The organism is Amycolatopsis sp. lyj-346, assembly GCF_046548975.1.
Classification (GTDB): domain Bacteria; phylum Actinomycetota; class Actinomycetes; order Mycobacteriales; family Pseudonocardiaceae; genus Amycolatopsis.
In genome coordinates this window covers 283,789-339,693 of the sequence record NZ_JAJPWT010000010.1, presented here as the reverse complement: position 1 = coordinate 339,693, position 55,905 = coordinate 283,789, and the positions used below count along the sequence as shown (strand labels likewise).

The window sequence follows — 55,905 nt, the reverse complement described above, 5'->3', positions numbered from 1 at the left end:
GAAGCCCTGTTCGTCGACGCGCAGCACGGCCTGGTGCAGCACCTCGGACACGGTCAGCCGCGGGTCCGGCGAGAGCCCGCTCAGATCGGCGTTGTCCGTGAACAGCGTGCGGACGCCGAGGCCGCGCAGCACGCCGGTGAGCGAGCTGGGCACGTCGAGCGAAACCTTGGGGAGCGCGAGTTCCACCGGCTTGAAGCGGATTTCGCCGAGCAGGCTCGTCAGCGATGCCTGGTCGAGCCGGGTTTCCGCCTCGGCGAGGTCGCCGTCGGGCAGCAGCACGACGGCCTGCAGGCCACCGGCCGCGGCCAGCTGCACCGCCTGCCAGCCGCCGGCGTGCGCGTAGCCGAGGTTCTCGCTGAGCCACATGGTCGGCACGGCACGGGTGCCGGAGGGTGCGTGGAACGGCGCGTCGCTGGTGTTGGCCTCGCGGAACGGCAGTTTCCAGGCGGCCTTCAGGTAGAGGGCGTTGACGAGCACGGCGGCGACGTCGGAGTCGATCGAGCCGGGCGGCAGCAGCTGCGGGATCAGCCCGCGCGTGGTCTGCCCGACGTCGTCGTTGATCAGCGCACGGGCGGCTTCGGGTTCCTTCTCGAAGGGCGCGCTCGCGACGGCGGCCCCGGGCCACCCGGCGAGTTCGGCCTTGAAGGAGTCCTCGAGCGGCAGCCGGTCGTCCGCCCACAGCGTGTTGGCGACGGCCAGCTCGGGCGGTTCCTTGCTCTGCGTCTCTTCGGCGAGCTGGGCGGCCTCCCGCAACAGGACGGTCTGCTCGTCCGGGTCGCCGAGCAGGGCGACCAGCTCGTCCCGGGTCACCCCCCGGGCGGCCCGCGCGGCAAGCGTCAGCGCACTGGCCACCGAATACGGCGAAAAGCAGGTGTTCCCGCCCCCGGCACCGAGGGCCGAGTGGACGGCGAGGGCGAACCGGAGGTGGCTGTCCGTGGCCATGCGGGCGAGACTACCGGAACGCCACCCCCTACCGGCCGCCCACGCGCAACTCCACCCGAGGATGACAAATCCGGCGAAATTTTCACCGCACCCGGCCGGGCACCGGAAACCGTCAGCGGTGCATGCGGGTTACGTGCCAGGAGTACCAGACGTGGGCCTGGGCGTCGGTGAGGGAGGCGACCTGGTCGACCACCACGCGGAGCAGGCCCGCGTCGTCCGCGGCCGCGTTCCAGGCCGGGGCGAACAGCGGGTCGAGGGACTCCGGGGCCCGGCGGGCGAGGGCGTGGACCAGCTCGGCCAGCAGTTCGCGCTGGCCCTCCTGCATCGCCAGCCGGCGGCGGTCGCTCATCACGTACCGCAGGGCCAGCGCCTTCAGCAGGGCCACCTCCGCCGCCACCTGCTCCGGGACGCACAGGTTCGCCCGGTACCGCCCCAGCGGCCCCTCGCCGAACTTCTCGCGCGTGCCGGTGACCGCCGCCGTCGTGAAGCGGCCGACCAGCTCGCTCGTCAGCCGCTTGAGCGCGACCTGGGCGCCCGGCGATCCGTCCGGCTCGGCCGACGCCAGAGCCGCCACCACCGGCAGCGCCAGCAGTTCCGCGGCCGCATCCTCCAAAGTGGACACCGACTGCGTGGAGAAGTGCTTGGCGGCGGCCTCGGCGACGGCCGCGCGCTCGTCCGGGTGGGCGAGCACGCGCAGCTTGATCCGGCCGGCCAGCACGCCGTCCTCGACGTCGTGCACCGAGTACGCGACGTCGTCGGCCCAGTCCATGATCTGCGCTTCCAGGCACCGCTGCTCCGACGGCGCCCCCGCCCGGAACCACTCGAACACCGGGACGTCGTCGCCGTAGACGCCGTACTTCACCTGCCCCGGACGGCGCGGCCACGGGTACTTCGTGGTCGCGTCCAGGCACGCACGGGTCAGGTTGAGCCCCACCGGGTCACCCTCGTCGGACAGCAGCTTCGGCTCCAGCCGGGTGAGGATGCGCAACGTCTGCGCGTTGCCCTCGAACCCGCCGCACCCCGCGGCCACCTCGTCGAGCGCGCGCTCGCCGTTGTGCCCGAACGGCGGGTGCCCGATGTCGTGCGCCAGCCCCGCGGTGTCGACCAGATCCGGGTCCGCGCCCAGCTCTTCGGCGATGCCACGGCCGATCTGGGCGACCTCCAGCGAGTGCGTCAGCCGGGTGCGCGGGACGCCGGTGACCTCGGCGCCCTCCCCCGGCCCGACGACCTGGGTCTTGCCGGCCAGCCGCCGCAGCGCGGCGGAGTGCAGTACCCGGGCCCGGTCACGGGAGAACGCGCTGCGCCCGTCCGCCCGCGCGCCGGGCAGCGCCGCGCCCTTCGCCGGCTCCGGCAGCAGGCGGGCGGTGTCGTGCTCGGTGTAGTCCACCCGACCAGCGTAAACGGGCTCACCGACAGAATCTCACCCGAGGAACGTGGCGAAGAGGTCGTCGGCCGGGGTCTTCGTCAGCCGGTAGTACAGCAACGCGCCGGTCTCGCGGACGATGTACCGCACCTGGGTGACGCGCTCCTGGACGATCGGCCCGCTGTGCGTCGGCGCGGTCCAGGTGTCCAGGCCCAGGTCGTCGGCCATGGTCCGGGCGCGGAAGGAGTGCCACGGGTCGCTGACCAGCACCGCCGTCCGCCAGCCGCGGGCCTCGACCTGCTGGGCGACCGCGCGCAGGCTCCGCAGCGTGTCGCTGCCTTCGCCGACGGCGAGCGTCGCCGACGCCGGCACGCCGCGCCGGGTCAGCCAGAGCTGGCCGGCCCTGGCCTCGGTGAAGTTGTCCTCGGCCTTCTTGCCACCCGCGGTGACGATCGTCTTCGCGACGCCGGCGTCGTAGAGCTGCTTGGCCTTCGCCAGCCGGGCGGCGTAGATGTTCGACGGCTTGCCGTTGTACTGGGCCGCGCCCAGCACCACGATGACGTCGGCGGGCGTCCGGTCGTTCTGGCGCGCCACCTGCCACACCCGGAACGCGGTGCCGCCGACGAGCGCCAGCAGCACCAGGACCGTGCCGAGGGCGATCCGGCGCACCCAGCTCGCGAGCGACGGTTTGGTGCGTTCAGCGGTACCCACCCGGCCCATTCTCCCAGACGCGGCTCAGAGCCAGCCACGCTCCTCGGCGACGCGCACCGCTTCGGCCCGGGTCCGCGCACCCGTCTTGCCGATCGCCGCGGACAGGTGGTTGCGGACGGTGCCTTCCGACAGGTGGAGGGCACGGGCCACGTCGGCCACCGTGCTGCCGTCCTTGGCTTCCCGCAGCACGTCCCGCTCCCGCCCGGTGAGCGGGCTGGCGCCGGTGGCGAGGGACTCCGCGGCCAGTGCCGGGTCCACCACCCGCAGTCCACTGTGGACGCGGCGAACGGCTTCGACGAGCTGCTCCGGCGGCGCGTCCTTGACGACGAAGCCGGCCGCACCGGCCGCCATCGCGCGGGCGAGGTAGCCGGGACGGCCGAACGTGGTGCAGATGATCACCCGGCACGACGGGAGCGCGGCCCGCAGGTCGGCCGCGGCTTCCAGGCCGTCCTTGCCGGGCATCTGGACGTCCAGCAGGGCGACGTCCGGCTTCGCCTCGCGGGCGGCGGCCACCACCTCGTCGCCGGAGCCGACCTGCCCGACCACTTCGATGTCGTTCTCGAGGCCCAGCACGGTGGCCAGCGCCCCGCGGACCATGGCCTGGTCGTCGGCCAGCAGCACCCGGATCAAGCGAGTCCTCCCGCGGGTTCGGCGCGCACGGCCGGGGTGGCCGGGCTCGGTTCGGGCGGCGGGATCTCCGCCCGCACGGTCAATCCTCCCCCGGGCCGGACCGACGTCCGCACCGTGCCCCCGGCCGCGGCCAGCCGCTCGGACAGCCCGCGCAGGCCGTTGCCCGCGACGACTTCGGTGGCGGTGCCGTCGTCCTCGATCTCCAGCCAGTTGCCGCCCAGCCGCACGCGCACCCGCTTCGCCCCGGAGTGCCGCAGCACGTTCGTGACGGCTTCGCGCAGCACGTAGCCGAAGGTGTTCTGGAACTCCGGCCGGACGTTGTCGACCGCGTGCGGCAGGTCGGCGTCGATTTCCGCGGCCCGCAGCGCCGCGCGGGCCCCGACGAGCTCCGCCGACAGCGACACCTCGCGGTACTCCGACACGGTCGCGCGGACGTCGGACAGGGCGCTGCGGGTCAGGCTTTCGACCTCCCGGATCTCCTGGACCGCCCGCGGGATGTCGCCCGCGGTCTCCAGCACCCGCCGGGCCAGCCCCGCCTTGACGGTGATCGTGGTGAGGCTGTGGCCGAGCAGGTCGTGCAGGTCGCGGGCGACGCGCTGGCGCTCGTTCGCCACGGCGAGCGTGGCGATCTCCTCGTTCGCGCGTTCCAGCCGCCGGACCGCGCGGACGAGGTTGCCCATGAAGAACATCGCCAGCGTGATCGAGGCGACCGTGATCAGGTCGCCGTAGTCCGCGAGGAACCGGCCTTGCGCCAGCAGGATCACCGCGCCGACGGCCAGCGTGGACAGGTCGACGATCACCGACCAGGCCGCCGGGACCAGGAACACCACCACCGCCGTGCCGTAGAGCAGGACGAACGCGCTGCCGCCGGCCACCGCGAGCGAGCCGAGCCCCAGGACGTTCATCGTGATCCCGAAGGCCAGCTTCACGCGGCGTTCCCGGCGGAAGAAGTACGGGAACACCGCGTAGCACGCGCAGTAGGTGTAGACGAGAACGGCGGCGGCCACGAGCCCGGGGGTGACCGCGGGCTCGGCCAGGAACGAGCGGGTGACCGGGATGAGGAACGGCAGCAGGAAGACCATCGACATGATCAGCCAGCGCGGGCCGCCCGGTCCGCGGTGGCGGGCGTCGGGCAGCGGGTCTTCCCACCACGATTCCTTGTGGTCCAGCCCGAACCTGCGTCTTCCGGACTCCGCCATCGCCTGTTCCCCTCCGGCCCTCAGACGCGGGCGCTGTCTTTACGGTAACGCCTGATCACCAGCGCCCCGAGCACGACCGTCCACCCGCCGAGCACGCCGGCCGCGGTCGGCAGCGAGACCACCAGGTCGCCGGTCACCGCCGGGCGCGCCACCTGCAGCACCCAGTACGTCGGCATGAGCTGGGCGACGTCGTGCATCCAGCCCGGCATCGACTCGATCGGGATCCACAGCCCGCCCAGGAACCCCATGCCGAGCGTGACGATCATGGTGATCGGCTGCATCGAGTCCGGCGTGCCGAACTGGCCGAGCAGCAGCCCGAGCAGCACCAGCGGGATCGTGCCGAGCCAGATGCCGGCGAAGATGCGCACCCAGCCGGCCGCGTCGAGGTGCACGTCTTCGGCCAGGGCGCCGAGCAGCGGCACGAGGATCAGCGCGGGCAGCCCCACGAGCATCCCGGAGATGCCCTTGCCCGCCAGGTAGCCGGTGCCGGTGAGCGGGGTCAGGCGCAGCTGCCGCTGCCAGCCGACGGCGCGTTCGAGGGCGAGCCGGGCCCCGCTGTTGGTCGCCGCCGCGAAGACGCCGAAGGTCATCATGTTGACCATGATGACGGCCGCGATCTTCGCGTGGTCCGGGTCGCTCGTCTTGGTGAAGACGTTGGCCTGCAACAGGAACATCAGCACCGGGAAGGCCACGACGAAGATCAGGAACCGCGGCGCCCGGAAGTTCCGGCGGATCTCGGTGAACAGGTAGGTGGCGTTCATCGCACGGGCTCCGCGGTGTCGTCGGCGGTCAGGGACAGGAAGGCGCCTTCGAGCCCGACGGCGCCGATTTCGACGTCGCGCACGGCCGGGACCGCGGCCTTGAGCGCCCAGAGCGTGGCGTCGGAGTCGGCGCTGGAGATCGCGACGCGGTCGCCGCGCAGCTCGAACTCCTTGACGCCGGGCAGCGCGGCGATCACCGCCTCGGTGGCGCCCGGGACGGCGGCACGCAGCGTGCGGCCGCCGGCCAGCGCGCGGACCTCGGCGACACTGCCGTCGGCGACGATCCGGCCGCGGCGCATCAGCACCACCCGGTCGGCGAACTCCTCGGCCTCTTCGAGGTAGTGCGTGGCGAACAGGACCGTGCGGCCGGACTCGGTGAACGCGTACATCGACTGCCAGAACTCACGCCGGGTGCCGACGTCCATCGCCGCGGTCGGCTCGTCGAGGATCAGCAGATCGGGGTTGCTGACCAGGGCCACCGCGAAGCGCACGCGTTGCTTCTGCCCGCCGGAGAGCTTGTTGGCGCGACGGCCGGCCAGTTCCTCGACACCGGCGGCGCGCAGGGCCTCGGCCACCGGCATCGGCCGCCGGTGCAGGGCCGCGACCATCCCGACGGTCTCGCCGACGGTCAGGTCGTCCATCAGGGCGCCGCCCTGCAGCATCGCGCCGATCAGGCCGGCGCGGACGGCGTCGATCGGCTTGCGCCCGAACACGCGCACTTCGCCGTCGCCGGGGCTGGTCAGGCCGAGGATCATGTCGACGGTGGTGGATTTGCCGGCACCGTTCGGGCCGAGCAGGGCGACCACCTCGCCCGGGGCGATCGTCAGGTCGACGCCGTCGACCGCGTGGACTTCGCCGTAGTGCTTCCGCAGGCCGGTGAGGTGGATCGCGGCCCCCGCCGCCACCGCCTGGGTCGTTGTTTCTCGCATGCCCCCAGGCTGCCGCCCGGACGGCCCGGGTCCCCAGACCGTGCGTCACGACTTGGCCGTGACAGGTGTCAGGGGTGACCCCAGCGCCCCAATGTGGCCTTGGGTGCGCTCAACGCACCCAATGTGGCCTTCGGTGCGCTCAACGCACCCAAGGCCACATTGGGGCGCTTGGAAGCCGGGTGGGTCAGCAGCCGATGAGGCGGGCCGCCAGGTAGGACTCGAGCTTGTCGATCGCGATGCGCTCCTGCGACATCGAGTCGCGCTCGCGCACGGTCACGGCCTGGTCCTCGAGCGAGTCGAAGTCGACCGTGACGCAGTACGGCGTGCCGATCTCGTCCTGGCGGCGGTAGCGGCGGCCGATCGCCTGTGCGTCGTCGAAGTCGACGTTCCAGTGCTTGCGCAGGGTCGCGGCGACCTCCTTCGCCTTCGGGGTCAGGTCGGCGTTGCGAGAGAGCGGCAGCACCGCGACCTTGAACGGCGAAAGCCGCGGGTCGAGCTTGAGCACCACGCGGATGTCGGTGCCGCCCTTGGCGTTCGGCACCTCTTCCTCGACGTAGGAGTCCACCAGGAACGCCATCATCGAGCGCCCGACACCCGCCGCCGGCTCGATGACGAACGGCCGGTACCGCTGGCCCGAGGCCTGGTCGAAGAACGACAGGTCCTGGCCCGAGTGGTTCGAGTGCGTCGTCAGGTCGAAGTCGGTGCGGTTCGCGATGCCCTCGAGCTCGCCCCACTCCTGACCCGCGTTGAACGCGAACCGGTACTCGATGTCGACGGTGCGCTTCGCGTAGTGCGAGAGCTTTTCCTTCGGGTGCTCGAAGTGGCGCAGGTTCTCGGCCTTGATGCCGAGGTCCTTGTACCACTCGGTGCGCTGGTCGATCCAGTACTGGTGCCAGGTCTCGTCCTCGCCCGGCTCGACGAAGAACTCCATCTCCATCTGCTCGAACTCGCGCGTCCGGAAGATGAAGTTGCCCGGCGTGATCTCGTTGCGGAAGGACTTGCCGATCTGGCCGATGCCAAACGGCGGCTTCTTCCGCGACGTCGTCTGGACGTTGGAGAAGTTCACGAAGATGCCCTGCGCGGTCTCCGGGCGGAGGTAGTGCAGGCCCTCTTCGGACTCCACCGGGCCGAGGTAGGTCTTCAGCATCATGTTGAAGTCCCGCGGCGGGGTGTACTTGCCGCGCGTGCCGCAGTTCGGGCACGGCACCTCGGACAGGTCGTCCTCGCTGGTCTCCTTGCCGGTGCGCGCCGCGAACTCCTCGGCGAGCTGGTCGGCGCGGAACCGCTTGTGGCACGACAGGCACTCGATCAGCGGGTCGGTGAACACGTTGACGTGCCCCGACGCGACCCAGACCTCACGCGGCAGGATCACCGACGAGTCGAGGCCGACGACGTCGTCGCGGCCCTGGACGACGGTCTTCCACCACTGGCGCTTGATGTTGTCCTTGAGCTCGACCCCGAGCGGCCCGTAGTCCCACGCAGAGCGGGTGCCGCCGTAGATCTCTCCGCTGGCGAAGACGAAACCACGGCGCTTGCACAGGCTGATGATCTTCTCAATGGTGTTCGTGGGCACTCCACGCTCCGAAAAGCTTGCGGGGACGGTTCATCGGACTAGAACGTCCAGGGTATCCGCCGGGGCCCACCGCTTTTCGCGCAGGTGAGCCTACGGCCGCGTCACCAGCGACGCCGTCACGACGCGGTTGTCCTCGTACCCCTCGCTGCCGCCGACGTACTCGCCGCCGCAGGTGACGAGGAGCAGCTTGTGCGGCCCGTCGGGGTTGAACAGCTGCTCGGACCGGCCGGCGAGCTCGGACTTGTGCACGGTCTCGGTGGCCTCGATGCGGTACACCCAGGCACCGCCCGCGGTGTCGGTCAGCTTGACCTCCTGCCCCTGCTTGACCTGCCAGAGTTCGGTGAACGGGCCCTTCTTGCCCTTCCAGTTCACGTGCCCCGACAGCAGCGCGACGCCGTGGTCGGCGCCCAGCTTCGCGCCCCACCAGGCGGCCTCGTCGAGGCCCTCGGGGATCTTCAGCGCGCCCTCGGCGTCGAGGTCCTCCTGGATCAGCTTCGCCGTGCCGCCGCCGGGCAGGGACAGCTGCGCCGGAGCCCGGCCGGTGTCCGCCGCGGCCGGCTGGTTCGCGGCCGGGACGGGCGTCCCGGCGCCGTTCGCGATGGCGGGTTCATCCTTTGCGGTGAACACGAGCAGGGTCGCGACCAGCGCCGCGACCACGAAGGCCCCGGCGACGCCGACGATCCACCAGCGGCCGGAGCCCTTCTTCGGCTCCGCCGGGTTCCGCTCCTGCATGGGTTGGTGCTCCTTCGCTGTCGTGGGCAGTGCACGGACAGGCATGCCGCGAAGGAGACGGGAGGTTGCACCGAACCTGGTTCAGCCGGTGGGGCGCGTCACCAGCTCGGCCGTGACCAGGCGGTTCTCGTCGTAGCCCTCGGTGCCGCCGACGTAGTCGCCGCCGCAGGTCACCAGCACCAGCCGGTGCGGGCCGTCCTGCCCGAACCACCGGGCGGCCTGGGACGGCAACGTCTCCTTCGGCAGCGTGACGACGTCGTCGACGCGGTAGACCCACCGGCCGCCGCGCGCGTCGACGACGCTGACCTGGTCGCCGTCGCGCATCCGCCACAGCTCGTCGAACGGCCCGCGCTCGCCCTCCCAGTTGACGTGCCCGGACAGCAGCGCCGCACCGCGGGCCGCTCCCAGCTTGGCGCCCCACCAGGCCGCGTCGCCGAGGCCGCGCGGGATCGGCAGCACGCCGGTGTCGGTGAGTTCGGTGCGGACCAGCCGGACCGTGGCGCCGCCGGGCAGCCGGACCGTGCCCGGCCGCTGCTGCGTGGCGGTCTCGCTGTCCGCGGGGAGCACGGCCGGGGCCGCGTTCTCACCCGGCAGCGCGCCGGGCGGAGGTGCCGCCGCCACCGGCGGCGCTGCGGGCGGCAGCCAGGTCAGCACGACGATCCCGGCCGCGAAGGCGGCCACGGCCAGCGCCGCCGAGACAGCGGCCAGCGCGGTGCGCAGCACCTAGCCCGACCCGGTCTTGCGCCGCCTGCCGAGCAGCAGGGCGACGGCGGCGAAGAAGACCCCGCCGAAGAGCAGGCCGATGCCGAGCGGGACGCGCGAGCCGTCACCGCCGGTGGCCGGCGCGGCCGCGCCCAGGTAGCCGGCCGGGACCTGCGTCGGCACGGCGGGCTGCGTGGCGTTCGTGCCACCGGCCGGGCCGCCGGCCTTCGCGACGAACCCCTTCGGGATCGAGCAGCTGACCCCGCCGAGCACGATGTTCGTCTTCACGTCCTGCAGCGCGGTCCCCTGGGCGTCCTTGACGTGGGTGGTGATCTCGAGCCGCCAGCCGGCGGCGGCGGTGAAGTCGCCCCCGCGCCAGCCGTCCTGGCGGATCAGCTGGTCGAAGGCGCCGACGCGGGTCAGCTTGAGGTCGGAGACCGTGGTCGCCCGGTCGGCGTTGGCGATGTCGCCGGGCGGGCCGAGCCGCAGGTTCGTCAGCTGGAGACCGGCGTTGCCGCCGGGCACCGGGACGATGCCGAGCGCGCCGCCCGCCTGGCGCACCCACAGCCGGGCCACCGACGAGGAGGCCGACAGCTTCGCCGGCCCGGTGCAGTCCACCGCCGTCTTAGCGCCTTCCAGCACGAGCACGGTGTTGTCGGCCGGCTTGGTGCCGCCCTGCCAGTCGTCCCGCAGTGCGTAGTTCGTCTCCGCGGCGGCGGTGGGCACGGTGGTGGCCTGCAGCGCGGCGAAGACGTTGTGGTCCCGGCTCGCGACCCCCGGCGGGTACGGGTTCTGTGACGCGCTGTAGCGGCCGAGGTCGATGCGGTAGTGCCCGCCGAAGGTGGCGCGCTCGCCGTCGTCCTTGGGAACCGAGACGCGGTCCGCGCCGAGCTTCGACCGGCCGGGCAGCAACGGGGATCGTTGCGTTTCGGTGATCAGGGCCCCGCCGCGCTGTCCTTCGTCCCCGATCCGCACCGAGGCGATGTTCGCGAACGAGACCGGGCCGGTCTTCTCGTCGACGGCCTGGGTCTGCGCACCCGCGACACCCACGCCGGCCAGCGGGAACATCGCGGCCACCAGCGCGGCTGCCTTCGTCACGAAACGCGTCATGTCTCCCCACTGCTCTGCTTCGGGCGGGCGGCCCGAGTCCGGAAACCGGCGAAACGCTCCGCGACAACCTTGCACCGTCGGCCACCACTTGCGAAGCCGCAGGGCCAATATCCCACGAACTCACCCGAACGGGGTAATACAACCGGCCGTACCCCGCAGCTCGGCGCCAAAGCGGGGGTCCCGGAAGGGGGAACACTAGGATGGGCGGGACCGTTATCGGCAATGACTACGGAATTCATGGTCGCAGGCGGCGCGACGAGCAGTGTGGAGGCGGGAATGGCGACGGTCACCGGGAGTGGCGCCCAGCCGGGGCTCGCGGACTGCACCCCGGTGGCCGAGGCGGCTCCGGCCCACCCCGCGCAGTCGGTGCTGACCGACGCGGGCGACCTGCTGCGCGCGCTGGCGGCGCCGGTCCGGATCGCGATCGTGCTGCAGCTGCGCGCGGCCGACCGGTGCGTCCACGAGCTGGTGGACGCCCTCGACGTCGCCCAGCCCCTGATCAGCCAGCACCTGCGGGTGCTGAAGACGGCCGGGGTGGTCCAGGGCGAGCGCCGCGGCCGCGAGGTCGTCTACCGGCTCGCCGATGACCACCTGGCGCACATCGTGGTCGACGCCGTTGCCCATGTGCAGGAAGGCAAGTGATGAACACCGCCGCGTCGCCCAGCCAGGCCCCGGTCCCCGGGCGCCGATCCACCCGGCAGCGGGCCGCGGTCGTCGAGCTGCTCAGCACGATCGACGACTTCCGGTCGGCCCAGGAGCTGCACGACGAGCTGCGCAGGCGCGGCGACGGCATCGGCCTGACGACGGTGTACCGCACGCTGCAGTCGCTGTCGGAGGCCGGCGAGATCGACGTCCTGCGCACGGACTCGGGCGAGGCGATCTACCGCCGCTGTTCGTCCCACCACCACCATCACCTGGTCTGCCGCGTGTGCGGCCGCACGGTCGAGGTCGAGGGACCGGCGGTGGAGCGCTGGGCGGAGAAGATCGCGGCGGAGCACGGCTTCTCCGAGATCTCCCACACGGTGGAAATCACCGGCACCTGCGCCGAGCACTGACCCGCGCCACGCCTGGCGTACCCGCAACGGAGTCAGTATTCGTAGGGGTCCTTGGGGGCGGAGATCGACGTCACCGAGGCTGGGGCGAAGTCCGGCGTGTAGCTGTTCTCCCGCGTTGCCGTGCCCGGGACCACCTCGCCCGTCACCTGGATCCACGCGTCGCTCGCGAGGTGGTCGGCCTCGCCGCCGCGGAGGCGGACCGTCACCGGGAACGCGTCCGCCGCGCAGCAGCTGATCACCAGGCGGGCCAGCAGCGTGCTGCCGTCGGTGTGCACCACGAACCCCGTCAGCGACACCGTGCGGCCGTTCAGCGTTCCCGCCGAGTCCCAGCCCGCGCGGGTGACGAACTCGTTCACCGTCAACGGCACCACGTTCCCCACCGGCAACGGCGGGAACGCCGCCGCGTTGGCCGCGGCCGCGGTCGACGGGGCACGGGCCTCCGTGCGGATCACCGAATCCGCGCCCAGCGCCGGCGGGGCGATCAGGAACACCGCCAGCACCGGCACCAGCAGCAGCCACGCCGGCCGCGCCGAGTGCGAGTGGCCCTCGTGGTCACCGGGAACGGCAGCCCGCCGCGACGCCACCAGGTCGCGGACGATCGCGACCGCGCCCAGCAGCACCATCACCCCGCCGCCCGCGATGATCCACGGCTGCTGCGCGGGCTTGACGTACCGCAGGTAGTCGCCGTTGACGGCGATCTTGACCAGCGCCCCGCCGAGCAGGATCAGCAGGATGTTCTGGGTTTCCCGTTTCACACGACCCCCACCAGGAATCCGGCCCCGATCGCGCAGGCCACCGCCACCACGAACGTCACCGGCGCGAACCGCACCGCGAACGACCGCCCGAACGTGCCGGCCTGCAACGCGAACAGCTTGACGTCGATCGCCGGCCCGACGACCAGGAACACCAGCTTCGGCAGCAGCGGCAACGCCGTCAGCGACGCCGCGACGAACGCGTCCGCCTCGCTGCACAGCGCCAGCACCACCGCCAGCACGGCCATCACCACCACACCCAGCACGAGCTGGTCGCCCAGCACCCCGAACCACTTCGCCGGCACGAGCACGTTCAGCGCCGACGAGATCAACGCCCCCAGCACCAGGAACCCGCCGGCCTCGACCAGGTCCGTCCGCGCGGTCTCGGCGAACACCCGCCACCGCTGACCGCCCGCCACGTCCGGGAGCCGCCGCAGCGCCCGCGAAGTGATCCACTCGAGCTTGCCCCAGCGCGCCCACAGCCAGCCCATCACCATGGCCGTGGCGAGCGAGCCCGCGAACCGCGCCAGCACCATCTCCGGCTTGCCGGGGAACGCGACCGCGGTGGCCACCAGCACCACCGGGTTCACCGCCGGCGCCGCGAGCAGGAAGGTCAGCGCCGCGGCCGGGGCCACGCCCTGCCCCATCAGCCGCCGGGCCACCGGCACCGAGGCGCACTCGCACCCCGGCAGCGCGACCCCGGCCAGCCCGGCCACGCCGACCGCCGCCCCGGTCCGGCGCGGCAGCACCTTCTCCAGCACGCGTGCGGGCACGAACGCGGCGATGGCCCCGCTGATGAGCACGCCCAGCACCAGGAACGGCAGCGCCTGGACGCAGACGGCGACGAACACGGTCGAGCCGGTGCGCAACGCGGGCACGTCGAACACCTGCTGCAGCCAGCCCTGGGCGAGGATCGCGATCAGCAGGATCGCGCACAGCACTTCGACCGAGCTGATCCGGAACCGGCGCGTGCGCCGGCCGGGCTCGGCCTCGGTGTCGGAAACGGTGTTCACGAAGGCGATGATGCCAGCACGGCCCGACAGCCGGAGAGCCGCACGGGTCGCGAAGGGAGGATCACGGTCCGTTTTGGCCCCGGATCCTCCGTTGGCGGCGGAAAATCCACCTCGGACGGGTCAGTCGCCGGGCACGATCCCGGGCAGATCGGTCCTCAGCTGCGAAGCCGTCGACACGACCAGCATCAGCAACGTCCCGAGCGCCGGCGCGTCCAGCCCGGCCGCCGGGAACGCGTACCGCAGCGTCACGTCGGCCCCGTTGTCCGAGTGCCCGATCCCGAGCGTCCCGAACAGCCCCTGCCCCGCCCGCTCGGCGACGGCGATCGACAGCTCCGGCTCGTCCGCCAGGTCCCAGCCGACCACGCAGGTCAGGGTGAGCACCGTGAGACCCTCGCCGAGCCGGGTCGCCTGGATCACGCACGGGACGCCGCCGTGGGAGAACGTCAGCGCGCCGTCGTCGTCGACGTGGACCTCGAGGTAGCGCTCCAGCGCCTCCCGCGCCCGCGTCAGCAGCTCCGCGGTCTCGACCGCTTCGGTGGCGCTCACGAAGAAGCCGCCTGGTCGACCGCGCCGCCGAAGCGGCGATCCCGCCTCGCGAATTCCAGGCAGGCCCGCCACAGGTGGGTCCGGTCGAAGTCCGGGAACAGCGTGTCCTGGTAGACCATCTCGGCGTAGGCCGACTGCCACAGCAGGAAGTTCGACGTCCGCTGCTCGCCCGAGGGCCGCAGGAACAGGTCCACGTCCGGCATGTCCGGCTGGTACAGGTACTTCCCGATGGTCTTCTCGTTGACCTTGTCGGGGTTCAGCTTGCCGTCGGCGACGTCGCGCGCGATCCGCTGCATGGCGTCGCCCAGCTCGGCGCGGCCGCCGTAGTTGACGCACATGGTCATGTTCAGCGCCGTGTTGTGCTTGGTCTTCTCCTCGGCCGCCTGCAGCTCCTTGATGACCGACGCCCACAGCTTCGGCCGCCGCCCCGCCCAGCGGATGCGCACGCCGATCGAGCCGAGGTAGTCGACCTGGCGGCGGATGGTGTCGCGGTTGAAGCCCATCAGGAACCGCACCTCTTCGGGGCTGCGCTTCCAGTTCTCGGTCGAGAACGCGTACACCGAGAGCCACTTGACGCCGAGCTCGACCGCCCCGCTGGCGACGTCGATCATCACCGCTTCGCCGCGCTTGTGGCCCTCGATCCGCGGCAGGCCGCGCTGGTTGGCCCAGCGGCCGTTGCCGTCCATGACCAGCGCGACGTGCTTGGGCACCAGGTCGCGCGGGATTTCCGGTGGCTTCGCGCCCGACGGGTGCGGATCCGGGGCCCGCAGCTCGAACCGCGACGCCTTGTTCTCGCGTCCCCTGCGCAGCACTGCGAGCCTCCCTGGATGGGGTGAAACCGATCAGGCCCGACCCTACTGCCCGGACACCACCTGTCCGCCGGGGGTTCGGGTGGTGGAGTCCCCGGCTCGGGGCGAAGCCCCGAGTGTCACCGTCGCTTCCCGGGCACGTCGCTCGACCAGGGGCAGCGACCGCAGCTGCCGCTCCAGGTGCCACTGCAGGTGCGCCGCGACCAGCCCGCTCGCGTCGCGGCGGGTGCCGGGGAGGGTCGACTCGGCCAGCGGCCATTCGCCGTGCAGCAGCGCGGTGAGCAGGTCCAGGACCTCGGGCGCGGGGTGCACGCAGCCGGCGATCCGGCAGTCGGAGCACATCGAGCCGCCCGCGGCGATGCTGAACGCCGGGTGCGGGCCCGGCAGGCCGCAGCGGGCGCATTCGGTGAGCGCGGGCGCCCAGCCGGCGTAGGACATCGCGCGCAGCAGGAACGCGTCGAGCACCAGAGAAGAGTCGCGTTGCCCGTCGGCCAGCGCCCGCAGCGCCCCGACGACGAGGAGGTACAGCTTGAGCACCGGCTCGCCCTCTTCGGCCGAGAGCCGGTCCGCGGTTTCGGCGATCGCGCTGGCCGCGGTGTAGCTCTGGTAGTCGGCGACCAGCGGCAGCTGGAACGCGTCGACGGTCTCGACCTGGGTGATGACGTCGAGCGTGCGGCCGGTGTAGAACTGCACGTCGACGTGGCCGAACGGCTCCAGGCGGGCCCCGAAGCGCGACGAGGTGCGCCGCACGCCCTTCGCGACGGCGCGGACCTTGCCGTGCCGCCGGGTCAGCAGGGTGACGATCCGGTCGGCCTCACCCAGCTTGTGCGTGCGCAACACCACCCCGGTGTCGCGATAGAGGTTCACCACCCCGACATCGTCCCACTTCTGGGCGACGCCGGGGTGGACCGGCCCGGCTTCAGCAGTAGTAGCCCGAGCAGTACGAGCTCACGGCGGTGGCCGCGACGATGATCCAGATGGTCGCGAACACGCAGCCGAGGCCGCCGATGATGGACGCGATCAGGCAGAGCGTCTTGGTCGTCCGCGACGCCTGCTCGGCCATCGCGTAGTTGCCCTGCATCTTGTACGTCTGGACCTCGTTGGACTTCATGATCGCGAAGATCGCGAGGATCCAGCAGAGGAAGATGCAGCCGATCGCCCAGCCCTTGTAGTCCTTGATCTGGTTGATGTCGCCGCCACCGGGCATGCCGTAGCCGGGGGCGCCGAAGCCACCGGTCGGCGGCTGGCCGTACGGCGCGGGCTGCCCGTACGGCGCGGGCTGGCCGTAGGGCGCGGGCATGCCGCCGGACGGCGGGCCGTAGCCGGGCTGCTGCGGCTGCTGCGGCTGGCCGTAGGGCTGCTGCTGGCCGTAGGGATTGGTCATGACGTTCTACCCCAACTATTCGTGAACTTCCGCCGGGCGAACTCCGGCGGTGGTGCGGAAAGGTCAGCGCTGTTCGTTCGGCGGCTGGCCGAACTGGCCGGGCTGGATCTTCTGGGTCGGTTCGGGCTCACCCTGAGCCTCGGGCCGCAGCATCTGGGTGCGCTCGGCCTGCTCGTCGAAGGCGGATCCGGAATCCGGGCGCAGCATCTGGGTGCGCTCCGCCTGCTCGTCGAAGGCGCCGCCACCCGGCGGCGGGGCGAGCGGCTGGCCCGGCTGCTGCCCGAACCCGCCGGGCTGCGAGGGCTGGGCGAAACCGCCGGAGGACGGCGGCTGGCCGAACTGACCCGGCTGCGGCTGACCGAAGCCACCCGGGGCGGGCGGCTGCTCGAAGCCGCCGGACTGCGGCTGCTGGGGGTAGCCACCGGACGCAGGCTGCTGCGGGAAACCACCGGAGGGCGGCTGGCCGAACTGGCCCGGCTGCTGTCCCGGCGGCGGGAAGCCGCCGGCGAACCCGGGCGCGCTCTGCTGGGCGAACGGCGCGCCCGCGTCGTCGGCGTGGACGACGACGGTGCCGATGATCTTGTCGGCGAGGGTCTGGTTCTTGTCGTCCCACAGCGGCCACAGCCAGCCGACGTAGCAGATGACGTTGTCGACGAAGTGGGCGAGATCGCGCACGAAGGCCATTCCGGGGCCGAGCGGCTGGCCGGTGTCCTCGCGGACGAGCTTGATCTTCGCGACGCGCTTGCCGACCGACTGCCCGGTGTTGCCCTGCAGGATCCACCGGTTGTAGACGCACCAGCCGATCCAGGCGAGCGCGCCGACCAGGGCCAGCACCCCGCCGGCCTCGCCCTCGTTCACCGTGACGGGGATGACGATCGCGTACAGCAGGACGATGGGCCCGAAGTCGACGAGCCAGCCGAGGGCGCGCTGTCCCCAGCTCGCGTAGTTCCGCGGCGGGCCGAAGGGGTTGCCCTGCTGACCGAACGGCGCGGGCTGACCGAATGGCGCCTGCTGCCCGTAGGGCGTGGGCTGCCCGTACGGCGCCTGCCCCGGCTGCGGCTGGCCGAACGGCTGCTGGCCACCGGGCTGCTGCCCGAAGGACTGCTGCCCGTAGGGATCGGTCATTGGGTCTTCCCCTCGCTGTCACTCCACCGCACGCCCCGTGCGGAACCGTCCCGCGTGTACGGCGCGGTCCGCGGGAGCGTACTCGGTTCACCTTCGGCCGCGCCGTCCAGCCTTCAGCTGTCCGGGTGAACCGCCTGCCCGTGCGACGCGGTCCGCGGCCGCTCGGTTCCCGGCCCCGGAGATCAGACGCGCAGGCCCGTGAACGGCGCGAACGGGAGGTTGCGGATGACGAACCAGACGACGAACACGATCGAAAACACCAGTGGCGTCCAGCGCCAGTGGAGCCAGCTGTTCACCGCGCGGCCGCGCAGGCGGCCGAGGGTCCACGCGACGGTGCTCCACACCAGCAGCAGCACGACGACGAGCGAGACGGCGTTGTAGTGCAAGGCCGCGGGAATGTCCCCGTGCATCAGGCTGTACGCCATCCGCATGCCGCCGCAGCCCGGGCAGTCGATGCCGAGCAGGGCTTTGGTCGGGCACACGGGCAGGAACCCGCCCGGGGTGGTCGGGTCGCCGATCCAGACGGCCACACAGCACGCGCCGAGCCCGGCGACCACGGCCATCGGCGCGCCGAGAGCGCGCAGCTTGGCCTTGGCACCGCGGGCGGGGTATCCCGTGTAGACGGTCGTGGTCACGGCGTCAGCTGGTTCGCGTTGACACCGACGAGCACGATCATCACCACGATGAACACGACGTAGAGCAGCAGGAGGATCCCGGTCGTGATGGCCGACCACATCGCCCACTTGCGGGCGTCGGCGGCGGCCTTCTGCGCCTCGGCGTGGTGGCCCTGGAACCAGAGCGACTGCACCTGGCTGGACTTCACGATCGCGACCACGCCCAAGGGCAGGCAACACAGCACGGTGCTCAAGATCGCCCACACCATGTTGTTGTCCGGCGGCGGCCCGTAGTTCGGCGGCGGGTAGCCGTAGCCGTAACCCGGCCCGCCCTGGGGCGGGTACGGCGGCGGGTACTGGTCGGTCACCGGAATCCTCCTGCTGCTCGGCTACGTCAGTATGACGACGTGGTCGTGCCGAACGTGAAGACACCCGCGATCATCAGGATGATCCACAGCACGAGCCACACGACGCCGACGACCGCGGAGATGATCGCCCACTTCTTGGCCGAGTTGGCGGCCTCCTGCGCGGCCGCGGTCTGGCCCTGCGCCCACAGGCCGTTCACCTTCGCGGCCTGCACGATCGACACGACGCCGAACGGGAGGCAGCACAGGATCGTGGTCAGGATGGCCCACACGAGGTTGTTGCTCGGGGGCGGGCCCGGCTGGTAGCCACCCGGCTGCCCACCGGGGTAGTTCGGCTGCCCGCCGGGCTGGTTCGGCTGGTCGCCGGGGTAGTTGGGCATGCCCTGGCTGTCGGTCATGGTCGGTTGTTCCCCTTCGTCGAGCTCCCTAGAACGACCACCGGATCCGCAGCCGCCCCGACCGGCCGCGGTGTGGTCGAAGCCGCGACTGTAGGGGGCGAGATGATCGCGTGCCCCGCGTTTCGTCCCGCCGCGACCGAATCGAGACCAGGAATTCCGCCGCCGCCCCCGGAGGGCGGGCAGCAGGGGTCAGAAACCGAGCCGGCGTAACTGACGGGGGTCGCGCTGCCACTCCTTGGCCACCTTGATGTGCAGGTCGAGGTAGACCTTCGAGCCGAGCAGCGCCTCGATGTTCTTGCGGGCGGCGGCACCGACTTCGCGCAGCCGCTCGCCCTTGTGCCCCAGGATGATCCCCTTCTGGCTGGGCCGTTCCACATACAGGAACGCGTGCACGTCGATGAGGTCGTCGCGGCCTTCGCGGGGCAGCATCTCCTCGACCGTGACGGCGATCGAGTGCGGCAGCTCGTCGCGGACGCCTTCCAGCGCCGCCTCGCGGATCAGCTCGGCGACCAGGGTCTGCTCGGGTTCGTCGGTGAGCTCGCCGCCGGGGTAGAGCTGCGGCCCCTCGGGCAGCTTGCCGACGAGCAGGTTCGCGAGCGCGTCCACCTGGAACCCGTCCACTGCGGACACCGGGATCAGCTCGGCGAACTCCATCACGTCCTGCAGCGCGAGGAGCTGCTCGGCGACCTGCTGGGGCTGGACGAGGTCGGTTTTGGTGACGATGCCGATGACCGGCGTCCGCTTCGCGATCTTCGCCAGCTCCGCGGCGATGAACTTGTCGCCGGGGCCGATCTTCTCGTTCGCCGGGACGCAGAAGCCGACGACGTCCACTTCGGACCAGGTCGTGTGCACGATGTCGTTGAGCCGCTCGCCGAGCAGGGTGCGCGGGCGGTGCAGGCCGGGCGTGTCGATGAGGACGAGCTGGGCGTCCTCGCGGTGGACGATGCCGCGGATGGCGTGCCGGGTGGTCTGCGGCTTGCTGGAGGTGATCGCGACCTTGGTGCCGACGAGCGCGTTGGTCAGCGTCGACTTGCCGGCGTTGGGCCGGCCGACGAAGCAGGCGAAACCGGAACGGTGCTCGGTCATCGGGTGAGCACCTCGAGGACTTCGCCGTCGGGGCCGGCGAGGATGATCGGCGCGTACTTCGCGATGTCGCGGACGGCGTGCACGGACGCCCCCTTGACCAGGCCCTGGTCGGTGACGACGGCGGCGGCTTCGATGCCCTCGGCGCCGCTGGACAGCGCGGCGGCGACCGCGGCCTGGAGCGCGGTGAGCTTGAACGACGGCTGGTCGACCGTGCCGGCGGCGTAGGTGCGGCCATCGGTGTCGCGGACCGCGGCGCCCTCGGGCGCCTGGATGCGGGCGCGCGAGGACCTGGCCAGCGTGACGAGTTTCTGGTCCTCGGCCTCGAGGTCAGGCATGTTCGACGCTCCTGTCGCGTTCGTCGGGGTGGGGCAGGCGCGTGCGGCGGCGCGTCCGGTCGACGGGGTCCGTCATGGCTTCGGCGGTGGCCGGGTGCACGACCACGGAGGTGATCCGCATGCGGCCGCGCCGGTCCTTGCCCCCTTCGGCGAACAGCCGAAGGCCGGCGACCTCGGCTTCGGCCCCCGGCAGCGGGACCCTACCGAGTCGTTCCGCGAGCAGCCCGCCCACGGTCTCCACGTCGTGGTCTTCCAGGTCGACGGCGAACAGTTCGCCCAGGTCGTCGACGCTCATCCGGGACGACACGCGGACGGCGCCGCCGTCGAGCTCCTCGACCTCGGGGCGCTCGTCGGCGTCGGACTCGTCGGTGATCTCGCCGACGATCTCCTCGAGGACGTCTTCGATGGTGAGCAGGCCCGCCGTGCCGCCGTACTCGTCGACGGCGATCGCCATGTGGTTGTGCGAGCGCTGCATCTCCTTGAGCAGCTCGTCGAGCCGTTTCGAGTCGGGGACGAAGGAGGCCGCGTTCATCACGGACTCGACGACGGTGCTCGGCCCGTCGGGGTCGAGGTAGCCGGTCATGAGGTCCTTGATGTTGACGACGCCGACGATGTCGTCGACGGACTCGTCGATCACCGGGAGCCGGGTGAAGCCGGTGCGCAGCGCGAGGGCCAGTGCCTGCCGGACGGTCTTGGTGCGCTCGATCCAGACGATCTCGGTGCGCGGCACCATGACCTCGCGGGCGACGGTGTCGCCGAGCTCGAACACCGAGTGGATCATCTCGCGTTCGGAGTCCTCGACGACGCCGCGTTCCTGGGCGAGGTCGACGAGCTCGCGCAGCTCGACCTCGGAGGTGAACGGGCCTTCGCGGAAGCCCTGACCGGGGGTGATGGCGTTACCGATGAGGATGAGCAGCCGGGACAGCGGGCCCAGGACGGAACCCAGGACGCGGACGGGCCCGGCGACGTAGCGGCCGATGCGGTAGGGGTGCTGGCGGCCGAGGGTGCGGGGGCCGACGCCGATGAGGACGTAGCTGACCACGACCATGACGACCGCGGCGACCAGCACGGCGAGGCCGAGCGGGGCCAGCCGGGTGCCCACGAACACCGTGACGAGCACGGTGGCGGTGAGTTCGCAGCCGAGCCGGAGCAGGAGCAGCAGGTTGATGTGCCGCCGCCGTTCGGCGACGACGGCGGCGAGCTGGCTGGCGCCGGGCAGCCCGAGCCGGGCCAGGCCGTCGGCCCGGGCCTGCGACACGGTGCTGATCGCGGCGTCCGCCGCCGCGAACACGCCGGCCAGGAGGACGAGCGCGATCGCGAAGAAGAGCTGTTCCATGGCTGGCGCCTAGTACCGCGCTTCGGGGTGCCGACGGCCGGCAGCGCCCCAATGTGGCCTTCGGTGCGTTGAACGCACCGAAGGCCACCTTGGGTGCGTTGAACGCAACCAAGGCCACATTGGGGCGCTTGGTCCGGAGCCGGGATCGGGGACGCGCGGCACTAGGGCGTATCCCCGGCGGGTGGCTCGGCGGCGGGGGCGGCCGGGGTGTCGAGGCCGGCGATGCCGAGGACGCGGTCGTCGGTGTTGCGCTGGGCGTCCCGCTTCTCCAGGGCGGCCACGGCGTCCTGGTACTCGCCGAGGATGCGCTTCTGGAGGCCGAACATCTCGCGTTCCTCGGCGGGTTCGGCGTGGTCGTAGCCGAGGAGGTGGAGCACGCCGTGCACGGTGAGCAGGTGCAGCTCGTCGATCAGGGCGTGGCCCGCGGTCTTGGCCTGGTCCTTGGCGAACGCCGGGCAGAGCACGATGTCCCCGAGCAGGGCCGGCGACGCGTCGGGCGCGTCGGGGCGGCGGGAGGAGTCGAGCTCGTCCATCGGGAAGGCCATGACGTCGGTGGGGCCGGGGAGGTCCATCCAGCGTTCGTGGAGGTCTTCCATGACTTCGAGGGTGACGAGGAGGATGGACAGCTCGGCGAGCGGGCTGACCTCCATCTTGTCGAGGGCGTAGCGGGCGGCCGAGACGATGGACGTCTCGTCGACGATGACGCCGGACTCGTTGGCGATCTCGATGCTCAACGCCGGTTGCCCTTCCAGCCGTCGTTCTGCTGGGCGTCCTGCACGGCCTGCCACTTCTCGTAGGCGTCCACGATGCTCGCGACGAGCCGGTGCCGCACGACGTCCTGGCTGGTGAGCTCGGCGAAGTGGAGGTCCTCGACGCCGGTGAGGATGTCGCGCACGACGCGCAGGCCGCTGCGCTGCCCGCTGGGCAGGTCGACCTGGGTGATGTCGCCGGTGACGACGATCTTGGACCCGAAGCCGAGCCGGGTGAGGAACATCTTCATCTGCTCGGGCGTGGTGTTCTGGGCCTCGTCGAGGATGATGAAGGCGTCGTTCAGGGTCCGGCCGCGCATGTAGGCGAGCGGCGCGATCTCGATGGTGCCTGCCTGCATGAGGCGCGGGATCGACTCGGGTTCGACCATGTCGTGCAGCGCGTCGTAGAGCGGCCGCAGGTAGGGGTCGATCTTCTCGTTGAGGGTGCCGGGCAGGTAGCCGAGGCGCTCGCCGGCTTCGACGGCCGGGCGGGTCAGCACGATGCGGGTGACCTGCTTGGCCTGGAGGGCCTGGACGGCCTTCGCCATGGCGAGGTAGGTCTTGCCGGTGCCGGCGGGGCCGATGCCGAAGACGACGGTGTGCTTGTCGATGGCGTCGACGTACCGCTTCTGGTTGAGCGTCTTGGGCCGGATGGTCTTGCCGCGGCGGGAGACGATGTTGAGGCTGAGAACCTCGGCCGGCGAGGCGTCGCCGGTGGAGAGCATGCCGATGGTGCGCCGGACGGTGTCCGGCCCGACCTGCTGGCCGCCGGTGGCGAGCTGCACGAGCTCGGCGAAGACGCGTTCGGCGAACGCGACGTCGGCGGGTGTGCCGGTCAGGGTGACCTCGTTGCCGCGGACGTGCACGTCGGCGGCCAGGAGTTCCTCGGCGACGCGCAGGTTCTCGTCGCGGGAGCCGAGCAGGCTCAAGGCAGCGGCGTCGGGAATGGGGAACCGGGACTGCGCGGCCTGGACGGCGGCATCCTCGGTCTTGGCGACGTCCCCGGGGACGTCGGGTCGGGCGGCACCACCCGGTACGGTTCCGGCCACGTGGCCTCAGGCCTGCTTTCTCGGTGAGGGAGAACGGACCCCACCGATGCTACTGGCACGCACCGACAAGACGCAGGCCGGTTTCCCTAGTCCTCCTCCGGAGCCCCGAACAACCCCAGAGGTTCCCCACCGAGAACATGGGCATGCACGTGAAACACGGTCTGCCCGGCATCCCCATCGGTGTTGAACACAACCCGGTACCCACTCTCGAGGATGCCTTCGATCTCGGCAACCTTACGAGCAGCGGCGACCACATCACTCAGCAGCTGCGGATCCCCAGCAGCAAGCTCGCCAACGTTCCGGTACCGCTTCCGAGGCACAACAAGCACATGAACCCGAGCCTGCGGCCGAACATCCCGGAAGGCAAAGGTGGTCGCATCCTGATAGACGACGTCGGCAGGGATCTCCCCACCAATGATCCGTTCGAAGAGGGTATCGGCCTCAGTGTCGCTCATAGAAGCACCCTATCCACCCCAGCGAGAAGGCCGAAGGCCGCCGAGCCCCCAACACGCTGTCCCCAACCAGACCACCCCCAAACTCGCGGGGGTCCGGGGCTTGCCCCGGCTGGGGGTCTGGGGGTTTGACCCCCAGAAAAGAGGACGTAACCAAACCGCGGCTCGACCGCGAGCGAAGCGAGCAGGAGAGATGCCGCGGTGGCGGTGAAGCCTGGGGGTCGCCTCACCGCGACCGCGGCGGCCGCCGGACCGAGGGGGGAGGTGCCCGGCGGGGTCTGTGTCTTCCCAGTGGCGCACCGAACCGATGGTGAACGGTGCGTTAGTAAATGAGAGTAACGGGTCGGAGCGTGATCGCGCCATAACTGGGCGCAAAATTTGCCCGGTTTTTTGTCGATCTCATCGCCAGCGGGTGGTGAGGGCGCCGAGGGCGCCGAGGGCGACGGCGGCGGCCGTGGAGGTTCGGAGAACGGTCGTTCCGAGCCGGACGGCCCGTGCGCCGGCGTCGCGGAGGGCCTGGAGTTCGTCGTCGGTGATGCCGCCCTCGGGGCCCACGACCAGCAGCAGGTCTCCGGTGTCGGGCAGGGCCAGGTCGGTGAGCCGCTCGGGGACGTCGGACTCCAGCACGATGGCCAGCGACATCGTCGTCACGAGCCCGGCCAGCTCGCTCGTGGTCACCGGCTCGGTGACGTCCGGCACGTGCGCTCGCCGGGCCTGTTTGGCGGCGGCCCGGGCGGTGGCGCGCCACCGCGCGAGGGCCTTCTCGCCGCGGCTTCCGTCTTCCCACTTCGCGACGCTGCGGCCCGCCCGCCACGGGACGATCGCGTCGACACCGGCTTCGGTGGCGAGTTCGACGGCCAGTTCTCCGCGGTCGCCCTTCGCCAGTGCCTGCGCGACCAGTACGCGCAGGGCGGGCGGCTCCTCGGTCCAGTGCTCCTCGACCGTCACGGTCAGCAGTGGGTCCCGCCCGGCCTGGACGTCTTCGACGACGCACCGGGCCATGGCGCCGGCGCCGTCGGACAGGACCAGCCGCTCGCCGACGCGCAGGCGGCGGACGGTGGCCGCGTGCCGGGCTTCCTCGCCGTCGAGGACCGCGCGGCCGGAAGCCGGCACGGACGGGGCGAGGAAGACCGGCAGGGTGGTGTCGGGCACGGTCAGCGGTGGTTCTTGGCGCGGAGCTTGGCGAACAGCCCGCCGTGCTTGGTGCCGTTGGAAGCCAGCGTCGGGACCTCTTCGCCGCGCTGGTGGGCGAGCTCGACGAGGAGTTCGCGCTGGGCTTCGTCGAGCTTGGTCGGGACCACGACGTCGATGTGGACGTGCAGGTCGCCGCGGCCGTCGACGCGGCCGGAGGACCGCAGCCGGGGCATGCCCTTGCCGGTCAGGACGAGCTCGGCGTTGGGCTGGGTGCCGGGTTCGACGTCGAGTTCGTAGTCGCCGTCGACGAGGGTCGAGATCGGCACCGTGGCGCCGAGCGCGGCGGTGGTCATCGGGATGCGGAAGTTGCAGTGCAGGTCGTGGCCCTGCCGGACGAAGACCTCGTGCGGGGTCTCGTCGATCTCGACGTACAGGTCGCCGGCCGGGCCGCCGCCGGGGCCGACCTCGCCCTGGCCGGAGAGGCGGATGCGCATGCCGTCGCCGACGCCCGGCGGGATCTTCGCGGTGACGTTGCGGCGGGCGCGGATGCGGCCGTCGCCGCCGCACTGGCGGCAGGGGTCGGGGATGACCTCGCCGAAGCCGCGGCAGACCGGGCACGGCCGCGCCGTGACGACCTGGCCGAGGAAGGACCGCTGGACGGACTGGACCTCGCCGGCGCCGCCGCAGGTGTCGCAGGTCTTGACCGAGGTGCCTTCGCTGGTGCCCGCGCCGCGGCAGAGGTCGCAGACGATGGCCGTGTCGACGGCGATCTCCTTGTCGACGCCGGTGGCGCACTCCTCGAGGGTGAGGCCGAGCCGGATGAGCGCGTCGGAGCCGGGCTGGACGCGGCTGCGCGGGCCGCGCCCTCGTCCCCCGCCACCGCCGGCCGCACCGAAGAAGGCGTCCATGATGTCGCCGAGGCCGCCGAAGCCGGCGAACGGGTCGCCGCCACCGCCGCCGCGCGCGCCGCCGTCCATCGGGTCGCCGCCGAGGTCGACGATCTTGCGCTTCTGCGGGTCGGACAGCACCTCGTACGCCGTCGTGACCTCGCCGAACTTGTGCTGCGCGTCTTCCGACGGGTTGACGTCGGGGTGCAGCTCCCGGGCCAGCTTCCGGTACGCGCGCTTGATCTCCTGATCGCTCGCGTTCTTGGCCACCCCGAGGATGCCGTAGTAGTCCCTCGCCACCGTCTCTGCTTCTCCTTCTGCTCTGCCCGGCTCAGCGGCCGGCCAGGATCTGCCCCACGTAGTTGGCGACCGCGCGCACCGCGGCGATCGTGCCGGGGTAGTCCATCCGGGTCGGGCCGACCACCCCCATGCCGCCGAGCACCACGTCGTCGCGGCCGTAGCCGATCGAGACGACCGAGGTGCTGCGCATCTGCTCGTCTTCATTTTCCTCACCGATGCGGACCGTGATCGCACCGGGGTTGCGCGCGGCCGCCAGCAGCTTCAGCACGACGACCTGTTCCTCGAGCGCTTCGAGGACCTGGCGCAGTGAGCCGGGGAAGTCGGCGACGTTGCGGGTGAGGTTCGCGGTGCCGCCGAGCACCAGGCGTTCTTCCGGGTGCTCGGCCAGCGACTCGACCAGCACGGTGGTGACGCGGATGAGCGCGTCCCGCAGCTCGCCGGGCGACTTGTCGGGCAGCTCGGCGACGCGCGCCGCGGCGTCGTTGAGCCGCCGTCCGGACATGGCCGCGTTGAGCACGGTGCGCAGCCGGGCCACGTCGTCCTCGGTGACGACGTCGCCGAGGTCGACCGTGCGCTGGTCGACGCGCCCGTTGTCGGTGATCAGCACCAGCATCAGCCGCGCCGGGGTGAGCGGCACCACTTCGAGGTGGCGCACCTTGGCGTTGGTCAGCATCGGGTACTGGACGACGGCGACCTGCCGGGTCAGCTGCGCGAGCAGCCGGACCGAGCGCTTGAGGACGTCGTCGAGGTCGGTGCCGCTGTCGAGGAACGTGGTGATGGCTCGGCGCTCGGCCGCGCTCAGCGGCTTGATCTCCGACAGCCGGTCGACGAACAGGCGGTAGCCCTTGTCGGTCGGGACGCGGCCGGCGCTGGTGTGCGGCTGTGTGATGTAGCCCTCTTCTTCGAGCGTCGCCATGTCGTTGCGCACGGTGGCGCTCGACACACCCAGGTTGTGCCGCTCGACGATCGCCTTCGACCCGACGGGTTCCTGGTTGGACACGTAGTCGGCCACGATCGCACGCAGCACGTCGAAGCGGCGTTCCTCCGCGTTGGCCACCGGTTCCTCACCTACCTCGCTCGCTGCTCGATGCGAGTTTACGGAAGTCTGAGCCGGTCGCGCTCAACGCGGGCCACCCGGGCCGGGTGAGCGGTTCGCTCCCTCTCCTCGCCGTCTCCTTCCCCGGCCGACGAGGTCGCCGTGAGCAACGTTGCCCCGGCTCGCCCGCCCCGAGGGGCACTTTCCCGTGAAAGTGCCCCGGAGCGAGCACTCCGGACCGGGTCAGGAGTTGCGGGGGAAGCCCAGGTTGACGCCGGCGTGGGAGCGGTCCGGCCAGCGAGAGGTGACCACCTTGGTCCGGGTGAAGAAGTGGAACCCTTCCGGCCCGTACGCGTGGCTGTCGCCGAACAGCGAGTCCTTCCAGCCACCGAAGGAGTAGTAGCCGACCGGGACCGGGATCGGGACGTTGACCCCGACCATGCCCACCTCGACCTCGTTCTGGAACCGGCGCGCGGCCGCCCCGTCGCCGGTGAAGATCGCCGTGCCGTTGCCGTACGGGTTGGCGTTGATCAGCGCCAGCGCGTCGTCGTAGGAGTCCGCGCGGGCCACCGACAGCACCGGGCCGAAGATCTCGTCCGTGTAGATCGACATCTCCGGGCGGACGTGGTCGAACAGCGTCGGGCCGAGCCAGAAGCCCCCTTCGGCGACCTCGATCCCCCGGCCGTCGACGACCAGCGTGGCGCCGGCCGTCACCCCGGCGTCCACATAGGACTCGACCCGGGCGTGGTGGGCCGCGGTGACCAGCGGCCCCATCTCGGACTCGGGGTCGCGGCCGTCGCCGACGCGCAGCCGAGCCATCCGCTCGGCGATCTTCTGCACGAGCGAGTCGCCGACCGGGTCGACGGCCACGACCACCGACACCGCCATGCACCGCTCCCCCGCCGAGCCGAACCCGGCCGACACCGCTGCGTCGGCGGCGAGGTCGAGGTCGGCGTCCGGCAGCACCACCATGTGGTTCTTCGCCCCGCCGAGGGCCTGGACGCGCTTGCCGTGCCGGGTGCCGGTTTCGTAGACGTAGCGCGCGATCGGCGTCGACCCGACGAACGAGATCGCCTTGACGTCGGCGTGCGCGAGCAACCCGTCGACGGCGGTCTTGTCGCCGTGCAGCACGTTCAGCGCGCCCGCGGGCAGCCCGGCCTCGGCGAACAGCTCCGCGATGAACACCGCCGCCGACGGGTCCTTCTCGCTCGGCTTGAGCACGACGGTGTTTCCGCAGGCCAGCGCGTTGGGGACGAACCACAGCGGCACCATGGCCGGGAAGTTGAACGGCGAGATCACGCCCACCACCCCCAGCGGCTGGGCGAGCGAATAGACGTCGACGCCGGTGGACGCGTTCTCGCTGAACCCGCCCTTCAGCAGCTGGGCGGCCCCGCAGGCGAACTCGACGTTCTCGATCGCGCGGGCGATCTCCCCGGCCGCGTCGGACTCGACCTTGCCGTGCTCGCTCGTGATGATCTTCGCCAGCTCGTGCTTGCGGGCGGACAGCAGCTCGCGGAAGGCGAACAGCACGCGCGTCCGGCCGGCCAGCGACGTCCCGCGCCAGCCGGGCAGCGCCGCCTTGGCCGCGGCGACGGCGGCTTCGACCTCGGCCTCGCCGGCGAAGTCGACGTGCGCCCGGACCTCCCCGGTGGCCGGGTCGAAGACCTCGCCGGACCGCGCGGCGGTCCCGCCGAACGGCTTGCCGTCGATCCAGTGGCTGATGCGGTCGGTCACGGCGGGCACTCCTTCACTCCGGCAACGTCCCCCAGAGTCTCCGGTCGGGCGCCACGCCAGGCCATCGGCAACGTGTACGCCAGTTGGCTCCCGGCCGTACAGTCTGTCCCTGCCGATCACACGCCGAGGAGCCATGTACCCGACCGTCGCCGAGGTCCTCGCGCTGCCGGTGCTGCGCCAGGGCCGCCCGCACGTCGTCGCCGGCGCGGCCGGGCTGGACGCTCCGGTGCGCTGGGCGCACGTCGCCGAGGTCGCCGACATCGCCCACCTGCTGCGCGGCGGCGAGCTGGTGCTGACCACCGGCGTCGCGCTGCCCGACGACGGCCCGTCCCTCGCCCGGTACGTCGCCGACCTGGCCGGGGTCGGCGCGGCGGGCGTCGTGGTCGAGCTGGTCCGGCACTGGAGCGACAAGCTGCCCGCCGCGCTGGTCGGCGCGGCCGAGGAGCACGGCCTGCCGCTGGTCACGCTCTCGCGGGAGACGCGGTTCGTGAGCATCACCGAAGCGGTGAACGGCCAGATCGTCGACGCCCAGGTCGCCGAGCTGCGCGCCGCCGAGCGCGTGCACGAGACGTTCACCGCCCTGACGGTCGCGGGCGCCGAACCCGGCGTCGTCCTGGGCGAGGTCGCCCGGCTCACCGAGCAGCCGGTGGTGCTGGAGACCCTCTCCCACGAGGTCCTCGCCTACGACGCGGCCGGCACCGACCCCGCCGAGCTGCTGACCGGGTGGCCGGCCCGGTCGCGGGTGGTCCAGGTCGGCGAGCGGACCGGCTACCACCCGGGTTCGGGCTGGCTGGTGACCGTCGTCGGCGCGCGCGGACACGACTGGGGACGGCTGATCCTCGTCTGCGCCGACCAGCCGCCGCACCGCCACCGGGTGGTCGCCGAGCGGGCCGCGTCCGCGCTCGCCGTGCACCGCCTGGTCGCCAAGGATTCCGACGGTCTCGAACGCCAGGCCCACCGCGCGGTGCTCGCCGAGCTGCTCGCCTCGCCCGCCCCGACGGCCGAGCTGCTGGCCAGAGCCTCGGCGCTGGCCGTGCCGCTGCCCGGGCGGCAGCTAGTCGGGGTGGCCGTCCGGCCGCGGCTGACCGGCACCGCCCGGACCGCGTTGTCGACCCCGCCGGTGCTGCGCGAGCTGGCCGAGGCGACGGTGCTGGCCGCCCGCCGCGCGAAGGTCTCGGCGCTGGTGGCGACGGACGACCTCGGTGTCCGGGCGCTGATCGCGCTGTCCCCGGAGGCGAACGCAGACGCCGTGCTGCACCGGCTCGCCACCGACGTCCACGAGGCCCGCGGCAGCGCACCCGGCGTGCTCGCGGTCGGCACGACGGTGTCGTCCCCCGCCGAAGCGCGCCGGACGTTGCTGGAGGCGAGCCAGGTCGCGGCGGCGGCGCTGGGCGCGGGCGCGGACCGGGTGCTGCACCGGTTGTCGGACGTCCGCCTGCGCGGCCTGCTGCACCTGCTTTCCGGCGACGAGCGGGTCTCGGCGTTCGCGCACCGGGAACTTGGACCGCTGCTCCAGCGCGACGCGGCGTCGGGCAGCCGGCTCGTCCAGGCGTTGCGGCACTACTGCGAGCAGGGCGGCAACAAGTCGGCGGCGGCCGCGGCGGCCCACACCTCGCGGACGGCCTATTACCAGCAGCTCGCCCGGATCGAGCAGGTCCTCGGCGTCCGGCTGGAGGACCCGGAGTCGATGTTGTCGCTGTATGTGGCCCTTCTGGCGTGGGATCTCACCCGCCCGAGCGACGAAGACTCACCCGGACGTGCAGCACAGTGATCGACCTCGGACGGCCGATGACACCGATATGGCCCTAATCCCCTTCGCAGCCTGCTTGCTGAGCTTCGGTTGTCTGGTGCCGGCGCAACCCCCGGCCTCGACGCTGCAGCTGACCACCCACGACACCGCCGGCCGGACCGGCGCGGCGGCGCTGACGTGCGACCCGGCGGGAGGAACGCACCCCAAGCGCGACAAGGCATGCGCGGTGCTCTCCGCCGCCGGCGGCGACTTTTCCCGGATCAACGCCCGCCACCAGGCGTGCACGCTGATCTACGCACCGGTGGAGGCGACGGCCACCGGCACCTGGCGCGGAAAACCGGTGTCGTTCCGCACGACGTACGCCAACCGCTGCGAGGCCGAGCGGGATTCCGACGAGATCTTCGCGTTCTGACGCAGCATTTGACGCAACGCTGCGACAACTGAACGGCATCACCCGACCGGGCACAGCCTGTCCTTGGGCAGGCTGTGCCTCATGTCAACCTTGCCCGCTACGCAAATCCGCGACAGCAAAACCCACCACTACAGCACCCTGCGTTATCACCCGAAAGCACCAAGACCAGCCTGAACGCGCGGAAGCCGCCGGGCCGCCCCCACGACGACCCGGTGGCTCCCGCGTAACTCTTAACCACGCACTGTCCGCCGGTCCGGTTCAGCGGCAGGGGGTGACCGGGCCGAAAGTCACGTCGCGGGCCGTCGAGCGGCTGAGGTTCCACGATGGCCAGCCTTCCGCGCGGTGGTGGCTCAGGACCTGCATCAGCACGCACGTGCGCAGTGGTTCCGGCAGGCGTCCCGAGACCACCGGGACCACGTCGGCCGAGAACCCGGCCAGGTAACGGTCGTCGAGGGGCTTGCCGGCGGCCGCGCGGTCGACGTTGGCGTCGGCGATCAGGCGTTCCGGGTCGAGGACGGCGAGGACGAGCAGCGCCGCCGCGGCCGTGCCGATCGCCGCGCGGGGCAGCCACGCCGGGCGCAGCCGGACCAGTGCCACCAAGACCAGCACGAACACCGCGCCGAACCACAGCTCGCAGACCTCGACCAGCAGCCGCAGGACGGTGAAGCCGTACGCCTGCTGGTAGGTCCACATGCGACTCAACGCCGAACCGACGAGCATCAGGGTGAGCGCGCTGAGCGTCCCGAGCAGGAGACGCTGCCGGAGCCGGTCGGCCTTCGTCGAGTTCGGCGCCCACCGCAACGCCGCGGAAACGACCGCCAACGTCAGGACGGTGACGACGCACAGCTGCCAGAAGCCGCTCCGGGCGTACTCCGCCGACGTCAAGTTGCCGGTGCGCAGGACGTACTCGGTGCCGCCGAAGAGCACGACCAGCCGGACCCCGACGAAGAGGCCGAACACCAGCACGAGGACGACGAGCGGGAACGTCCACTCCAGACCGTATCGAGTCCGATGTGGACGTTCGGCCGACGCGCGCGGTGCCGGAGCGGCAAGGAAGTAGCAGGCTCCGGCGACAGCCAAGGTGACGGCGGCGAAGACCGCGCACCACCGCACGAACGTCGCGACGTCGAGCTCGGGAAGCACGGCGTTGACGACGGCGGCGAAGGCGGCATCGGCACTGGCCAGCAGCGGCACGAAGACCCCGACGAGCACGGCCGCGGCGAGCACGGCCAGCGCCATCCGCCGGGCGACCCCGTCCCGGCGGCCGGCGAAGCGCCCAGCCCCGCGCCCGACCCACGGAATGGCCCGGAAGGCCTCGATCGGAACGGCGAGCATGTCGTAGAGGACGGAGTGCACGGTCCGCTCCCCGACGACGGCCAGCGACCCGGTCACCACGGCGGCGGCGACGCAGAGGACGAACAGCCACTCCGACGCCCGCACGGTCCCGACGGCGAGCAGCCCCAGCGAGAGGGCGGCCCAGCCGGCATTGCGCCAGGTGAAGACGCCTTTCGCGCCTTCCCGCGCCCGCCGATCGGCCTCCACGACCGCGGCGACGACGGCCAGCCCGGAGAGCAACCACCCGATCCCGGGCCGGTCGAGGGGCAGCAGCAGGGCTCCGACGATCCCGGCCAGCACCGAAGCAGGCAGCACAACGGCCGGCATCGGAACGACAGCGGACTTCGGCGGCGGGATCGGCCGGAGGAGAACGGGCGGAGCGGCAACGGCAACGCCACCGCCCTGGCGCGGAGGTTCAGGCATCGCGAAGGCGCCCCCACCAGCACCGGAGCGCGGGCCCTCACCTTGCCGAACCCCCGCCCCACTGCCCGAAAGCGGAGGTTCCGGCACCCCCAAGGCGCCCCCACCAGCACCGGAGCGCCCGCCCGGGTCTTCCCGGACGCCCACGCCACCCGGCGCCCCTCTCGCCGGCGCCGAAGCGCCCGACTCCTGTCCGGCCCCGGACGCCACGCCACCCTCCCGCGCCGCAGCCGCCCCGGCCCCCGGCTCGCCCCTGGCCGCACCGGCGCCCGGCCCACCCCGGGCACTTTCACGCGAAAGTGCCCCTTGGGCCGCTACCGAACCGTCGCCGGCCCCCGGGCCATCCCCGGCCTCCGTCGCCGCCGCGCGCTTCCCCCGCGGCACCCGTTTTCCCGGCTCCCCGCCCACACTGTTCTTCGGCATCTCCACCCACTCCACGTTCGCTTTCGCAAATACCAGGTCCGCAACCGCGCCGCAGACCCCACTCACCGCACCTAAGCCGGCAGCGTCACCCGGATCCGGCTCCCCGTCCCGGGCGACTGGTCCACCACCCCGATCGTCCCGCCGTGCAGCTCGACCGCCCACCGGGCGATCGCCAGGCCCAGGCCCGTTCCCCCGCCCGACGGCCGCTCGCCGCGGGTGAACCGCTCGAACACGCGCTCGCGGTCCGCCGGCGCGATCCCCGGCCCCTCGTCACACACGTCGATGCGCACCTCACCCGGCCGCACCTGCGCCACCACCCGGACCTGCCCGCCCGCCGGGCCGTGGCGGGCCGCGTTCTCCAGCAGGTTGGCCACCACCTGGAACAACCGCCCGCGGTCCGCCGTCACCACCGCCCCCTCCGGGGACACCGACACCTCGAACGTCACCCCGCGGCCCGCGAACGCCGCCTCCCCCACCACTTCGGACAGCAGCGACCACAGCGAAAACGACGTCTTGTGCAGCGGGATCGCCCCCGCGTCCAGCCGGGACAGATCCAGCAGCTCGTCCACCAGCGTCGCCAGGCGCTCGGTCTGCCGCAGTGCCGTCTTGAGCGTTGCCGGGTCCGGGTCCTCGACGCCGTCGACGAGGTTTTCCAGCACGCCGCTCAGCGCGGTGATCGGCGTGCGCAGCTCGTGGGACACGTTCGCGATCAGCTCCCGGCGCCGCCGGTCCGCATCGCCGAGGTCCCCCGCCATCTGGTTGAACGCCTGCGCCAGCACGCCGACTTCGTCACGAGTGGTGGCCCGGATCCGCCGGGTGTAGTCGCCCTTCGCCATCGCCCGCGCCGCCGCCGTCATCTCGCGCAGCGGGCGCGTCATGCCGTGCGCGAGCACCTGCGACAACACGAGCGCGAGCAGGATGGCGCCGGCCGTCGTCTTCGGCGGCAGCCAGCCGATCTGCCAGTTGAAGAACCCGAACGCGATGCCGCCGGAGGCGACCATCAGGATCGCCAGCTTCAGCTTGATCGACCGGACCCGGTCGAGCGGCCGGGGCAGCAGCTCGACCACCTCCAGCAGAGTCCCCTTCACGATCCCGCCTCCAGCGCATAACCGACGCCGTGCACCGTCCGGATCAGGTCCGCGCCGAGCTTCCGCCGCAGCGCCTTGATGTGGCTGTCCACCGCCCGGGTGCCCGCGGACGTGCCGTGGACGTCCCAGTCCCACACCTCCGACAGCAGCCGTTCGCGCGGCTGCACCACCCGCGGCCGCCGCGCGAAGTGCACCAGCAGGTCGAACTCGATCGGCGTCAGCTGCGCCGCGACGCCCGCACGGGCGACGCGCCGCTGGTCGACGTCGATTTCGAGGTCGCCGAGCACGATCCGCGTGCCCGCCACCGAAGACGAGCGCTCGACCCGCCGCAGCAGTGCGTGCACCCGCGCGGTCAGCACCCGCATCGAGAACGGCTTCGTGAGGTAGTCGTCGGCGCCGACCCCGAGCCCGACCAGCAGGTCCGTCTCGTCGGCGCGCGCGGTCAGCATCAGCACCGGCACCGGACGGCGGCCCTGGATCCGGCGGCAGACCTCCAGGCCGTCGAACCCCGGCAGCATGACGTCGAGCACCACCAGGTCCGGTTCGGAGGCCGCGTCCGCCTCGACGGCCGCCGGTCCGTCGTGGACGACGTCCACCGCGAACCCCTCGGCCCGCAGCCGGGCCGCGATCGACGCGGCGATCGTGACGTCGTCCTCGACGACGAGCACCCGCCGCCCACCCAGTTCCATGACCACGACCCTAAGCACCCCCGGTGGAGACGGTTCGCGTGAAGTGTGAAGATCCTGTGGAGACGTTTCACCCGCTTTGCCGGTTCGTGACGGCCAGGTTTGTGACGCAGGTCATGCACCCCGGCGCCCTTCGCGCAATCGACAGACTGCACTCCTGATCAACGAAGAGTGAACAGACTGCCGTTGCCCCGGTGATGACCAGGCGCGCAGGATTCCGCAATGGCGCCGACACCCGTAGACCAGCGCGTGCACGACGACGGCCGGGTCGAACTCGACCCCGCCGACGTCCGGTCTCTCCAAGGCAGCCGGTTCTTCAACGAGGAACTGGCCCCCGTCCCCGTCGAGAAACGGACCTGGACCACTTACAACTACTTCGCGCTCTGGATGGGGATGGCGCACAACATCCCCAGTTACGCGCTGGCCGCTTCGCTCATCGCGCTCGGCATGAACTGGGTGCAGGCGCTGATCACCATCACGATCGGCAACCTGGTCGTGCTGGCCCCGATGCTGCTCAACAGCCACGCCGGCACCAAGTACGGCATCCCGTTCCCGGTGTTCGCCCGCGCGTTCTACGGCCTGCGCGGCGCCAACCTGGCCGCGCTGCTGCGCGCGTTCATCGCGTGCGGCTGGTTCGGCATCCAGACGTGGGTCGGCGGCGAGGCCATCTACGTCATCCTCGGGCGCCTGCTCGGCTCGTGGTGGCGGAACGCGCCGGAGATCGCCGGGCAGCACTGGACGCTCTGGCTGTCGTTCGTGGTGTTCTGGATCGGCCAGATGCTGATCATCTGGCGCGGCATGGAGGCGGTCCGCAAGTTCGAGAACTGGACGGCGCCGCTGGTGTCGGTCGGCTTCCTGATCATGCTCGGCTACGTGCTGGTCAAGGCGGGCGGGCTCGGCCCGATCCTGTCGGCGCCCGGTGAACTGGGCTGGGGCCCGGACTTCTGGAAGGTGTTCGCGCCGTCGCTGATGGCGATGATCGCGTTCTGGTCGACGCTGTCGCTGAACATGCCGGACTTCACCCGCTTCGGCGGCAGCCAGCGCAAGCAGGTCCGCGGCCAGATCCTCGGCCTGCCGACGACGATGACGTTCATCGCGATCGTGGCCATCCTGACCACGTCGGGCGGGCACGTGCTCTACGGCGAGGACATCTGGGACCCGGCGCAGCTGGCCGACCGGTTCTCCAGCCCGGTCGTGGTCGTCGTCGCGCTGGTCGCGCTGGTGCTGGCGACGATCTCGGCGAACCTCGCGGCCAACGTCGTGAGCCCGTCCTACGACTTCTCGAACGCGTTCCCGAAGAAGATCACGTTCGCCGTCGGCGGCGGCATCACCGGCGTCATCGGCATCCTCATCCAGCCGTGGCGGCTCTACTCCGACCCGAACATCTACATCTTCGCCTGGCTCGGGTTCTACGGCGGCTTGCTCGGCGCGGTCGCCGGGGTGCTCGTCGCCGGCTACTGGCTCGTCAACCGCACGGAGCTGCGGCTGAAGGACCTCTACACACCCGATGGGGTGTATTGGTTCACCGGCGGCTGGAACTGGCGCGCGCTGGTCGCGACGCTGGTGGGGGCCGTTCTCTCGGTGGGTGGCGCGTACGGCGGGCCGTTCCCCGCCGACGGCATCATCCCGCTCCTCAAGCCGCTTTACGACTACAACTGGGTGGTCGGCCTGGTCGGCGCGTTCGTCGTCTTCGCCGTGCTGTCCCTGCCCGCTAGGAACAAGGAGGAAACCAGTGAGCGTGGTTCGAGCCGGCCTGATCCAGCAGCGGTGGACGGGTGACAAGGAGTCCATGATCAAGGCGGCGGTCGACCACATCGGCACCGCCGCTTCGCAGGGCGCCCAGGTCGTCTGCCTGCAGGAACTGTTCTACGGGCCGTACTTCTGCCAGGTGCAGGACGCCGACTACTACTCCTACACCGAGGCCATCCCGGACGGGCCCACCACGAAGCTCATGCAGGAGGTGGCCGAGCGCCACGGCGTCGTGCTGATCGTGCCGATGTACGAGGTCGAGCAGCCCGGCGTCTACTACAACACCGCCGCGGTGATCGACGCCGACGGCACCTACCTCGGCAAGTACCGCAAGAACCACATCCCGCAGGTCCAGGGGTTCTGGGAGAAGTTCTACTTCCGGCCCGGCAACCTCGGCTACCCGGTGTTCGACACCGCCGTGGGCCGCATCGGCGTCTACATCTGCTACGAGCGGCACTTCCCGGAGGGCTGGCGCGCGCTCGGCCTGGCCGGGGCGAAGATCGTGTTCAACCCGTCGGCGACCAGCCGCAGCCTGTCGCAGTACCTGTGGCGGCTGGAGCAGCCGGCGGCCGCGGTGGCGAACGAGTACTTCGTCGGCGCGATCAACCGGGTGGGCGTGGAACCGCTGGGCGACAACGACTTCTACGGCCAGACGTACTTCGTCGACCCGCGCGGCCAGCTCGTCGGCGACGCCGCGTCCGACACCGACGACGAGGTCGTGGTGCGCGACCTCGACCTGGGGTTGCTCGACGACGTCCGCAACCAGTGGGCGTTCTACCGCGACCGCCGCCCGGACACCTACGGCCCCCTCGCGGAGGCCTGATGACCACGCTCATCACGGGAGGCCAGGTCGTTTCGCCGTCGGGTGCGCTCCTGGCCGACGTCCTCGTCGACGGCGAGACCATCGCCGCCGTCGGGGCGCCCGGGACGCTGACCGGCGACGAGACGATCGACGCCACCGGGAAGTACGTGCTGCCCGGCGGCATCGACGCCCACACCCACATGGAGATGCCGTTCGGCGGCACGCACTCGGTCGACACGTTCCCGACCGGGACGACGGCGGCCGCGTGGGGCGGCACGACCACGATCATCGACTTCGCCGTGCAGGCCAAGGGCACGTCGCTGTTGTCCACACTGGACAAGTGGCACGCCAAGGCCGACGGGAACTGCGCGATCGACTACGGCTTCCACATGATCGTCTCCGACGTCAACGACCAGTCGCTGAAGGAGATGGAAGCCTGCATCGACGGCGGCGTCGGCAGCTTCAAGATGTTCATGGCGTACCCGGGGGTGTTCTACTCCACGGACGGGGAAATCCTGCTCGCGATGCAGAAAGCGCGCGAAACCGGCGCTACGATCATGATGCACGCCGAAAACGGCATCGCGATCGACCAGCTGGCCGCGCAGGCCTTCGCGGCCGGGAACATCGACCCGGTCCAGCACGGCCTGACGCGCCCACCGGAACTGGAAGGAGAGGCGACATCGCGGGCGATCCAGCTCGCCAAGGTGACCGGTGCGCCGCTGTACATCGTGCACCTGTCGGCGTCGCAAGCACTGGCGGCGGTCGCTGAAGCCCGCAACGCGGGGCAGAACGTCTTCGCGGAGACGTGCCCGCAGTACCTCTACCTGTCCATTGAGGACCTCGCCAAGCCGGACTTCGAAGGCGCGAAGTACGTGGCTTCGCCACCGCTGCGGGAGAAGTCGCACCAGGCCGACCTGTGGCGGGGGCTGCGGACCAACGACCTGTCCGTGGTGTCCACCGACCACTGCCCGTTCTGCTTCAAGGACCAGAAGGAGCTGGGCCGCGGCGACTTCCGGGCCATCCCGAACGGGATTCCGGGCGTCGAACACCGGATGGACCTGCTGCACCAGGGCGTCGTCGCCGGTCAGCTGACCCTCGGCCGGTGGGTCGAGACGTGCTCGGCAACGCCGGCGCGGATGTTCGGGCTGTACCCGCGCAAGGGCGTCATCGCCGCGGGTTCGGACGCCGACATCGTCATCTACGACCCTTCCGCGCGGCAGACTTTGTCGGCCGAGACGCACCACATGAACGTGGACTACTCGGCGTACGAGGGGCTCGAGATCACCGGCCGGGTGCACACGGTGCTTTCGCGGGGGCGCGTTGTGGTGTCGCCGTCCGGTTTCTCCGGGTCGACGTCCCACGGCAAGTTCCTGTCCCGCTCGCTGAACCAGTACCTGAACTAGTAAGACAAACAGAGCGCGGCGAAGCCGCTCCGTTGAGGGTGGCGGAGGGGAGGAAGGAGGAGCATGGACTTCGGGATCGTGCTGCAGACCGACCCGCCGGCGCGGGACGTCGTGCGGCTGATGAAGGACGCCGAGGACGCCGGGTTCCGCTACGGGTGGACGTTCGACTCCTGTGTGCTGTGGCAGGAGCCGTTCGTCATCTACTCGGCGATTCTGGCGGCGACGTCGTCTCTCGTCGTGGGGCCGATGGTGACCAGCCCCGGCACGCGGGACTGGTCGGTGATGGCGTCGACGTTCGCCACGCTCAACGACATGTACGGCAACCGGACGGTGTGCGGCATCGGCCGCGGCGACTCGGCGCACCGGGTGGTCGGCAAGCCACCGTCCACTTTGGCCACGGTGCGCGACTGCATGCGCGTGGTCAAGGACCTGGCCGAGGGCCGCTCGGTGACCATGAACGAGAAGACCGTGCGGATCCCGTGGATCTCGAACGGGCAGCTCGAAATGTGGATGGCCGGCTACGGGCCGAAGGCGCTGCAGACGGTCGGCGAGCACGCCGACGGCTTCATCCTGCAGTGCGCGGACCCGGCCATCGCCCGCTGGACGATCGGCGCGGTCCGCGACGCGGCCCGGGCGGCCGGGCGCGATCCCGGCGGCATCACGATCTGCGTCGCGGCGCCGGCGTACGTCGGCGACGACCTGGCGCACCAGCGCGAGCAGCTGCGCTGGTTCGGCGGGATGGTCGGCAACCACGTCGCCGACCTGGTCGCGCGGTACGGCTCGTCGGGGGCGGTGCCGCGGGAGCTGACGGACTACATCCGCGAACGGGAGGGTTACGACTACAGCCACCACGGTAAGGCGGGCAACCCGTCGACCGAGTTCGTCCCGGACGAGATCGTCGACCGGTTCTGCCTGCTGGGGCCGCCGTCTTCCCACGTCGAACGGCTGCAGGAGCTGGCGGAGCTGGGCGTGGACCAGTTCTCCCTGTACCTGATGCACGACGACCGCGAGGCGACGCTGGCGGCCTACGGATCACAGATCATCCCGAAGCTCACCACCTGATCGAGTTGCGGTTTACCCCACCCCGGATTCGGTGGCTCACCCCAGTGCGCCACCGGGTCCGGAGCGGGACGATCTTGTCATGACCTCTCGGAAATTCCGCACGGCGACGGCACTGGGGGCCGCCGCGCTCGCGGTGGGCGCTCTCGCCCCCGCGGCCGCGGCGAGCCCCGCCCGGATCGTCTGGGAAGCCTCCTGCACGGCCGGCTACGAATGCGGCCACCTCGACGTCCCACTGTCCTACCAGGACCCGGCCGCCGGCACCGTGCGGCTGGCGATCGCGCGGCTGCCGGCCACCGACCAGGCCCGCAAGCTGGGCACGATCTTCTACAACCCGGGCGGACCGGGCTCGTCCGGCCGGTTCGCCCCGGCGTTGACCCCTGCCCTGCACGCCCGTTTCGACATCGTCGGCTTCGACCCGCGCGGCGTCGGAGCGAGCGCGAAGATCCACTGCTTCACCGACCCGGCACAGCTCGAAGTGCTGCAACGCGCGCTCGGCACGTTTCCGCTGACCCGTGCGGCCGAACAGCAGCAGATCGCGGACACGCGCACGGTCACCGACCTCTGCGAGCAGAACGCCGGGCCGCTGGCGAACCACCTGTCGACCGGAACGATCGCCCGCGACCTGGACCGGCTGCGCGCGGCGTTCGACGAACCGAAGCTGCGGTACTACGGGAAGTCGTACGGAACGTACCTCGGCGAAACGTACGCGAACCTGTTCCCCGGCCGAGTCGGCTCACTGGCCCTCGACGCGGTCGACGACCCGGTGCGCTGGTCGACGGGAACCGGCCCGATGAGCTACCGCCTGCACGGCTTCGCGGACGCCCCGCGAGCGATACAGTCCTTTGTGGACGCCTGCGGTACGCGTTGCACGTTCGGCTACGACGAGATCCTCGACCGGCTCGAACGCGGCCCGATCACGGTGACCGACACGGCCGGACGGCAGAGCACCGTCACCTACCAAGGCGCCATCGCCCGCATCCACAACTACTTGACCGACGCCCGGTCCGCGCCGGAGCTGGCCGCCTTCCTCCAGGCCCTGGCCGACCCGGCATCGCGCGTCCCGGTTTCCCCGGGCGGCCCACCGGACATCGACTCCATGCTGGGCGGCGGCGCAACGCTCTGCTCGGACGCGGCCAACCCCCGAAACCCGGCCGCCTGGTGGGACTACGCGTGGCGCGCGGACGACGTCGCCCGCGGCTTCGGCCCGTACGACGTCTACAAGACGCTGCCGTGCGCCACCTGGGACGTCACGGACACGGGCCGCTACGCCGGGCCGTGGAACCGCCCGACGGCACCGATCCTGCTCCTGGCCAACCGGCAGGGCGACCTGGAGACACCGTACGCCGGCGCGCAGCGGACAGAGCGGCTGCTCGCCAACGCCCGCCTGCTGAGCCTGGACACGTACGGCCACGGCGCCCGCGGCAAGAGCGCCTGCATCGACACCTGGCTGGACCGCTACTTCGGCACCGGAACGGTCCCGGCCCCAGGCACGACTTGCGCACCGGATCACGGCCCGTTCGGCTGAGGCCGATCGCCGCGGGCCTCGCTGGGCGGTTCGTCCTCGTTGCCGGGATCGCAGTCCTCGCTACGCTGGCGTCCTCGCCGCCCGGCGGGGCCCGTGAGTTCGCGAGGAGCCGCAGATGCAGACCGAGAACCCGCTGGTGCCGACGGGGTTCGACCGCGCATTGACCCTCCGGGACGGGCGCGTCGTGCACCTGCGGCCACTCGCCCGGGCCGACGCGCCGGAACTCGGGGACGCGATCCGGCACGCCGACCGGGTGACGCTGTACCGGCGGTTCTGCGGCACTCCGCCGCGGGTCACCCCGCGGTTGCTGGACCGCCTCACCGACCTGGACTACCAGCGCAGATTCGCGCTCGTGGCGCGCGACACCGACGGCCACGGCGTCGCGATCGCCCGCTACGGAGCCACGTCGGAACCCGGCGTCGCCGAGATCGCGGTCGCGGTCGATCCGGCCTGGCGCCGGGTGGGGCTGGCGACGGCACTGGTGCACCTGCTCGGCGAAGCGGCCCTCGATCGCGGCTTCGACCGGTTCACCGCCCTGTACTTCGCCGACAACCGCCCGGTGGCCGAACTCCTCGACGACGCCGGCGGCAAGCAGGTGATCGCGGCAGGCCTCGCCGAAGCCGAAGTCCAGCTCCGCCGACCAAGTCCGAACGGGTGAATGCTCAGCCGCTTGGCCGAGTCACGATGACGGTGCGCAGCTGCCCACTGTCCAAAGTGGTCAGTAATCAGCCTTTCCCGGCGTCGCGGCGCAGCCGGAATCCGGCGAAGCTGACGAGCAGCAGTACCGTGCCCGCGGTGAGGACGAGCAGGGCACCACCCACCGCACCACCGGTCAGATCCCAGACGGCTTCCGGAACGGCAAGGGTCACGGCGGCGACGCCCGTGACGAGCGGCCCCCAGCTCCGTTCCCACCGCACCGCGGCGAGGCACCCGGCACCCAGGGCGAAGGTGAGCAGGTAGGCCATCGGAACGGCCCGTTCGTCGCCGAGGAGGTGCTGGAAGCCGGCGACCGCGAGCGTCAGGCCGGCGACGAGCCCGGTCTGCCGATGCGGCAGCACCCGGCCGAAGGCAAACGCGGCAACGAACAGCCCGCCGGTGGCCACGCCCAGCCCCGCGTTCAGCGAGGTGAGGCCGACGGTGCTGTCGAGGCTGAAGAGGATCGTCGCGGCAAGGAGGCCGGCCGAAGCCAGCAGCCCGGAAACGGACGGCACCAGCAGATACCCCACCACGGCGGTCACCAGCCCGGCCCCGCAGGCCACGGCACCACGCCCACCGTGATCGGTCAGCGCAACGGCAACGGCGGCAGCCACGGCTCCGGCACCGAGGGCCAGCAACGTGCCACCCACGCGCCCACGCACCGCCGACCGGCTCCCCACCCCACCACTGGCGGCCGCCCCGGCGGCGAGCAGCACAACAGCGGCGGCCCCGGTGACGAAGGTCCGGGCGAACTCACCCCAGCGCCCCCACGACGTGGCCACGAGCAGGACGGCACCGACGAGAACCAGCCCACCCCCGAGGTACCCGGCGACCTCCGCCCACGGAACCCGCACCCGCCGACGCACACCGGCCCCCAGCGCACGCTCAACGGCATCGGCCTGCACCGAAGACAGCACCCCATCCCCGACCAGCCGGTCGAGAACTTCCTTCACGGACGGCTCTCGCTTCATGCCGGAATTGTCCGCTGCCCCGCCCCCGCCGGACAGGGCCACAGGACCCCACCGAGAGGTCGACCTCACCGTCGAGAACCGGCTGCCGGTCAACGCGGCCGTCGTGACGCCGGCTCAGTCGAGCAGTGCCTGGTAGACCAGCTGCCGCAGCTGAGGGCGCAGGCGGTACGTGCTCGATGGCAGCAACTGGGTGTAGAAGCCCACCGTCAGGTCCTCGGCCGGGTCAACCCAGAACGCCGTCGAAGCCGCGCCGCCCCAGGCGAACTCGCCTGGTGATGACAGGGTTCGGGCCTTCACCGGGTCCTCCAGTACCGAGAAGCCCAGGCCGAAACCGTGGCCGTCGAAGGGCATCTCCGCGAACAGGGGGCGGCCGAATGCCTCCAGGTCCACCCGACCCGGCAGGTGGTTGCTCGCCATCAACGCCACCGTGCGGGGCGACAGCAACCGGACGTCGTCCAGAGAGCCGCCGCGCAGCAGCATCTCCGTGAAACGCCAGTAGTCCGGTGCCGAGGACACCAGGCCGCCGCCGCCCGAGAGGCAGGCCGGGCGGGTTGTTCCCATGCGGCCGAATGCCTCGTTCCGGACTGCGCGGCCCGACGAAGGGTCACGTACGTACATGGCCGCCAGCCGCGCGGGGGCCGAAGCGACGAAGCCCGTGTCCGTCATGCCCAGCGGCGAGAAGATCCGCGACGCGAAGAACTCGTCCAGCGGAAGACCCGACACCACCTCGACGACCCGGCCGAGCACGTCCGTGGCGATCGAGTAGTTCCACTCCGCCCCGGGCTGGAAGAGCAACGGCAAGGCCGCCCACTGCGCACAGCACGCCGCCAGATCGGCTCCCGGCGGCGTGCCCCACTCGAAGCCCGCCGCGCGGTAGATCGCGTCCACCGGGTGGCCGTGGTGGAAGCCGTACGTCAGGCCCGCCGTGTGCGTCAGCAGGTGCCAGACGCGGATCGGCGAAGTGGCGGGCTCGGTCATCGGAGACAGTGCCGAACCCTTGACGTACACCCGCGGCGAAGCGAACTCCGGCAGCCACCGCGAGATCGGGTCGTCCAGCTCCAGCAGGCCCTCTTCGGCGAGCATCATCGCCGCGACCGAGGTGATCGGCTTGGTCATCGAGAAGATCCGCCACAGCGTGTCCGGCTTCACCGGCAGCGACGCTTCGACGTCCCGGTGGCCGCCGCGGCCCACGTGGACGATCCGGCCGTGCCTGCTCACCACCGCGAGCCAGCCCGGCAACCGTCCATCCTGGACATACCGGTCGAAATGCGCGTCGATCCGGGAAAGCCGCGCCGCGTCGAAGCCGGCTTCGGCCGGGTCGACGTCCACCTCGAAATCCGCCATGCGGCTTGCTACTTCTCCTTCGCCCGCTCGGCCGCCTTCTCCTCACGCCACGCTTCGTCGTTCTTCCCGTAACGCCAGTAACCGGAGATCGACAGCAGCTCGCGCCGCACCCCGCGCTCGTCGAGCAGGTACCGACGCAGCTCGCGCACGAATCCCGCCTCGCCGTGGACGAACGCCTGGACGACGCCCTCGCGCCACGGCAGCTCGCGCACCGCGGCCTCGACGTCACCGCCGGACGCCCGGTGCAGCCAGGTGATCTGCGCGTCCGCCTTCGTGACCAGCGGCTGCTCCTCGTCCTCGTTCTCGACCAGGATCACCGCGTGCGCCGGGACGCCGGCCGGCAGCGCTTCGAGCGAAGACGCGATGGCCGGCAACGCGCTTTCGTCCCCGGCCAGCAGGTGCCAGTCCGCTTCGGCACCGGGCGCGTACGCGCCGCCGGGGCCGAGCACCAGCAGCTCGTCGCCCGGCTGGGCCGCGGCCGCCCACGGGCCCGCGATGCCCTCGTCGCCGTGGTGGACGAAGTCGAGGACGAGCTCGCCGGCCTGCGAGTCGAACGCGCGGACGGTGTAGGAACGCTGCCGTGGCCAGTGCTCGCGCGGCATCGCCGCCCGGCACTCCTGGACGTCGAACGGCTCGGGGTACTCGACGCCGGGCACCTTGAACAGGACCTTCACGTAGGCGTCGGTGAACTCGTTCGGCGTGAACTGCGCGATCCCCTCGCCGCCCGCCACGATCCGGATCATGTGCGGGGTCAGCCGCTCGGTCCGCAGCACCCGCAACCGCACCGCGGGACGCCCGGACCGCCGGGGTGCTTCAGCCATCGGCCACTCCAACCATCGCTAAGGCTTACCTAACTCACCCTACGCGCCAAAATCGGCACGCGGCTACTCAGGTGTACCCAGTTCTTCGAGCAACGCCGCGAACCCGGCAGTCACTCCCCTCGAAAGCCGACGAAGAACCGGTTGGCGAGCGGCACGCCCCACCGCCCACGGGAAGCCGCGTTCACCACCCGGTGCTCGACGCGCGACCCCGCCGGATCGGCCGTGACGCGGTACTCCCCGCGGTACCACCAGCCACCCTGCACCGCGACGAACCCCCGCTCGCGGTCGACGTCCATCCGCATCGGGTGACCGCCTCCGGCAAGCCGGCGCCGCAGCCGCTCGAACACCTCCGCGGGCGGCCGCGCGACGACCCCTGACGCCTCCGCAAGCGTTTTCACCCGCGCGGATCCGAAACCCGCGTGTTCTGGAACGCGGTGATCAGCCATTCACCCTCCTCCCGGACGAGCACCTTCGCCACCCCACCGAGCGCCCCGGTGAGCTTCGACCCCTTGAGCGGTCCCTCGAACAGCGCACGGTGCGAACTCTCGATCACCTCCCGGCCTTCGAACACTGTTCGTCTTACAAACACCGTTCTACTCTCGAACGCCGTTCGCGTCAAGTACAGTGTTCGGGTGACCGTTCCTCCGCCACCGTGGCGCAGCGCTCCCCGCCGCCGTGCCGCGAAACCCGTTCTTTCCCAGGCCTCGATCGTGCGAGCGGCCTTGATCGTCTTGGACGAGGAGGGGTTCGACGCGGTCACCATGCGGCGGATCGCCCAGGAACTGGAGACCGGGCCCGCGTCGCTCTACGCGCACGTCTCGAACAAGGACGAACTGGCGGAGCTGATGCTCGACGCCGCGCTCGCCGACGTGCTGGTCCCCGAGCCGGACCCGGCGCGCTGGGCCGAGCAGGTCAAGGATCTCGTCCGCGACCAGATCCGGGTGATGGCCGCGCACCGCGGGCTCGCGCGCATCGCGTGGGACATCGCCGTGCCGGTCACGCCCAACTCGCTGAAGCAGGGCGAGGCCATGCTCGCCCTGCTTCGCGCGGGCGGGTTGACCCTCAAGCAGGCGACCTTCGCGGGCGACGCCCTTTCCCTCTACGCGAAGGCGTACGCCTACGAAGCGAGCAGCTGGACCTGGGGCGAGATCGACCAGACCCAAGCGGGTGAACGCGGCAGGCAGATGGTGGCGTACATGCAGTCACTGCCCGCCGAATCGTTCCCCAACATGCTGCACGTCGGCGAGTTCTTCTCCGCGGAGACGGCGGCGGAACGCCTCGAGTTCGCGCTCGAGGCGTTCCTCGCCGGGCTGAAAGCGCTGGCGAAGGACTAGGGCCGCAGCACGATCTTGCCGCGCGTGTGCCGCCGCTCCAGCTCGCGGTAGGCGTCCCGGACCTCGTCCAGCGGGTAGACGCGGGCGATCGGCAGGGTCAGCAAGCCCTTGTCCAGCAGCAGGCCCAGCTCGCGCAGCACGTCGGCCGACGCCCCGGCCGCGTTGCCGTCGGTCTTCACGTTGTACTTCTCCCCCGCCGCGAAGTCGATGATCGTGTTGATCCGCCCGGGGTGGATCCCCAGGTGCAGCGCCAGTTCCACGTACCCGGAGCCGAAGGTGTCGACGAACGCGTGCACGACGCCGGACGGCGCGGCTTCGCGGATCCGCTCCAGCACCCCCTCGCCGTAGGAGACCGGGATGACGCCGAGCTCACGCAGCCACTCGTGGTTCGCTTCGCCGGCCAGGCCGATCACCGTGGCGCCGGCCAGCTTCGCCAGCTGCACCGCGAGCGAGCCCACGCCGCCCGCCGCGCCCGACACGACGACCGTCTCCCCTTCGCGCGGGCACACCGCGCCCACCGCGGCGTACGCGGTGGTGCCGGCGACGAACAGCGAGCCGGCGACCTCCCACGGCACCCCGTCGGGCCGCGGCGTGAGGTTCGACGCCTCCGCGACGACGAACTCGGCGTGGCTCGACCGCGTGTCGACGAACCCGATCACCTCGTCGCCCACTGCGACGCCTGAGACGCCTTCGCCGAGCGACACGACCACCCCGGCGAAGTCGCTGCCCTGCCCCGACGGGAAGGTCGCCGGGAAGTGCTCGTGCAGGAAGCCCTGCCGGATGGCGGCCTCGCCCGGGTTGATCCCGGCGGCACGCACCTCGACGAGCACCTGACCCGGTCCCGGCACCGGGCGGGGGACGTCCTCGACCCGGAGGACCTCCACGTCGCCGTACTCGTCGAACCTGATCGCGCGCGCCATGAGGCCTCCTCGAAAGTCGTTGCTGAATACAAGCAACCACCGGCCCCGCCGTTTTATGCCAGCTCAGCATGCCGGCTCGGCATGCCGGCTCGGCATGCCGGCTCGGCATGCCGCGGGCTCAGCCCGCGAGCCGCCGGACCACCCCGTCGGCCAGCAGCCGTCCGCGGTCGGTGAGCACCGCGCGGCCGCGGGAGTCCAGCGCGGACGGATCGAGCAGGCCCTCGGCCGCGGCCGCGCGCGCCTCGGCCAGCCCGGGCTCGTCGAGCGCGTCGAGCGGCAGCCCTTCGGCGACGCGCAGCTCGAGCATGATCCGCTCGAGGTGCTGGTCGTCGTCGGTGAGCACTTCGCGCCCGCCCGCGGGCGAATGCCCCTCGGCCAGCAGTGCGGCGTAGCGCGCCGGGTGCTTGACGTTCCACCAGCGCACCCCGCCGACGTGGCTGTGCGCGCCCGGACCGGCACCCCACCAGTCGTCACCCCGCCAGTAGCCGAGGTTGTGGCGGCACCGCGCCGCGTCCGATGCCGCCCAGTTCGACACCTCGTACCAGCGCAGACCCGCCGAGGACAGGGTGGCGTCGATCATCTCGTAGTCCGCCGCCAGCACGTCGTCGTCCGGCGCGGGCAGCTCGCCGCGGCGGACCCGGCGGGCCAGTGCGGTGCCTTCTTCGACGATCAGCGCGTACGCCGAGACGTGGTCGACGCCGGCGGCCAGCACGGCGTCGAGCGTCGCGCGCAGATCGTCGGCGCGTTCGCCCGGCGTGCCGTAGATCACGTCGAGGTTCACGTGCTCGAACCCGGCCGCGCGCGCTTCGGCGGCGGCCTTCCCCGGACGGCCCGGGGTGTGCACGCGGTCGAGGATCTTCAGCACGTGCGGCGCGGCCGACTGCATGCCCAGCGACACGCGTGTGTAGCCGGCTTCGCGGATCCCGGCGAAGAACTCCGGCGAGGTCGACTCCGGGTTCGACTCGGTCGTCACCTCGGCCCCGGGCGCCAGCCCGAAGACGTCGCGGACGGCGTCGAGCACCGAGCGCAGCCCGTCCGGCCCCAGCAGCGACGGCGTGCCGCCGCCGACGAACACGGTGTCGGCGGCGGGCGGCACGACGAGCACGCGCGCGGCGAGCTCCAGTTCGCGGCGCAGCCCTTCGAGCCAGGACTCCGGCGACGAACCGGTGTCGAGCTCACCCGCGGTGTAGGTGTTGAAGTCGCAGTACCCGCAGCGCGTGGCGCAGAACGGGACGTGCACGTACACCCCGAACGCTCTGCCGCCGAGCCCCTTCAGCGCGTTTTCCGGCAACGCCGGATCGATCGGGGTGACGGGGTCGGGACGCAGCTGGGGCACCCCTGGATTGTCCACCCCGCCACGCTCGGTCGCGCCAAGAGGCCGATCGGGTGAACACCTGTTACGACGCGGGGAGGTTGGCCGCCGCCCAGTCCGGGTCGACCGGGATCATCTCGATGACGTCGAGCAGCACGCCGTTCGGATCCGCGACGTAGAAGTGCCGCTGCCCGTAGACCTCGTCGACGACCGGGACGACCAGCTCGACACCCGCCTCTTCCAGCCGTTTCGCCTCGGCGCGAGCGTCTTCGACGACGAGCCCGAACATCAGCCCGGCCGTCTCCTGCGCGCGGTAGGCGGGCGGCACCGACTCGTGGCCGCGCTGCACGAAGCTGATCTCGTAGCCCGGTGCGCCGGCGTTGACGCTGGCGAACCAGTCGAGCTCGACGGTGACCGGCAGGCCGATGACGTCCGCGTAGAAGCGGGTGGTCGCCGCGATGTCGTCGACCAGGTAACCCGCCCCGAAACCCTTGACCTGCATCCCCGGTTCCTCTCCTTCAAAGCACTGTGTCTGTAGTACTATAACCAGAGTGGTTTGCCGGGCGCAAGAGGGTTCCCGCGAGCAGTTGACATTGCGCGATCGAGCCCGAACGCCCTGGTCCTGGGGCCGGTAACGCCCGCGTTCTCCCAGGCGAGTGACCCTTCTCCCACCATGCGGGCAGCGCTGGACCACATTGTGGACGCGTGGCACGCTGACGCCGTGACTCATGCCGGTGTTCTCCTCGTGGCCCGCCGCCACGTCGACCTCCTGCGGGTCGCCAGCGCCCTCTGCGTACCCGTTCGCTGACTCACCGATCGCCACCACCTGCCACGAATCTGGACAGACGGCGCCGGAGGAAAACCCGCGAGCCGGTGGTCCTCCGCCGCCACGAAACGCCCTCGGAGGACGCCGCCATGGCCACGCCCCAAACCCCAGCCCGCCCCGCGCGCGCCAAGCAGAAGCGCGGCGAAGGGCAGTGGGCGCTCGGTTACCGCGAGCCGCTGAACCCGAACGAGCGGTCCAAGAAAGACGACCACCCGCTCAACGTGCGGGCGCGCATCGAGAACATCTACGCCCACCGCGGGTTCGACGCGATCGACCCGGGCGACCTGCGGGGCCGGTTCCGCTGGTTCGGCCTCTACACCCAGCGCAAGCCGGGGATCGACGGCGGCCGCACGGCCACGCTCGAACCCGAAGAGCTCGACGACCGCTACTTCATGCTGCGGGTCCGGCTCGACGGCGGCGCGCTCACCACCGACCAGCTCACCGTGCTCGGCGAGATCTCGCAGCAGTACGCGCGCGACACGGCCGACATCACCGACCGGCAGAACATCCAGTACCACTGGATCCGGGTCGAAGACGTGCCGACGATCTGGGCCAAGCTGGAAAACGCCGGCATGACGACGATGGAGGCGTGCGGTGACAGCCCGCGTGTCATCCTCGGCTCGCCGGTCGCGGGGATCGCCGCGGCCGAGGTCATCGACGGCACCCCGGCGATCGACGAGATCAAGCGCCGCTACATCGGCAAGCCCGAGTTCGCCAACCTGCCGCGCAAGTTCAAGACCGCGATTTCCGGCCAGTCCGACGTCGCCCACGAGATCCACGACGTGGCCTTCGTCGGCGTCGACCACCCCGAGCACGGCCCCGGCTTCGACGTCTGGGTCGGCGGCGGCCTGTCGACCAACCCGATGCTCGGGCAGCGCCTCGGCGCCTGGGTGCCGCTGGACGAGGTCCCGGACGTCTGGGAAGGCATCATCTCGATCTTCCGCGACTACGGCTACCGGCGGCTGCGCTCGCGGGCCCGGATCAAGTTCCTGGTCAAGGACTGGGGCGCGGCGAAGTTCCGGCAGATCCTGCAGGACGAGTACCTCAAGCGCGAGCTGATCGACGGCCCGCCACCGGTCGACCCGGCCGTCCCGATCGACCACGTCGGCGTGCACCCGCAGGTCGACGGCAAGTTCTACGTCGGCGCGGCGCCGATCGCCGGCCGCTCGTCCGGCGGCACGCTCGTCGCCGTCGCCAAGGCCGCCGAACGCGCCGGATCGAGCCGCGTGCGGCTCACCCCGCAGCAGAAGCTCGTCGTGCTCGACGTCCCCGAGGCCCAGGTCGCTACCCTTTCCGCCGAGCTGGCCGAGCTGGGGCTGGAGACCAAGCCGTCGCCGTGGCGGCGCGGCGTGATGGCCTGCACCGGGCTGGAGTTCTGCAAGCTCGCCATCGTCGAGACGAAGGCCCGCGCGCAGCAGCTCGTCGCCGACCTCGAGAAGTCCCTCGCCGACATCCAGGACGGCCTCGACACGCCGGTCACCGTGCACCTCAACGGCTGCCCCAACTCCTGCGCGCGGATCCAGACCGCGGACATCGGCCTCAAGGGCCAGATCGTCACCGACGCCGACGGCAAGCAGGTCGAAGGCTTCCAGGTGCACCTCGGCGGCGGGCTCGGCCTCGACGCCGGGTTCGGCCGGAAGCTGCGCGGGCACAAGGTGACTTCGGGCGAGCTGACCGGGTACGTCGAGCGCGTCGTGCGCAACTACGTCACCGGGCGCGAGCCGGGCGAACGGTTCCCGCAGTGGGCGGCGCGCGCCGAGGAAAGTGCCCTCCAGTGACCGAACGAGCAACGCCGTTCTACTGCCCCTACTGCGGCGACGAGGATCTCAGGCCGGAAGAGAACGGCGGCTGGCTTTGTTCCGGCTGTCGCCGGGTTTTCTCGGTCAAGTTCCTCGGCCTGTCCCTCCCGGAGGTTTCCCGATGACCGCCACCGCCGACTACAAGACCCTCGCCGAGCGCGCCTCGAAGGAGCTCGCGGACGCCACCGCCGAAGAGGCGCTGCGCTGGACCGCGGACACGTTCGGCGACGACTTCATCGTCGCGTCCAACATGCAGGACGCCGTCCTGATCGACCTCGCCACCAAGGTCAAGCCCGAGGTGGACGTCCTGTTCCTGGAGACCGGTTACCACTTCCCGGAAACGATCGGCACGCGCGACGCGGTCGAGGCGGTCTACCCCGGCGTGAAGATCGTCAACGCGCAGGCCGAGCAGAGCCTCGCCGAGCAGGACGCGGAGTACGGCGCCAAGCTGCACGACCGCGACCCGACGCTGTGCTGCAACCTGCGCAAGGTCGTGCCGCTGCGCAACACCCTCTCCCGCTACTCGGCGTGGGTCACCGGCGTCCGCCGGGTCGACGCCCCGACCCGCGCGAACACCCCGATCGTCACCTGGGACGACCGCAACGGCCTGGTGAAGGTCAATCCGATCGCGCCGTGGACCGACGACGAGTTCAAGGCCTACATCGCCGAGCACGGGATCCTGGAGAACCCGCTGGTCTCGATCGGTTACCTCTCGATCGGCTGCGCGCCCTGCACGGCGAAAGTCGCGCCGGGGCAGGACCCGCGCAGCGGCCGCTGGGCCGGGCAGAGCAAGACCGAGTGCGGACTGCACGGCTGAGGAAGGGACGCATGACAACCTTGGAGCCCGCGACCGATGCGGCACAGGACAACTTGGCGGCATTGGAATCCGAGGCCATCCACATCTTCCGGGAGGTGGCGGGCGAGTTCGACCGGCCGGTGATCCTCTTCTCCGGCGGCAAGGACTCGACGCTGCTGCTGCACCTGGCGATCAAGGCGTTCTGGCCGGCGCCGGTGCCGTTCCCGCTGCTGCACGTGGACACCGGGCACAACTTCGACGAGGTGATCGAGTTCCGCGACCGCGTCGTCGAGCAGCACGGGCTGCGGCTGGTCGTCGCGAAGGTCCAGGACTGGATCGACGACGGCCGCCTCGAAGAGCGCGCCGACGGGATGCGCAACCCGCTGCAGACCACGCCGCTGCTCGACACCATCTCGGAGAACAAGTTCGACGCCGTCTTCGGCGGCGGCCGCCGGGACGAGGAACGGGCCCGGGCGAAGGAGCGGATCTTCAGCCTCCGCAACGCCTTCGGCCAGTGGGAGCCGCGGCGCCAGCGGCCCGAGCTGTGGAACCTCTACAACGGCAGGCACCGCCCTGGCGAGCAGGTCCGCGTCTTCCCGCTGTCCAACTGGACCGAGGCCGACGTCTGGAACTACATCGCCCGCGAGAAGGTCGAGCTGCCGTCGATCTACTACGCGCACCAGCGCGAGGTGTACCTGCGCGACGGCATGCTGCTGACCGAAGGCCCGTGGGGCGGCCCCAAGCCGGGCGAAGAGGTCCGCGAGCTGACCGTGCGGTACCGGACCGTCGGCGACGGCTCGTGCACCGGCGCCATCGAATCCACCGCGGCCACCGTCGAAGAGGTCATCGCCGAGGTGTCGGCTTCGCGGCTCACCGAGCGCGGCGCCACCCGCGCCGACGACCGGATGTCCGAGGCGGCCATGGAAGACCGCAAGCGTGAGGGGTACTTCTGATGAGCTCGCTGTTGCGCCTGGCCACCGCCGGGAGCGTCGACGACGGCAAGTCGACGCTCGTCGGCCGGCTGCTGTACGACACCAAGTCGGTGCTCGCCGACCAGCTGGACGCCGTCACGCGCGCGTCCGTCGACAAGGGACTGTCCACACCGGACCTCTCGCTGCTCGTCGACGGCCTGCGCTCGGAACGCGAGCAGGGCATCACCATCGACGTCGCGTACCGCTACTTCGCCACGCCCAAGCGGTCGTTCGTGCTGGCCGACACGCCGGGGCACGTGCAGTACACGCGCAACACGGTGACCGGCGCGTCCACCGCGCAGCTGGCCGTGCTGCTGGTCGACGCGCGCAAGGGCGTGATCGAGCAGACCCGGCGGCACGCGGCCGTGCTGGCCCTGCTCGGCGTGCCGCAGCTGGTGCTGGCGGTGAACAAGATCGACCTGGTCGGCTACGACGAGGCGACGTTCACGGTGATCGCCAAGGAGTTCGCTTCGCACGCCGAGACGCTGGGCTACCCGCAGGGCTCGGTGCTCGCGATCCCGGTGTCGGCGCTGGAGGGCGACAACGTCGCGACGCGCTCGGAGCGGACGCCGTGGTACACCGGGCCCAGCCTGCTGGAGCACCTGGAGGACGTGCCGGTCGCGCCCGACCCGCACGACCAGGCGCTGCGGTTCCCGGTGCAGTACGTGATCCGCCCGCGCACGCCCGAGTATCCGGACTACCGCGGCTACGCGGGGCAGATCGCGGCGGGCACGGTCCGCCCCGGCGACGAGATCGTCGTGCTGCCGCAGGGCATCCGCAGCCGCATCGAACGCATCGACACCGCGGACGGCCCGCTCGACGAAGCCGGCGCCGGGACGTCGGTGACGCTGCTGCTGACCGACGACATCGACATCTCCCGCGGCGACCTGATCGCGGCCGCGGACGCGCCGCCGCACGTCACCGACGAGATCACCGGCACGCTGTGCTGGCTGTCGTCCAAGCCGCTGAAGCCGGGCGCGCGCGTGCTGGTCAAGCACGGCGCCCGCACGGTCCAGGCGCTGGTCGATGACCTGCACGCGCGGTTCGACGAGCAGAAGCTGTCCAGTGTGGACAATCCGGCCACGCTGGAGCTCAACGACATCGGGCTGGTCACCCTGCGCCTGGCCGAGGAGCTGAGCGTCGACGACTACGGCGTCAGCCCGCGCACCGGCGCGTTCCTGGTGATCGACCCGAAGGACGGCGACACCCTCGCCGCGGGGCTGGTGGGTGAGCGCTTCTCGTGACGCCTCCCCTGGTCGCCGTCGCGCACGGCAGTCGTGATCCCCGCTCGGCGGCGACCGTGCGGGCGCTCGTCGACGTCGTGCGCGCCCAGGCACCGGGCCTTTCGGTGCACGAATCCTTCCTGGACCTCTCGGAGCCCCGGGTCACCGACGTGCTCCGCAGGCTCTACGCGGACGGCCACCGCACGGCGGTGGTCGTCCCGCTGCTGCTCGGCAGCGCGTTCCACGCCCGCGTCGACCTCCCGGCGCTGATCGACGAGGTCACCGGGGACTGCCCGGGCTTCCGGGTGCAGGTGTCGGACGTGCTGGGCGCCGACCCCGCGTTGGAGGCGGTCGCCCTGGACCGGCTGGCCTCCGCGCCCCACCGCCGCGACACGGGCGTGATCGTCAGCGCGGTCGGCTCGTCGAACGCGTCCGCGAACGCCGTCGTCGCCTCGCTGGCTTCCCGCTGGGAAGAGCGGCTGGGCGTCCCGGTGAGCGAGGCGTTCGCGTCCGCCACCCAGCCGGACATCCCCGCCGCGGCGGCGGCGTTGCGATCGCGGGGCGCGCGGCACCTGGTCGTCGCGTCGTGGTTCCTGGCGCCGGGCCTGTTGCCGGACCGGATCGCGACGCAGGCCCGCGAGGCGGATCCGAAGGCGTTCATCGCGAAGCCGCTGGCCGACGACCCGCGCGTCGCCGACGTGGTGGTCAGCCGGTACGCGTCCGCGGTCAGCGGGTTGCTCCGCCAGTACGCGTAGCCCGTCCCGGGCCCCCTCCGGCGGCTTGCCGCCCGCGGGGTGGCCCGCGTAACACGGGCCACCCCGGGCGGATGTGCGAAGGTGTCGGCATGGCTGACGAACTGGTGCACTACGACGTGGTGGGCGGCACCGCCACGATCACCCTGGACTCCCCGCACAACCGCAACGCGCTCTCGGCCCAGCTGCGCCGAGAGCTCTCGGGCTCGCTGGCCGAGGCGGCCGCCGACAACGCCGTGCGCGTGATCGTGCTGACCCACACCGGACCGGTGTTCTGCGCGGGGATGGACCTCAAGGAGGCCCGCGGCGCCGGCGCGGGCGACCAGGGCGTGAACGAGTTCCCTCGCATCCTCGAGCAGCTGTGGACCAGCCCGAAGCCGGTGGTGGCGCGCCTGGCGGGCCCGGCGCGGGCGGGCGGCATCGGCATGGTGGCGGCGTGCGACATCGCCGTGGCGGTGCCGGAAGCGACGTTCGCCTTCTCCGAAGTCCGCATCGGCGTGGTGCCGGCGATCATCTCGCTGACGGTCCTCCCGCGGCTCAACCCCCGCGCGGCCCATGAGCTGTTCCTGACCGGCGACACGTTCGACGCGCACCGGGCGGTCGAGATCGGCCTGCTGAACTCGACCGTCCCGGCGTCCGAACTGGACGGCGAGGTGGCGCGGTACGTCAAGGCG

Annotated in this window: 60 protein-coding genes and 1 pseudogene (2 of these 61 cut by a window edge); 19 read left to right on the top strand and 42 right to left on the bottom strand. The window is 71.4% G+C overall.

Annotated elements, in window-relative coordinates; translation table 11 throughout:
* From ACLJQE_RS28360 to ACLJQE_RS28310, 11 genes are all read right to left on the bottom strand, one after another.
* Positions 1–942, bottom strand: partial view of a serpin family protein gene (locus ACLJQE_RS28360; protein ID WP_410642441.1) — the 5' portion only. 153 nt of this gene lie to the left of the window's left edge; only the first 942 of its 1,095 coding nucleotides appear in the window; the start codon lies at positions 940–942; the stop codon falls past the left edge of the window.
* A 112-nt stretch (positions 943–1,054) separates the two neighbouring features.
* On the bottom strand, positions 1,055–2,329 hold the full coding sequence (locus tag ACLJQE_RS28355; RefSeq protein WP_410642440.1) for a deoxyguanosinetriphosphate triphosphohydrolase: 1,275 nt from the start codon (positions 2,327–2,329) through the stop codon (positions 1,055–1,057).
* 33 nt (positions 2,330–2,362) lie between these two features.
* Entirely contained in the window at positions 2,363–3,016 is a 654-nt protein-coding gene (locus tag ACLJQE_RS28350) for a YdcF family protein (RefSeq protein WP_410642439.1), read from the bottom strand.
* Positions 3,017–3,040: 24 nt separating this feature from the next.
* Positions 3,041–3,646 (bottom strand): DNA-binding response regulator, encoded by a 606-nt coding sequence (locus ACLJQE_RS28345; RefSeq protein WP_103348153.1) that lies wholly within the window; start codon positions 3,644–3,646, stop codon positions 3,041–3,043.
* Positions 3,643–4,845, bottom strand: a complete 1,203-nt coding sequence (locus tag ACLJQE_RS28340; protein WP_410642438.1) for a sensor histidine kinase — start codon at positions 4,843–4,845, stop codon at positions 3,643–3,645. Before ACLJQE_RS28340 ends, ACLJQE_RS28345 begins: the two co-directional genes overlap by 4 nt.
* Before the next feature lie 20 nt (positions 4,846–4,865).
* The gene (locus ACLJQE_RS28335) at positions 4,866–5,606 is read right to left on the bottom strand and encodes an ABC transporter permease (RefSeq protein ID WP_410642437.1); all 741 of its coding nucleotides are present in this window, start codon (positions 5,604–5,606) and stop codon (positions 4,866–4,868) included.
* Positions 5,603–6,535, bottom strand: a complete 933-nt coding sequence (locus tag ACLJQE_RS28330; protein ID WP_410642436.1) for an ABC transporter ATP-binding protein — start codon at positions 6,533–6,535, stop codon at positions 5,603–5,605. The genes ACLJQE_RS28335 and ACLJQE_RS28330 overlap by 4 nt, the downstream gene beginning before the upstream one ends.
* 184 nt (positions 6,536–6,719) lie before the next feature.
* Positions 6,720–8,108 carry a glycine--tRNA ligase gene (locus tag ACLJQE_RS28325; protein WP_410642435.1) on the bottom strand — a complete coding sequence of 463 codons (1,389 nt, stop codon included), beginning with the start codon at positions 8,106–8,108 and terminating at the stop codon, positions 6,720–6,722.
* Positions 8,109–8,198: 90 nt separating this feature from the next.
* On the bottom strand, positions 8,199–8,840 hold the full coding sequence (locus ACLJQE_RS28320) for a class F sortase (protein WP_410642434.1): 642 nt from the start codon (positions 8,838–8,840) through the stop codon (positions 8,199–8,201).
* Positions 8,841–8,921: 81 nt separating this feature from the next.
* Complete coding sequence (locus ACLJQE_RS28315; protein WP_410642433.1) at positions 8,922–9,563, bottom strand: class F sortase; 642 nt, start codon at positions 9,561–9,563, stop codon at positions 8,922–8,924.
* On the bottom strand, positions 9,564–10,652 hold the full coding sequence (locus ACLJQE_RS28310; RefSeq protein ID WP_410642432.1) for a hypothetical protein: 1,089 nt from the start codon (positions 10,650–10,652) through the stop codon (positions 9,564–9,566).
* Between the two features lie 276 nt (positions 10,653–10,928).
* Here ACLJQE_RS28310 and ACLJQE_RS28305 point away from each other — a divergent pair, with 276 nt between their 5' ends.
* Complete coding sequence (locus ACLJQE_RS28305) at positions 10,929–11,294, top strand: ArsR/SmtB family transcription factor (protein ID WP_410642488.1); 366 nt, start codon at positions 10,929–10,931, stop codon at positions 11,292–11,294.
* Entirely contained in the window at positions 11,294–11,707 is a 414-nt protein-coding gene (locus ACLJQE_RS28300; protein ID WP_410642431.1) for a Fur family transcriptional regulator, read from the top strand. The genes ACLJQE_RS28305 and ACLJQE_RS28300 overlap by 1 nt, the downstream gene beginning before the upstream one ends.
* A 32-nt stretch (positions 11,708–11,739) precedes the next feature.
* On the opposite strand, the gene ACLJQE_RS28295 is transcribed toward ACLJQE_RS28300, so the two are convergent.
* The 20 genes from ACLJQE_RS28295 to ACLJQE_RS28200 form a co-directional block, all read right to left on the bottom strand.
* Positions 11,740–12,462 carry a TIGR03943 family putative permease subunit gene (locus ACLJQE_RS28295; protein ID WP_410642430.1) on the bottom strand — a complete coding sequence of 241 codons (723 nt, stop codon included), beginning with the start codon at positions 12,460–12,462 and terminating at the stop codon, positions 11,740–11,742.
* Positions 12,459–13,472: a permease gene (locus ACLJQE_RS28290; protein WP_410642429.1), complete on the bottom strand. Its 1,014-nt coding sequence runs from the start codon at positions 13,470–13,472 to the stop codon at positions 12,459–12,461. The genes ACLJQE_RS28295 and ACLJQE_RS28290 overlap by 4 nt, the downstream gene beginning before the upstream one ends.
* 120 nt (positions 13,473–13,592) lie before the next feature.
* Positions 13,593–14,018 (bottom strand): hypothetical protein, encoded by a 426-nt coding sequence (locus tag ACLJQE_RS28285; protein WP_410642428.1) that lies wholly within the window; start codon positions 14,016–14,018, stop codon positions 13,593–13,595.
* On the bottom strand, positions 14,015–14,830 hold the full coding sequence (locus ACLJQE_RS28280) for an isoprenyl transferase (RefSeq protein WP_410642427.1): 816 nt from the start codon (positions 14,828–14,830) through the stop codon (positions 14,015–14,017). The genes ACLJQE_RS28285 and ACLJQE_RS28280 overlap by 4 nt, the downstream gene beginning before the upstream one ends.
* A 42-nt stretch (positions 14,831–14,872) precedes the next feature.
* Positions 14,873–15,697 (bottom strand): DNA repair protein RecO, encoded by an 825-nt coding sequence (gene recO, locus ACLJQE_RS28275; protein WP_410642426.1) that lies wholly within the window; start codon positions 15,695–15,697, stop codon positions 14,873–14,875.
* A 49-nt stretch (positions 15,698–15,746) separates the two neighbouring features.
* Positions 15,747–16,211 carry a CD225/dispanin family protein gene (locus ACLJQE_RS28270; protein WP_410642425.1) on the bottom strand — a complete coding sequence of 155 codons (465 nt, stop codon included), beginning with the start codon at positions 16,209–16,211 and terminating at the stop codon, positions 15,747–15,749.
* A 63-nt stretch (positions 16,212–16,274) separates the two neighbouring features.
* Positions 16,275–17,336 carry an RDD family protein gene (locus tag ACLJQE_RS28265; RefSeq protein ID WP_410642424.1) on the bottom strand — a complete coding sequence of 354 codons (1,062 nt, stop codon included), beginning with the start codon at positions 17,334–17,336 and terminating at the stop codon, positions 16,275–16,277.
* 182 nt (positions 17,337–17,518) lie between these two features.
* Positions 17,519–17,971: a DUF2752 domain-containing protein gene (locus tag ACLJQE_RS28260; RefSeq protein ID WP_410642423.1), complete on the bottom strand. Its 453-nt coding sequence runs from the start codon at positions 17,969–17,971 to the stop codon at positions 17,519–17,521.
* Entirely contained in the window at positions 17,968–18,318 is a 351-nt protein-coding gene (locus ACLJQE_RS28255) for a CD225/dispanin family protein (protein WP_410642422.1), read from the bottom strand. The genes ACLJQE_RS28260 and ACLJQE_RS28255 overlap by 4 nt, the downstream gene beginning before the upstream one ends.
* A gap of 26 nt (positions 18,319–18,344) precedes the next feature.
* A complete protein-coding gene (locus ACLJQE_RS28250) occupies positions 18,345–18,713 on the bottom strand; it encodes a CD225/dispanin family protein (protein WP_410642421.1) in 369 nt (122 codons plus the stop codon).
* 189 nt (positions 18,714–18,902) lie between these two features.
* Entirely contained in the window at positions 18,903–19,799 is an 897-nt protein-coding gene (gene era, locus ACLJQE_RS28245; protein ID WP_410642420.1) for a GTPase Era, read from the bottom strand.
* Complete coding sequence (locus ACLJQE_RS28240; RefSeq protein WP_410642419.1) at positions 19,796–20,134, bottom strand: cytidine deaminase; 339 nt, start codon at positions 20,132–20,134, stop codon at positions 19,796–19,798. The genes era and ACLJQE_RS28240 overlap by 4 nt, the downstream gene beginning before the upstream one ends.
* Positions 20,127–21,470, bottom strand: a complete 1,344-nt coding sequence (locus ACLJQE_RS28235) for a hemolysin family protein (RefSeq protein WP_410642418.1) — start codon at positions 21,468–21,470, stop codon at positions 20,127–20,129. The genes ACLJQE_RS28240 and ACLJQE_RS28235 overlap by 8 nt, the downstream gene beginning before the upstream one ends.
* Before the next feature lie 161 nt (positions 21,471–21,631).
* The gene (gene ybeY, locus ACLJQE_RS28230) at positions 21,632–22,204 is read right to left on the bottom strand and encodes an rRNA maturation RNase YbeY (protein WP_410642417.1); all 573 of its coding nucleotides are present in this window, start codon (positions 22,202–22,204) and stop codon (positions 21,632–21,634) included.
* Positions 22,201–23,268 carry a PhoH family protein gene (locus tag ACLJQE_RS28225; RefSeq protein ID WP_013228400.1) on the bottom strand — a complete coding sequence of 356 codons (1,068 nt, stop codon included), beginning with the start codon at positions 23,266–23,268 and terminating at the stop codon, positions 22,201–22,203. The genes ybeY and ACLJQE_RS28225 overlap by 4 nt, the downstream gene beginning before the upstream one ends.
* A gap of 86 nt (positions 23,269–23,354) precedes the next feature.
* Complete coding sequence (locus ACLJQE_RS28220; protein WP_410642416.1) at positions 23,355–23,723, bottom strand: histidine triad nucleotide-binding protein; 369 nt, start codon at positions 23,721–23,723, stop codon at positions 23,355–23,357.
* Between the two features lie 396 nt (positions 23,724–24,119).
* Positions 24,120–24,872 (bottom strand): 16S rRNA (uracil(1498)-N(3))-methyltransferase, encoded by a 753-nt coding sequence (locus tag ACLJQE_RS28215; RefSeq protein ID WP_410642415.1) that lies wholly within the window; start codon positions 24,870–24,872, stop codon positions 24,120–24,122.
* A gap of 2 nt (positions 24,873–24,874) precedes the next feature.
* The gene (gene dnaJ, locus ACLJQE_RS28210) at positions 24,875–26,041 is read right to left on the bottom strand and encodes a molecular chaperone DnaJ (RefSeq protein WP_410642414.1); all 1,167 of its coding nucleotides are present in this window, start codon (positions 26,039–26,041) and stop codon (positions 24,875–24,877) included.
* Positions 26,042–26,072: 31 nt separating this feature from the next.
* Positions 26,073–27,098, bottom strand: coding sequence for a heat-inducible transcriptional repressor HrcA (gene hrcA, locus ACLJQE_RS28205; RefSeq protein ID WP_410642413.1), 1,026 nt, complete (start codon positions 27,096–27,098; stop codon positions 26,073–26,075).
* A 222-nt stretch (positions 27,099–27,320) separates the two neighbouring features.
* Positions 27,321–28,811, bottom strand: a complete 1,491-nt coding sequence (locus ACLJQE_RS28200) for a CoA-acylating methylmalonate-semialdehyde dehydrogenase (protein ID WP_410642412.1) — start codon at positions 28,809–28,811, stop codon at positions 27,321–27,323.
* Positions 28,812–28,944: 133 nt separating this feature from the next.
* Between ACLJQE_RS28200 and ACLJQE_RS28195 the strand changes: the two genes are divergently transcribed.
* Both ACLJQE_RS28195 and ACLJQE_RS28190 read left to right on the top strand, forming a co-directional pair.
* Positions 28,945–30,582 (top strand): PucR family transcriptional regulator, encoded by a 1,638-nt coding sequence (locus tag ACLJQE_RS28195; protein ID WP_410642411.1) that lies wholly within the window; start codon positions 28,945–28,947, stop codon positions 30,580–30,582.
* Positions 30,583–30,610: 28 nt separating this feature from the next.
* Positions 30,611–30,973: an SSI family serine proteinase inhibitor gene (locus ACLJQE_RS28190; RefSeq protein ID WP_410642410.1), complete on the top strand. Its 363-nt coding sequence runs from the start codon at positions 30,611–30,613 to the stop codon at positions 30,971–30,973.
* A 258-nt stretch (positions 30,974–31,231) separates the two neighbouring features.
* Here the strand turns inward: ACLJQE_RS28190 and ACLJQE_RS28185 are convergent, their stop codons facing one another.
* From ACLJQE_RS28185 to ACLJQE_RS28175, 3 genes are all read right to left on the bottom strand, one after another.
* Complete coding sequence (locus tag ACLJQE_RS28185) at positions 31,232–32,635, bottom strand: DUF4153 domain-containing protein (RefSeq protein ID WP_410642409.1); 1,404 nt, start codon at positions 32,633–32,635, stop codon at positions 31,232–31,234.
* 587 nt (positions 32,636–33,222) lie between these two features.
* Positions 33,223–34,239 carry an ATP-binding protein gene (locus ACLJQE_RS28180; RefSeq protein WP_410642408.1) on the bottom strand — a complete coding sequence of 339 codons (1,017 nt, stop codon included), beginning with the start codon at positions 34,237–34,239 and terminating at the stop codon, positions 33,223–33,225.
* A complete protein-coding gene (locus ACLJQE_RS28175) occupies positions 34,236–34,907 on the bottom strand; it encodes a response regulator transcription factor (RefSeq protein ID WP_410642487.1) in 672 nt (223 codons plus the stop codon). Before ACLJQE_RS28175 ends, ACLJQE_RS28180 begins: the two co-directional genes overlap by 4 nt.
* 240 nt (positions 34,908–35,147) lie before the next feature.
* Here ACLJQE_RS28175 and ACLJQE_RS28170 point away from each other — a divergent pair, with 240 nt between their 5' ends.
* The 6 genes from ACLJQE_RS28170 to ACLJQE_RS28145 all read left to right on the top strand — a co-directional run bounded on the left by ACLJQE_RS28170 (position 35,148) and on the right by ACLJQE_RS28145 (position 42,124).
* Positions 35,148–36,704: an NCS1 family nucleobase:cation symporter-1 gene (locus ACLJQE_RS28170; RefSeq protein WP_410642407.1), complete on the top strand. Its 1,557-nt coding sequence runs from the start codon at positions 35,148–35,150 to the stop codon at positions 36,702–36,704.
* Between the two features lie 10 nt (positions 36,705–36,714).
* Positions 36,715–37,497 (top strand): nitrilase-related carbon-nitrogen hydrolase, encoded by a 783-nt coding sequence (locus ACLJQE_RS28165; RefSeq protein ID WP_410642486.1) that lies wholly within the window; start codon positions 36,715–36,717, stop codon positions 37,495–37,497.
* Positions 37,497–38,879 (top strand): dihydropyrimidinase, encoded by a 1,383-nt coding sequence (hydA, locus tag ACLJQE_RS28160; RefSeq protein ID WP_410642406.1) that lies wholly within the window; start codon positions 37,497–37,499, stop codon positions 38,877–38,879. The genes ACLJQE_RS28165 and hydA overlap by 1 nt, the downstream gene beginning before the upstream one ends.
* 63 nt (positions 38,880–38,942) lie before the next feature.
* Positions 38,943–39,941, top strand: coding sequence for a TIGR03842 family LLM class F420-dependent oxidoreductase (locus ACLJQE_RS28155; protein WP_410642405.1), 999 nt, complete (start codon positions 38,943–38,945; stop codon positions 39,939–39,941).
* Between the two features lie 79 nt (positions 39,942–40,020).
* Positions 40,021–41,466, top strand: coding sequence for an alpha/beta hydrolase (locus tag ACLJQE_RS28150; protein ID WP_410642404.1), 1,446 nt, complete (start codon positions 40,021–40,023; stop codon positions 41,464–41,466).
* A 115-nt stretch (positions 41,467–41,581) separates the two neighbouring features.
* Positions 41,582–42,124 (top strand): GNAT family N-acetyltransferase, encoded by a 543-nt coding sequence (locus tag ACLJQE_RS28145; protein WP_410642403.1) that lies wholly within the window; start codon positions 41,582–41,584, stop codon positions 42,122–42,124.
* Between the two features lie 67 nt (positions 42,125–42,191).
* Here ACLJQE_RS28145 and ACLJQE_RS28140 read toward each other — a convergent pair whose 3' ends face one another.
* The 5 genes and pseudogenes from ACLJQE_RS28140 to ACLJQE_RS28120 form a co-directional block, all read right to left on the bottom strand.
* A complete protein-coding gene (locus ACLJQE_RS28140; protein ID WP_410642402.1) occupies positions 42,192–43,133 on the bottom strand; it encodes a hypothetical protein in 942 nt (313 codons plus the stop codon).
* A gap of 114 nt (positions 43,134–43,247) precedes the next feature.
* Positions 43,248–44,477 carry a serine hydrolase domain-containing protein gene (locus ACLJQE_RS28135; protein WP_410642401.1) on the bottom strand — a complete coding sequence of 410 codons (1,230 nt, stop codon included), beginning with the start codon at positions 44,475–44,477 and terminating at the stop codon, positions 43,248–43,250.
* Positions 44,478–44,485: 8 nt separating this feature from the next.
* Positions 44,486–45,298: a siderophore-interacting protein gene (locus ACLJQE_RS28130; protein ID WP_410642400.1), complete on the bottom strand. Its 813-nt coding sequence runs from the start codon at positions 45,296–45,298 to the stop codon at positions 44,486–44,488.
* Positions 45,299–45,408: 110 nt separating this feature from the next.
* A complete protein-coding gene (locus ACLJQE_RS28125; RefSeq protein ID WP_410642398.1) occupies positions 45,409–45,696 on the bottom strand; it encodes a hypothetical protein in 288 nt (95 codons plus the stop codon).
* Positions 45,693–45,866, bottom strand: a pseudogene (locus ACLJQE_RS28120) (DUF4440 domain-containing protein); the annotation flags it as partial. The pseudogene ACLJQE_RS28120 and the gene ACLJQE_RS28125, both read right to left, overlap by 4 nt.
* Positions 45,867–45,930: 64 nt before the next feature.
* Between ACLJQE_RS28120 and ACLJQE_RS28115 the strand changes: the two are divergent.
* Positions 45,931–46,632 (top strand): TetR/AcrR family transcriptional regulator, encoded by a 702-nt coding sequence (locus ACLJQE_RS28115; protein WP_410642397.1) that lies wholly within the window; start codon positions 45,931–45,933, stop codon positions 46,630–46,632.
* Here the strand turns inward: ACLJQE_RS28115 and ACLJQE_RS28110 are convergent.
* The 3 genes from ACLJQE_RS28110 to ACLJQE_RS28100 form a co-directional block, all read right to left on the bottom strand.
* On the bottom strand, positions 46,629–47,552 hold the full coding sequence (locus ACLJQE_RS28110) for an NADP-dependent oxidoreductase (protein ID WP_410642395.1): 924 nt from the start codon (positions 47,550–47,552) through the stop codon (positions 46,629–46,631). The two genes, ACLJQE_RS28115 and ACLJQE_RS28110, sit on opposite strands and share 4 nt — an antisense overlap.
* A gap of 118 nt (positions 47,553–47,670) precedes the next feature.
* A complete protein-coding gene (hemW, locus tag ACLJQE_RS28105) occupies positions 47,671–48,888 on the bottom strand; it encodes a radical SAM family heme chaperone HemW (RefSeq protein WP_410642394.1) in 1,218 nt (405 codons plus the stop codon).
* Between the two features lie 61 nt (positions 48,889–48,949).
* On the bottom strand, positions 48,950–49,366 hold the full coding sequence (locus ACLJQE_RS28100; RefSeq protein WP_410642393.1) for a VOC family protein: 417 nt from the start codon (positions 49,364–49,366) through the stop codon (positions 48,950–48,952).
* Between the two features lie 171 nt (positions 49,367–49,537).
* Here ACLJQE_RS28100 and ACLJQE_RS28095 point away from each other — a divergent pair, with 171 nt between their 5' ends.
* The 8 genes from ACLJQE_RS28095 to ACLJQE_RS28060 all read left to right on the top strand — a co-directional run.
* Positions 49,538–49,672 (top strand): putative leader peptide, encoded by a 135-nt coding sequence (locus ACLJQE_RS28095; protein ID WP_361103927.1) that lies wholly within the window; start codon positions 49,538–49,540, stop codon positions 49,670–49,672.
* Between the two features lie 107 nt (positions 49,673–49,779).
* Positions 49,780–51,468 (top strand): nitrite/sulfite reductase, encoded by a 1,689-nt coding sequence (locus tag ACLJQE_RS28090; protein WP_410642392.1) that lies wholly within the window; start codon positions 49,780–49,782, stop codon positions 51,466–51,468.
* Positions 51,465–51,614, top strand: coding sequence for a hypothetical protein (locus tag ACLJQE_RS28085; RefSeq protein WP_043777745.1), 150 nt, complete (start codon positions 51,465–51,467; stop codon positions 51,612–51,614). The genes ACLJQE_RS28090 and ACLJQE_RS28085 overlap by 4 nt, the downstream gene beginning before the upstream one ends.
* Positions 51,611–52,306 carry a phosphoadenylyl-sulfate reductase gene (locus tag ACLJQE_RS28080; RefSeq protein WP_410642391.1) on the top strand — a complete coding sequence of 232 codons (696 nt, stop codon included), beginning with the start codon at positions 51,611–51,613 and terminating at the stop codon, positions 52,304–52,306. Before ACLJQE_RS28085 ends, ACLJQE_RS28080 begins: the two co-directional genes overlap by 4 nt.
* An 11-nt stretch (positions 52,307–52,317) precedes the next feature.
* Positions 52,318–53,238, top strand: a complete 921-nt coding sequence (gene cysD, locus ACLJQE_RS28075) for a sulfate adenylyltransferase subunit CysD (protein WP_410642390.1) — start codon at positions 52,318–52,320, stop codon at positions 53,236–53,238.
* Positions 53,238–54,500: a sulfate adenylyltransferase subunit 1 gene (locus ACLJQE_RS28070; RefSeq protein ID WP_410642389.1), complete on the top strand. Its 1,263-nt coding sequence runs from the start codon at positions 53,238–53,240 to the stop codon at positions 54,498–54,500. Before cysD ends, ACLJQE_RS28070 begins: the two co-directional genes overlap by 1 nt.
* The gene (locus tag ACLJQE_RS28065) at positions 54,497–55,234 is read left to right on the top strand and encodes a sirohydrochlorin chelatase (protein ID WP_410642388.1); all 738 of its coding nucleotides are present in this window, start codon (positions 54,497–54,499) and stop codon (positions 55,232–55,234) included. The genes ACLJQE_RS28070 and ACLJQE_RS28065 overlap by 4 nt, the downstream gene beginning before the upstream one ends.
* Positions 55,235–55,323: 89 nt before the next feature.
* Positions 55,324–55,905: the 5' portion of an enoyl-CoA hydratase family protein gene (locus ACLJQE_RS28060; protein WP_410642387.1), read on the top strand. The gene runs 192 nt beyond the window's last position; the window shows 582 of its 774 coding nt (coding positions 1–582); its start codon is at positions 55,324–55,326; its stop codon lies off the right edge, out of view.

Coding starts and splice junctions, on each gene's coding strand:
- ACLJQE_RS28340 (WP_410642438.1), bottom strand. CDS start 4,845: ATGGCGGAGTCCGGAAGACGCAGGTTCGGGCTGGACCACAAGGAATCG.
- ACLJQE_RS28335 (WP_410642437.1), bottom strand. CDS start 5,606: ATGAACGCCACCTACCTGTTCACCGAGATCCGCCGGAACTTCCGGGCG.
- ACLJQE_RS28330 (WP_410642436.1), bottom strand. CDS start 6,535: ATGCGAGAAACAACGACCCAGGCGGTGGCGGCGGGGGCCGCGATCCAC.
- ACLJQE_RS28320 (WP_410642434.1), bottom strand. CDS start 8,840: ATGCAGGAGCGGAACCCGGCGGAGCCGAAGAAGGGCTCCGGCCGCTGG.
- ACLJQE_RS28310 (WP_410642432.1), bottom strand. CDS start 10,652: ATGACGCGTTTCGTGACGAAGGCAGCCGCGCTGGTGGCCGCGATGTTC.
- ACLJQE_RS28305 (WP_410642488.1), top strand. CDS start 10,929: ATGGCGACGGTCACCGGGAGTGGCGCCCAGCCGGGGCTCGCGGACTGC.
- ACLJQE_RS28300 (WP_410642431.1), top strand. CDS start 11,294: ATGAACACCGCCGCGTCGCCCAGCCAGGCCCCGGTCCCCGGGCGCCGA.
- ACLJQE_RS28270 (WP_410642425.1), bottom strand. CDS start 16,211: ATGACCAATCCCTACGGCCAGCAGCAGCCCTACGGCCAGCCGCAGCAG.
- ACLJQE_RS28265 (WP_410642424.1), bottom strand. CDS start 17,336: ATGACCGATCCCTACGGGCAGCAGTCCTTCGGGCAGCAGCCCGGTGGC.
- ACLJQE_RS28250 (WP_410642421.1), bottom strand. CDS start 18,713: ATGACCGACAGCCAGGGCATGCCCAACTACCCCGGCGACCAGCCGAAC.
- era (WP_410642420.1), bottom strand. CDS start 19,799: ATGACCGAGCACCGTTCCGGTTTCGCCTGCTTCGTCGGCCGGCCCAAC.
- ACLJQE_RS28240 (WP_410642419.1), bottom strand. CDS start 20,134: ATGCCTGACCTCGAGGCCGAGGACCAGAAACTCGTCACGCTGGCCAGG.
- ACLJQE_RS28235 (WP_410642418.1), bottom strand. CDS start 21,470: ATGGAACAGCTCTTCTTCGCGATCGCGCTCGTCCTCCTGGCCGGCGTG.
- ACLJQE_RS28220 (WP_410642416.1), bottom strand. CDS start 23,723: ATGAGCGACACTGAGGCCGATACCCTCTTCGAACGGATCATTGGTGGG.
- ACLJQE_RS28195 (WP_410642411.1), top strand. CDS start 28,945: ATGTACCCGACCGTCGCCGAGGTCCTCGCGCTGCCGGTGCTGCGCCAG.
- ACLJQE_RS28190 (WP_410642410.1), top strand. CDS start 30,611: ATGGCCCTAATCCCCTTCGCAGCCTGCTTGCTGAGCTTCGGTTGTCTG.
- ACLJQE_RS28185 (WP_410642409.1), bottom strand. CDS start 32,635: ATGCCGGCCGTTGTGCTGCCTGCTTCGGTGCTGGCCGGGATCGTCGGA.
- ACLJQE_RS28170 (WP_410642407.1), top strand. CDS start 35,148: ATGGCGCCGACACCCGTAGACCAGCGCGTGCACGACGACGGCCGGGTC.
- ACLJQE_RS28165 (WP_410642486.1), top strand. CDS start 36,715: ATGATCAAGGCGGCGGTCGACCACATCGGCACCGCCGCTTCGCAGGGC.
- hydA (WP_410642406.1), top strand. CDS start 37,497: ATGACCACGCTCATCACGGGAGGCCAGGTCGTTTCGCCGTCGGGTGCG.
- ACLJQE_RS28155 (WP_410642405.1), top strand. CDS start 38,943: ATGGACTTCGGGATCGTGCTGCAGACCGACCCGCCGGCGCGGGACGTC.
- ACLJQE_RS28150 (WP_410642404.1), top strand. CDS start 40,021: ATGACCTCTCGGAAATTCCGCACGGCGACGGCACTGGGGGCCGCCGCG.
- ACLJQE_RS28145 (WP_410642403.1), top strand. CDS start 41,582: ATGCAGACCGAGAACCCGCTGGTGCCGACGGGGTTCGACCGCGCATTG.
- ACLJQE_RS28140 (WP_410642402.1), bottom strand. CDS start 43,133: ATGAAGCGAGAGCCGTCCGTGAAGGAAGTTCTCGACCGGCTGGTCGGG.
- ACLJQE_RS28135 (WP_410642401.1), bottom strand. CDS start 44,477: ATGGCGGATTTCGAGGTGGACGTCGACCCGGCCGAAGCCGGCTTCGAC.
- ACLJQE_RS28130 (WP_410642400.1), bottom strand. CDS start 45,298: ATGGCTGAAGCACCCCGGCGGTCCGGGCGTCCCGCGGTGCGGTTGCGG.
- ACLJQE_RS28110 (WP_410642395.1), bottom strand. CDS start 47,552: ATGGCGCGCGCGATCAGGTTCGACGAGTACGGCGACGTGGAGGTCCTC.
- ACLJQE_RS28100 (WP_410642393.1), bottom strand. CDS start 49,366: ATGCAGGTCAAGGGTTTCGGGGCGGGTTACCTGGTCGACGACATCGCG.
- ACLJQE_RS28095 (WP_361103927.1), top strand. CDS start 49,538: ATGCGGGCAGCGCTGGACCACATTGTGGACGCGTGGCACGCTGACGCC.
- ACLJQE_RS28090 (WP_410642392.1), top strand. CDS start 49,780: ATGGCCACGCCCCAAACCCCAGCCCGCCCCGCGCGCGCCAAGCAGAAG.
- ACLJQE_RS28080 (WP_410642391.1), top strand. CDS start 51,611: ATGACCGCCACCGCCGACTACAAGACCCTCGCCGAGCGCGCCTCGAAG.
- cysD (WP_410642390.1), top strand. CDS start 52,318: ATGACAACCTTGGAGCCCGCGACCGATGCGGCACAGGACAACTTGGCG.
- ACLJQE_RS28070 (WP_410642389.1), top strand. CDS start 53,238: ATGAGCTCGCTGTTGCGCCTGGCCACCGCCGGGAGCGTCGACGACGGC.